At 38.0% G+C, this 48,710-nt stretch carries 46 protein-coding genes and 1 pseudogene; 42 read left to right on the top strand and 5 right to left on the bottom strand.

Going from position 1 to position 48,710, the window contains the following annotated elements; genetic code table 11:
- A pseudogene (locus tag HMPREF2957_RS08600) lies at window positions 1–230 on the top strand (TIGR00341 family protein); the annotation flags it as partial.
- Window positions 231–997: 767 nt separating this feature from the next.
- Here the strand turns inward: HMPREF2957_RS08600 and HMPREF2957_RS08605 are convergent.
- Window positions 998–1,876, bottom strand: coding sequence for a LysR family transcriptional regulator (locus HMPREF2957_RS08605; RefSeq protein ID WP_070678978.1), 879 nt, complete (start codon window positions 1,874–1,876; stop codon window positions 998–1,000).
- Window positions 1,877–2,003: 127 nt separating this feature from the next.
- The gene (locus HMPREF2957_RS08610) at window positions 2,004–2,354 is read right to left on the bottom strand and encodes a helix-turn-helix domain-containing protein (RefSeq protein WP_070679049.1); all 351 of its coding nucleotides are present in this window, start codon (window positions 2,352–2,354) and stop codon (window positions 2,004–2,006) included.
- A 357-nt stretch (window positions 2,355–2,711) separates the two neighbouring features.
- Here HMPREF2957_RS08610 and HMPREF2957_RS08615 point away from each other — a divergent pair, with 357 nt between their 5' ends.
- From HMPREF2957_RS08615 to HMPREF2957_RS08625, 3 genes are all read left to right on the top strand, one after another.
- Window positions 2,712–4,337, top strand: coding sequence for a malolactic enzyme (locus tag HMPREF2957_RS08615; protein WP_061759324.1), 1,626 nt, complete (start codon window positions 2,712–2,714; stop codon window positions 4,335–4,337).
- Between the two features lie 77 nt (window positions 4,338–4,414).
- A complete protein-coding gene (locus HMPREF2957_RS08620) occupies window positions 4,415–5,362 on the top strand; it encodes an AEC family transporter (protein WP_070678980.1) in 948 nt (315 codons plus the stop codon).
- Between the two features lie 373 nt (window positions 5,363–5,735).
- Window positions 5,736–6,308 carry a DUF6287 domain-containing protein gene (locus HMPREF2957_RS08625; RefSeq protein WP_070678982.1) on the top strand — a complete coding sequence of 191 codons (573 nt, stop codon included), beginning with the start codon at window positions 5,736–5,738 and terminating at the stop codon, window positions 6,306–6,308.
- A gap of 40 nt (window positions 6,309–6,348) precedes the next feature.
- On the opposite strand, the gene HMPREF2957_RS09455 is transcribed toward HMPREF2957_RS08625, so the two are convergent.
- Window positions 6,349–6,480: a hypothetical protein gene (locus HMPREF2957_RS09455; RefSeq protein ID WP_261674156.1), complete on the bottom strand. Its 132-nt coding sequence runs from the start codon at window positions 6,478–6,480 to the stop codon at window positions 6,349–6,351.
- Window positions 6,481–6,605: 125 nt separating this feature from the next.
- Between HMPREF2957_RS09455 and HMPREF2957_RS08630 the strand changes: the two genes are divergently transcribed.
- The 7 genes from HMPREF2957_RS08630 (at window position 6,606) to HMPREF2957_RS08660 (ending at window position 12,704) form a co-directional block, all read left to right on the top strand.
- A complete protein-coding gene (locus HMPREF2957_RS08630; RefSeq protein WP_070678984.1) occupies window positions 6,606–7,118 on the top strand; it encodes a GNAT family N-acetyltransferase in 513 nt (170 codons plus the stop codon).
- 146 nt (window positions 7,119–7,264) lie between these two features.
- A complete protein-coding gene (locus HMPREF2957_RS08635) occupies window positions 7,265–7,951 on the top strand; it encodes a helix-turn-helix domain-containing protein (RefSeq protein ID WP_070678986.1) in 687 nt (228 codons plus the stop codon).
- Between the two features lie 3 nt (window positions 7,952–7,954).
- Window positions 7,955–9,370, top strand: a complete 1,416-nt coding sequence (locus HMPREF2957_RS08640; protein ID WP_070678988.1) for a Y-family DNA polymerase — start codon at window positions 7,955–7,957, stop codon at window positions 9,368–9,370.
- Window positions 9,367–9,729: a hypothetical protein gene (locus HMPREF2957_RS08645; protein ID WP_070678990.1), complete on the top strand. Its 363-nt coding sequence runs from the start codon at window positions 9,367–9,369 to the stop codon at window positions 9,727–9,729. The genes HMPREF2957_RS08640 and HMPREF2957_RS08645 overlap by 4 nt, the downstream gene beginning before the upstream one ends.
- Complete coding sequence (locus HMPREF2957_RS08650; RefSeq protein ID WP_070678992.1) at window positions 9,722–10,012, top strand: DUF5960 family protein; 291 nt, start codon at window positions 9,722–9,724, stop codon at window positions 10,010–10,012. Before HMPREF2957_RS08645 ends, HMPREF2957_RS08650 begins: the two co-directional genes overlap by 8 nt.
- Window positions 10,013–10,263: 251 nt before the next feature.
- Entirely contained in the window at window positions 10,264–12,072 is a 1,809-nt protein-coding gene (gene glmS / locus HMPREF2957_RS08655) for a glutamine--fructose-6-phosphate transaminase (isomerizing) (protein WP_070678994.1), read from the top strand.
- 104 nt (window positions 12,073–12,176) lie between these two features.
- Window positions 12,177–12,704, top strand: coding sequence for a hypothetical protein (locus tag HMPREF2957_RS08660; protein ID WP_070678996.1), 528 nt, complete (start codon window positions 12,177–12,179; stop codon window positions 12,702–12,704).
- Between the two features lie 77 nt (window positions 12,705–12,781).
- Here HMPREF2957_RS08660 and HMPREF2957_RS08665 read toward each other — a convergent pair whose 3' ends face one another.
- Both HMPREF2957_RS08665 and HMPREF2957_RS08670 read right to left on the bottom strand, forming a co-directional pair.
- Entirely contained in the window at window positions 12,782–14,257 is a 1,476-nt protein-coding gene (locus tag HMPREF2957_RS08665) for an AcpB/EbpR/MafR family transcriptional regulator (protein WP_070678998.1), read from the bottom strand.
- 157 nt (window positions 14,258–14,414) lie between these two features.
- Window positions 14,415–15,899, bottom strand: coding sequence for a DUF1846 domain-containing protein (locus HMPREF2957_RS08670; protein WP_004250902.1), 1,485 nt, complete (start codon window positions 15,897–15,899; stop codon window positions 14,415–14,417).
- Window positions 15,900–16,049: 150 nt separating this feature from the next.
- Between HMPREF2957_RS08670 and HMPREF2957_RS08675 the strand changes: the two genes are divergently transcribed.
- The 31 genes from HMPREF2957_RS08675 (at window position 16,050) to nusG (ending at window position 48,568) form a co-directional block, all read left to right on the top strand.
- Window positions 16,050–17,660, top strand: a complete 1,611-nt coding sequence (locus tag HMPREF2957_RS08675; RefSeq protein WP_070679000.1) for a glycoside hydrolase family 13 protein — start codon at window positions 16,050–16,052, stop codon at window positions 17,658–17,660.
- Window positions 17,661–17,828: 168 nt separating this feature from the next.
- The gene (locus tag HMPREF2957_RS08680; RefSeq protein WP_049496038.1) at window positions 17,829–19,796 is read left to right on the top strand and encodes a peptide ABC transporter substrate-binding protein; all 1,968 of its coding nucleotides are present in this window, start codon (window positions 17,829–17,831) and stop codon (window positions 19,794–19,796) included.
- A gap of 161 nt (window positions 19,797–19,957) precedes the next feature.
- A complete protein-coding gene (locus HMPREF2957_RS08685; protein ID WP_070679002.1) occupies window positions 19,958–21,916 on the top strand; it encodes a peptide ABC transporter substrate-binding protein in 1,959 nt (652 codons plus the stop codon).
- Between the two features lie 195 nt (window positions 21,917–22,111).
- Window positions 22,112–23,560: an LCP family glycopolymer transferase CpsA gene (locus HMPREF2957_RS08690; RefSeq protein WP_070679004.1), complete on the top strand. Its 1,449-nt coding sequence runs from the start codon at window positions 22,112–22,114 to the stop codon at window positions 23,558–23,560.
- A gap of 1 nt (window position 23,561) precedes the next feature.
- Window positions 23,562–24,293 (top strand): capsular polysaccharide biosynthesis protein Cps4B, encoded by a 732-nt coding sequence (gene cps4B / locus HMPREF2957_RS08695; protein WP_070679006.1) that lies wholly within the window; start codon window positions 23,562–23,564, stop codon window positions 24,291–24,293.
- Between the two features lie 8 nt (window positions 24,294–24,301).
- The gene (locus tag HMPREF2957_RS08700; RefSeq protein ID WP_070679008.1) at window positions 24,302–24,994 is read left to right on the top strand and encodes a CspC family polysaccharide chain length determinant protein; all 693 of its coding nucleotides are present in this window, start codon (window positions 24,302–24,304) and stop codon (window positions 24,992–24,994) included.
- Window positions 24,995–25,004: 10 nt separating this feature from the next.
- Window positions 25,005–25,706: a tyrosine-protein kinase gene (locus HMPREF2957_RS08705; protein WP_070679010.1), complete on the top strand. Its 702-nt coding sequence runs from the start codon at window positions 25,005–25,007 to the stop codon at window positions 25,704–25,706.
- 15 nt (window positions 25,707–25,721) lie between these two features.
- Window positions 25,722–27,092, top strand: coding sequence for a sugar transferase (locus HMPREF2957_RS08710; RefSeq protein WP_070679012.1), 1,371 nt, complete (start codon window positions 25,722–25,724; stop codon window positions 27,090–27,092).
- A 4-nt stretch (window positions 27,093–27,096) separates the two neighbouring features.
- Window positions 27,097–27,882: a LicD family protein gene (locus HMPREF2957_RS08715; protein ID WP_070679050.1), complete on the top strand. Its 786-nt coding sequence runs from the start codon at window positions 27,097–27,099 to the stop codon at window positions 27,880–27,882.
- Window positions 27,883–27,901: 19 nt separating this feature from the next.
- On the top strand, window positions 27,902–28,624 hold the full coding sequence (locus tag HMPREF2957_RS08720) for a WecB/TagA/CpsF family glycosyltransferase (protein WP_070679051.1): 723 nt from the start codon (window positions 27,902–27,904) through the stop codon (window positions 28,622–28,624).
- Entirely contained in the window at window positions 28,599–29,684 is a 1,086-nt protein-coding gene (locus HMPREF2957_RS08725; protein ID WP_070679014.1) for a glycosyltransferase family 4 protein, read from the top strand. Before HMPREF2957_RS08720 ends, HMPREF2957_RS08725 begins: the two co-directional genes overlap by 26 nt.
- Window positions 29,681–30,769 (top strand): non-hydrolyzing UDP-N-acetylglucosamine 2-epimerase, encoded by a 1,089-nt coding sequence (gene wecB / locus HMPREF2957_RS08730; protein ID WP_070679016.1) that lies wholly within the window; start codon window positions 29,681–29,683, stop codon window positions 30,767–30,769. Before HMPREF2957_RS08725 ends, wecB begins: the two co-directional genes overlap by 4 nt.
- Before the next feature lie 5 nt (window positions 30,770–30,774).
- Window positions 30,775–31,740, top strand: coding sequence for a glycosyltransferase family 2 protein (locus HMPREF2957_RS08735; protein ID WP_070679018.1), 966 nt, complete (start codon window positions 30,775–30,777; stop codon window positions 31,738–31,740).
- 23 nt (window positions 31,741–31,763) lie between these two features.
- Entirely contained in the window at window positions 31,764–32,909 is a 1,146-nt protein-coding gene (locus HMPREF2957_RS08740) for a polymerase (RefSeq protein ID WP_070679020.1), read from the top strand.
- Window positions 32,910–33,195: 286 nt separating this feature from the next.
- Window positions 33,196–34,605 carry a flippase gene (locus HMPREF2957_RS08745; RefSeq protein ID WP_070679021.1) on the top strand — a complete coding sequence of 470 codons (1,410 nt, stop codon included), beginning with the start codon at window positions 33,196–33,198 and terminating at the stop codon, window positions 34,603–34,605.
- Window positions 34,606–34,616: 11 nt separating this feature from the next.
- Window positions 34,617–35,714, top strand: coding sequence for a UDP-galactopyranose mutase (gene glf / locus HMPREF2957_RS08750; protein ID WP_070679023.1), 1,098 nt, complete (start codon window positions 34,617–34,619; stop codon window positions 35,712–35,714).
- 15 nt (window positions 35,715–35,729) lie between these two features.
- A complete protein-coding gene (locus HMPREF2957_RS08755) occupies window positions 35,730–36,785 on the top strand; it encodes a glycosyltransferase (protein WP_070679025.1) in 1,056 nt (351 codons plus the stop codon).
- Window positions 36,786–37,179: 394 nt separating this feature from the next.
- Window positions 37,180–38,547 (top strand): cell division protein FtsA, encoded by a 1,368-nt coding sequence (gene ftsA / locus HMPREF2957_RS08760; RefSeq protein WP_070679027.1) that lies wholly within the window; start codon window positions 37,180–37,182, stop codon window positions 38,545–38,547.
- A gap of 16 nt (window positions 38,548–38,563) precedes the next feature.
- Complete coding sequence (gene ftsZ / locus HMPREF2957_RS08765) at window positions 38,564–39,817, top strand: cell division protein FtsZ (protein WP_004254133.1); 1,254 nt, start codon at window positions 38,564–38,566, stop codon at window positions 39,815–39,817.
- Window positions 39,818–39,822: 5 nt separating this feature from the next.
- Window positions 39,823–40,494: a YggS family pyridoxal phosphate-dependent enzyme gene (locus HMPREF2957_RS08770; protein WP_004254131.1), complete on the top strand. Its 672-nt coding sequence runs from the start codon at window positions 39,823–39,825 to the stop codon at window positions 40,492–40,494.
- A 9-nt stretch (window positions 40,495–40,503) separates the two neighbouring features.
- Entirely contained in the window at window positions 40,504–41,052 is a 549-nt protein-coding gene (locus tag HMPREF2957_RS08775; RefSeq protein WP_004254130.1) for a cell division protein SepF, read from the top strand.
- On the top strand, window positions 41,052–41,312 hold the full coding sequence (locus tag HMPREF2957_RS08780) for a YggT family protein (RefSeq protein WP_004254129.1): 261 nt from the start codon (window positions 41,052–41,054) through the stop codon (window positions 41,310–41,312). The genes HMPREF2957_RS08775 and HMPREF2957_RS08780 overlap by 1 nt, the downstream gene beginning before the upstream one ends.
- Window positions 41,309–42,094 (top strand): YlmH family RNA-binding protein, encoded by a 786-nt coding sequence (locus HMPREF2957_RS08785; protein ID WP_070679029.1) that lies wholly within the window; start codon window positions 41,309–41,311, stop codon window positions 42,092–42,094. Before HMPREF2957_RS08780 ends, HMPREF2957_RS08785 begins: the two co-directional genes overlap by 4 nt.
- Before the next feature lie 8 nt (window positions 42,095–42,102).
- Window positions 42,103–42,357, top strand: a complete 255-nt coding sequence (locus HMPREF2957_RS08790) for a DivIVA domain-containing protein (RefSeq protein WP_004254113.1) — start codon at window positions 42,103–42,105, stop codon at window positions 42,355–42,357.
- A gap of 16 nt (window positions 42,358–42,373) precedes the next feature.
- The gene (locus HMPREF2957_RS08795) at window positions 42,374–43,180 is read left to right on the top strand and encodes a DivIVA domain-containing protein (protein ID WP_004254111.1); all 807 of its coding nucleotides are present in this window, start codon (window positions 42,374–42,376) and stop codon (window positions 43,178–43,180) included.
- A 255-nt stretch (window positions 43,181–43,435) separates the two neighbouring features.
- On the top strand, window positions 43,436–46,228 hold the full coding sequence (ileS, locus tag HMPREF2957_RS08800; protein WP_070679031.1) for an isoleucine--tRNA ligase: 2,793 nt from the start codon (window positions 43,436–43,438) through the stop codon (window positions 46,226–46,228).
- A 100-nt stretch (window positions 46,229–46,328) separates the two neighbouring features.
- Window positions 46,329–46,697, top strand: a complete 369-nt coding sequence (locus HMPREF2957_RS08805; RefSeq protein WP_070679033.1) for a hypothetical protein — start codon at window positions 46,329–46,331, stop codon at window positions 46,695–46,697.
- Between the two features lie 133 nt (window positions 46,698–46,830).
- Window positions 46,831–47,523, top strand: a complete 693-nt coding sequence (locus tag HMPREF2957_RS08810; protein WP_070679035.1) for a phosphoglycerate mutase — start codon at window positions 46,831–46,833, stop codon at window positions 47,521–47,523.
- A 120-nt stretch (window positions 47,524–47,643) separates the two neighbouring features.
- A complete protein-coding gene (rpmG, locus tag HMPREF2957_RS09035) occupies window positions 47,644–47,796 on the top strand; it encodes a 50S ribosomal protein L33 (protein ID WP_001809375.1) in 153 nt (50 codons plus the stop codon).
- A gap of 9 nt (window positions 47,797–47,805) precedes the next feature.
- Complete coding sequence (secE, locus tag HMPREF2957_RS08815; protein WP_004254104.1) at window positions 47,806–47,982, top strand: preprotein translocase subunit SecE; 177 nt, start codon at window positions 47,806–47,808, stop codon at window positions 47,980–47,982.
- Window positions 47,983–48,031: 49 nt separating this feature from the next.
- Complete coding sequence (nusG, locus tag HMPREF2957_RS08820) at window positions 48,032–48,568, top strand: transcription termination/antitermination protein NusG (protein ID WP_004254102.1); 537 nt, start codon at window positions 48,032–48,034, stop codon at window positions 48,566–48,568.
- Window positions 48,569–48,710 lie beyond the last annotated feature (142 nt).

The following is a 48,710-nucleotide window of genomic DNA, read 5'->3' on the forward strand; positions in this document are numbered from 1 at the left end:
TTGGAGATCCGATTTCAGAAGAAGAATTAGAAACACTCCACCAAAAACAAGCCTCTTACGGTATTCAATCTGTTCAATTGAAAGTGAATCAAGTTCAGAACTCGCCAACATTAGATAGTGAAGCGACCAAGGAATTTTATGAAAACATTGACAAGTATATTGATCAAAAACTCTCTGAAAAAGATTCACAAAACGATCTCGTAAAAGAAAATGAAGCAGACAAGGATTGAGGACAATGAACTGAATCGGTTTTTACGCCGTGTTTTTCTTGTATCTTCCTCTTTCTTACTTATAGCAGGTTGTTTTTGCTTGAATAAGAAATAAATTAGAAGTTCTATCATCTAAGAAAAATGATGAAAAAAATCATTTAACTAATGGTGTGAACGTTTAGTGTTTATCAGCTCCATTCTCTGTAATTTTGGGGGTAAAATCCACACCATTTAGATAAAATTAGTTGAATTTGATTGGAAAAACGCTTTTATAAAAGCGGAGAAAATCCTTGATATTACGCTGTTTTTAGTCCAACTGAAATCCATACTTTCCAAACCAGGTCTTAAGAAAGATCGTAAAGCTAGCCAGTTCTCTAAACGTTAATTCGTTGCTGGACAGCAGAATACAAACGAAAACACTTTGCATATTGCAAGGTGTTTTTTTTTATGAGAATTGGTGGTGCTCAATTAGGATAGCTCTAGCGACTTTAGTCGCATAGAGATATGCTATGCACAGTTGCCCCAAGAAAACAAGCGAAGCGATGTTTGATTGGATGGCAACCACTGCACTCAAAACGTTCTTCGAAAGAATTACTATACTTACAAAGAGCACCTTTCGGGGTGTTCTTTTTTATTGATATCTTGTAGATTTATAATTAGAAATCTCCTTGAAGGGTATCAGGGAAATGAAAAATTCGGCGTTCATATCCTATTGCTTCGTGCTTTAGTCTAATACCTATAATGTAAAAAACCCTAGCTATCAGGTAGTTGATAGTTAGAGTTTTTTTCTATTCATAGGATTTAATGAGATGAAATAAGGCTTCTACTTCTGATGACAGTGTAGCTGATTTGAGATAAGCATAATAAACTGTAAATGTTATCTGGTCCTCCGGTATTAGAGGGATTTTTATTAAATCATCATCTTCATCAGAAAGTGCGATATCAGCCAGCAAACTAAGGCCAATCCCTTTCTTTAAAAGTTCTTTAATGATGACAATGTCGTCACTCTTAAAGAATATTTCTGCCTTGTTTTGATGCTTTTGATTAAGTAGTTCAAAAGCTTTCAGGTGAACAAAGTGTTCGTCTAAAAGTATAAAGGATTGATCTACTAAATCTTCAAAAGCGAGGGAAGGAGCAGTAGCAAGAGGATGGTTCTTAGATAAAACGACATACAGTTCTTTATGAAAGAGCTCATGTGTCTCTATTGAAGGATGATTGAGTGGTTCAACCAAGCCGAGTAGGCTTGCATCAAGGTCTCCTTTGAGGAGAAGATTTAATAACTCTACGGAGCCACCGCGGATAGGGCGTACTTTTTTTAAAAAATCGAATTTATCTTTTTCGTTTAAGGCAGCAAAGAGATACTGAATGATAATAGGAGGAAATCCTACAGTAGAGTATTGGGCCAAGGAACGATTGATTTCTTTGCGAGTAGAAATAACCTCAGGTAAGATCTTTTCTGTATGCTTTAGAAGGATTTGTCCTTGAGGAGTGAGTTTGAAGGAACGATGCGAGGGATCGTGGTGAATCAATTTGCAATTAAAAGATTCCTCTAAGCGCTTGATGGCATAAGAAATAGATGGTTGGCTGACTTTGTGTTGTTTTGCTACTTCTGTATAGGATTGAAGCTGGCAGAGGTCATAAAAATATTGTAGATCTTTTAAATTCATATGGGCTCACTTTCATTAGTTGGAGAAGGGAAATAAGTGGAAATCACCAGATAAATAAATCTTATCCGTATCCCACAATTTGACTATACGAGTAATCGCCGGTTAAAATGTAAGTGAGTCAGGGATATCAAAGGTTATCTAAGATACTTTCGAAAATGACCAACATCTTTTCTCGTTTATCAATAGGGAGCTGTTTAATCTTCATGTTGATTCTTTTGAGTGAAAGATTGTCGGTCTTATCAGAGGTTGATTCAAGGCTATCAAAATTGAAAAATTCCTCTGGGGTCATCTCTAGGGCGACAATCACTTTTTCAAGACTGTGAATGGTCAGATTCACATTTTGGTTTTCAAGTTGATTGATATACTTAAGCCCTAGCCCCGCTTGTTCCGAAAGTTCTTCCTGGCTCATTTTTTTCTGTGTTCGAAAATATTTCACTTTGTGGGAAATATATTGTTGTAAATAGTTTTTATTCGTCATATAAATAGAATACAAGTTTTGCATGACAAAAAAACATCTTAAAAAATACAAAGTATTGTATAACAAACTTATATAATATTTATTTTAATTCGGATTGCCAATTTGTATGATTAGTTTCTTTTACTCGAAACTTTTAGGAAAGAGTGATCATCGAGAGTTTTATGAGTTCAGAACTTTATAAAATATAACAACTTAAAGTGCCATTAATAATAGTGTTTTAAGTATAAAGAGCTTAGTAGAAAATGTCTTTGTAGACTCATTATAACATATGCGTACACAATAGTATTTTTTAAGCAACAAAGTTTTCCAAACAATTCATTTTAAGTGGTATAATAGAAGTAAAAAGGAGGTTGCACTATGACTGCACATGATATTTTAAACAACCCTTTCCTCAATAAAGGAACAGCCTTTACCTTAGAGGAGCGAAAGGAACTAGGTCTTATTGGTTTACTGCCACCGTATGTTCAAACGATTGAAGAGCAAGCGGCGCAAACTTATGCACAAATGCAAACAAAAGCCAATGATTTGGAAAAGCGTCTTTTCCTAATGGAAATTTTTAATACTAACCGGACTCTTTTCTATTACCTCTTTTCTCAACATTTGGAGGAATTCAATCCAATTGTATACGATCCAACCATTGCAGATACCATTGAAGGCTATAGTGACCTCTTTGTAGATCCCCAATATGCGGGATATCTTGATATCAATCATCCTGAAAATATTGAAGCCACTTTGAAAAATGCTGCTGGAGATCGCGAGATTCGTCTCATTGTTGTAACAGATGCAGAAGGAATCCTTGGAATCGGTGACTGGGGAACAAATGGTGTCGATATTTCTGTCGGGAAATTGATGGTCTATACAGGTGCTGCTGGAATCGATCCTTCTATGGTTCTTCCTTTGGTTATTGATGCAGGGACTAACCGTGAAGAACTTCGTAACAATCCTAATTACTTAGGGAATCGTCACGAACGGGTTCGCGGAGATCGTTACTACGACTTCATTGACCAATTTGTTCAAACAGCAGAACGTCTCTTTCCTAAACTCTACCTTCACTGGGAAGACTTCGGCCGCTCGAATGCTGCCAATATTCTTGAAAAATACCGGAAACAAATTCCAACTTTTAATGATGATATTCAAGGTACAGGAATCGTTACCTTAGGTGGTATCTTTGGTTCACTGGATATTAGTGGTGAAAAATTAACAGATCAAGTTTATCTCTGCTATGGTGGTGGTACTGCGGGTGCAGGAATTGCCTCTCGTGTTCTTCGTGAAATGGTGAGTGAAGGTCTTTCTGAAGAAGAAGCCTATAAACGTTTCTTTATGGTTGATAAACAAGGTCTTCTCTTTGATGACATGGATGACCTAACCCCTGAACAAAAACCGTTTGCTAAGAAACGTGCTGACTTTAGTAATGCAGACAAGTTGACTGATCTGCTTGAAGTAGTGAAGACTGTGAAGCCAACCATTCTTGTAGGAACTTCGACTCAGCCTAATACCTTCACTAAAGAAATAGTAGAGGCTATGTGTGAAAATACAGAGCGTCCGATGATCTTCCCTTTGTCAAATCCAACCAAACTAGCAGAAGCTAGTGCCAAAGATTTGATTGAATGGTCAGATGGCAAGGCTTTTGTCGCAACAGGAATTCCTGCTGATACGGTTTCTTATAAAGGTGTCGACTACGTGATTGGTCAAGCCAATAATGCCTTGATTTACCCAGGTCTTGGTCTAGGTATGCTGGCTTCTGAAGCAAGTCTTTTGACTGATGAAATGATTGGAGCAGCGGCTCATTCATTGAGTGGTATTGTCAATCCAGGCCAACCAGGAGCTCCTGTCTTGCCACCATTCAAGTATGTAGCAGATGTTTCTATTAAAGTAGCAGAAGCAGTCGCTAAAAAAGCACAAGAGCAAGGTCTTGCGCGTGCTAAGGAAACAGATATGGCCAAAGCAGTTCGTGATTTGAAGTGGTATCCAGAGTATAAATAATTCATTGCTACTGTCTATCCTTCGCTAGCAACAGATTTGTATGGGCTATGGACTTAAGTAATTTAGAAAGGATACCTATGTCACTCTTTTTAACCTCGATTACGAGTATCATTCCAATTATCACTATCATTGTTTTGGGGTATATTCTTCAGGTGAAGGGATGGTTTGGAGATGCCTTTGGACCTAACCTATCTCGTTTGATCATGAATGTAGCCTTGCCAGCGTCAATCTTTGTGTCGGTGATGAAATACCTAACACTAGATAAACTAATCAGTCTTTCTGGAGGTCTCCTTTATACATTTGTGGCCTTTATCTTGGGCTATATCGTAGCTTATATTGCAGTTGTGGTTTTCAAGGTTCGTCCAGGACGGCGAGGAACCATGATTAATACCTTTGTGAATGCTAATACTATTTTTATTGGTTTACCTTTAAACGTTGCTCTTTTTGGGGATCAGGCTCTTCCTTATTTCTTAATTTACTATATCACCAACACGATTTCCACCTGGACATTGGGCGTGTATTTGATGACGAGTGACAGTAAATCGGGTCAAAGCAAGGAGACAAGTAAATTTGACTGGAAGAAATTGCTACCAGCTCCGCTTGTAGGTTTTCTTGTGGCTCTGCTATTTTTGATTCTCCGAATCTCTATTCCAGATTTCGCAACGAATACCTTAACCTATGTTGGAAATATCGTCACTCCCCTATCTCTGATTTATATTGGTATCGTTCTTGCAAAGGCAGGTTTGAATACTATTACTTTTGATAAAGATACAATTGTCACTTTAGTTGGACGCTTTATCCTAGCTCCTCTAATCATGCTTCTTGTATTGAAGTTCTTTGCTCCAAATATGGCGACAGTAGAATTTAAGACCTTTATGATTCAGTCCGCTACACCAGCTCTAGCTGTTCTTCCGATCCTTGCTAATCAGGGAAAAGGAGATGTGGAATTCTCTACGAATGTGGTGACTCTAAGTACGGTTCTATTTATCGTTGTTATTCCAATATTACAAACTTTATTAGGATAAGAAGGAAGAGGATAGGATTGAAAGTTTTGCGTTAAGGAATTGCACTATCATAGATACATCTATTCTTATTTATTGAAATCGAAATCAGAAGAAACTCTTCGGACGTTTCCTATCAAGCGCTTTTGAGCTGTCCTAAAAGCCAAACTTTTCAAACTAGGATTGAAAAAAGCTCGTAAAGCATCACAATTTAGTAAACGTTAATTTGAAAGAATTACAATACTTACAAAGAGCACCTTTCGGGGTGTTCTTTTTTAATCCTCAATAGAGAGTTCACCCCCAAAAATCACACCACTAGTCTTTGTCTTATACAATTTCTTCCTAGTATAAGTTTAGTATGATATAATTAAATACGAATAATTTAAAGGAGTTATAAATGAAAATAGGAAAAGGCATCAATTGGATTTTGATTCTGTTAAGTTGCTTAATTGCTATAGTACTGATAAGTTTTATGTTCTTCTTTAATCATAAGAAGCAAGATGTAGAAACAGTAAATGCTACAACAGAACAGGTTTCTACTACTAGTACGATAGCGACTAGTACAACAACCACTAGTTCAACGACTACTCAAGATAGTATTACGACTACTGAGGAAAAACTCTTGACACAAGAAGAGCAAACGAATGCTAAATCACAAAAAATAGATGAGCAAGCCATTCTAAATGGAGATTTCTCGACTCTAGTTGGAACGTGGAGAAATGGACTTGGCCAAGAGTTTACATTTGATAAAAATGGATTAGTAAACAGTGGGAACATTGAGAAAGTGAGCATGGGTAACCATGGAACTATTGAATTCAGTGTTAGATCTGGTTTTACAGGGTATGGAATGAGTGTTTACCCTGCTGGACTTATTATAGATGGGTTAGATTCTGACTTAAGTAAAAACAGACTTACTGCTGGTCAAGCTGCTCCAACTAGCTCAGAACAAGTTTTTTATAAAGTAGACTAAATGATTAACCATCTCATCAAATTTGAGGTGGTTTTCTTCTTTATTTGTGAGTTGTGATCATTTTATGAAGGTTAATCAAGTATGCTTCAAAAATAGCTTCCATAGGCGTTCCGGCCTGTTTAGCAAGATGTTGGAATTTATGAGGACCTTGACGGGTATTATTTTTCTTCATAGTATGTTGTGTTATAATGTAGATACGATATGAATAAATTAAGATATCTCTGTAAATTCTGTAAATGTCACTTTGTGTGAACATGAGTACATTTGAATTTATAGAATGATAGGAGGTGGTTTACAATGATAAGTTTAGAGCTGATGTCTGAAGAAAATAGCATAGATGTTTATTCTTTTGAAAAAGAAAATCGGGAGTATTTTGAGCGGAATTTACCTCCTAGACCAGCTACCTATTTTGATTCAGAAGGTTTTAAAGAAATTACAAGGGAATTGTTAAGGGAACAAGAGAATCATGATGTCTACATGCATCTTATTAGAGATGCACAAGGTACTATGGTCGGAAGAATCAATTTAAGTGTCTTAGAGGATGATCGAAAAACAGCAGAACTTGGATATAGGATCGGAGAAAATGTTACTAATTTAGGTTATGCAAGTGAAGCGGTTAAACTCGTTTTAGAAAAGGCCTTTACTACTTATGGTTTACATAAGATTATCGCAGGGACGGCAACGGACAATCTGATCTCTCAGAGAGTGCTTTTAAAAAATGGTTTCACCTTTAGTAGAATCATAGAGAATGACTTTCAAATGCATAACGAGTGGATTCATACGGCAGTATTTGAGATAAGGAATCTATAGCATCATCATTACCAGTCGTTTGCCAAAACTCAACATTTCTAGTAGACATTCGTCTACTTTTTTTATATAATAAAACTAAACCAAAATGGTTGAATTTTAAAAATATAGTCAACCTTCAATGAAAATATCAGGCTAGGAGGTAAAACATGTACCAACCAGAAAAGCTTAAGGCTCGGAGAAAAGAGTTAAAGCTAACACAGAAAGAGATTGCAGAGCAGCTTGGGATTAGTTTTCAGGCTTATTCAGCTTGGGAGCGTGGAGTCAAGGAGCCTTCTGAAGAAAAGGTTAGTCAGCTAGAGAAAATCTTAAAAGTACCAAAAGGCTATTTTACTCAAATCGAAATTGTCCGCCTCTATAATAGCCTTTCCAACAAAGGAAAAGAAAAGGTGATAGTCTATGCTCGCAACTTGGCTCAAGAAGAACAAGCCAAGAAGGTGACGGCTATTTCAGAAAAACTCTACGAGTATCATGTCTATGAACGCATGTCGGCTGGTATCGGTGCTTCAGTTTATGATGATCGAAACTTTGACACGGTTTACTTTAATGAAGAACTAGCTCACGATTTTGCTTCATGGGTCTCTGGAGATTCCATGGAACCCAAATATCAAAATGGTTCAGTAGCTCTGATTCGAGAGACTGGATTTGATTATGATGGCGCTGTCTATGCAGTGGTTTGCAATAACCAGACCTATATCAAACGTGTCTATCGAGAAGAAGATGGCTTACGTCTGGTCTCTATCAATCCTAAATACAAGGATATTTACATTTCTTACGAAGAAGATCCGCGGATTGTGGGAATTATCGTGGGTAATTTTGTACCCATGGAGGGATAGCCTATGGGCTACTTTGATTATTCCAGAGAGCCCCAAAGTGATATTGCCTTTGTCGATATGAAGTCCTTTTATGCCAGTGTTGAGTGTGTGGAAAGAGGACTCCATCCCCTCAAAACCTCCCTTTGTGTCATGAGCCGGGCGGATAATTCTGTTGGGCTTATTCTTGCCTCCTCGCCTATGTTTAAAAAGATTTTTGGGAAAGCAAATGTCGGTCGTGCCTATGACCTCCCCTTTGATATCAAGACGCGTAAATTTTCCTACTATAATGCCAAAAAACAAGGCTTACGGACAGATCCAGACTATGTGAAATTTATCGAAGATTGGGCTCGGGTGACCGTCATTGTCCCTCCTCGGATGGATAAGTATATCGCAGTCAACATGGAAATTCAGCGCATTTTCCAGAATTATGGCAGTCCAGATGATATTTATCCTTATTCAATTGATGAAGGATTTATTGATCTAACTAGTTCGCTCAATTATTTTGTCCCGGACCAGCAGATTTCTCGTAAAGATAAGCTGGACATGCTTTCGGCTCGTATCCAGAGAGATATCTGGCGACAGACCGGGATTTACTCGACAGTCGGTATGTCGAATGCCAATCCTCTGCTTGCTAAGTTGGCCTTGGATAATGAAGCCAAGCACACACCGACTATGCGAGCCAATTGGTCTTACCAGGACGTGGGAAATAAGGTCTGGTCCATTCCAAAGATGACCGACTTTTGGGGGATTGGGCATCGGATGGAGAAGCGCTTGAATAGCTTGGAAATCTATTCGATTAAGGAATTAGCCAATAGCAATCCTGATGTCCTGAAGAAAGAACTTGGCCAAGCTGGACTTTGCTTGTGGTTCCATGCCAATGGAATAGACGAGAGTGATGTTCACAAGCCCTATAAAACCAAATCTCACGGCTTAGGCAATTCGCAAATTTTACCGAGAGACTATGTCAAACAGCGAGATATCGAAATTATCCTTCGAGAGATGGCTGAACAGGTGGCTATCAGGCTTCGACGGGCTAGAAAGAAGACAACAGTTGTGTCTATTCATCTTGGTTTTTCTAAGCAGGAACAAAAACGCTCCATCCATACCCAGATGAAGGTGGAGCCGACCAATAATACCAGTCTTTTAGTCAGTTATGTACTGAAATTATTCCATAGCAAATATACTTCTGGGGCTGTCAGGAGTGTTGCCGTTAGTTATTCAGGATTTGTGGACGAATCCTTTGCGTTGATTTCCCTTTTTGATGAGGTTGACAAGCTAGAAAAAGAAGAAAGGCTCCAGACTACCATTGATTCCATTCGAGAACAATTCGGCTTTACTTCCCTTTTGAAGGCAACTGCCTTAGAGGATGCATCGAGAAGTATTGCCAGAAGCAAGCTCATCGGAGGGCACTCTGCTGGAGGATTAGATGGACTAAAATGATTGATCGCTCTTATTTGCCCTTTCAATCCGCGAGGGATTATCAAGATCCAGGCATGCAGAAGTGGATGGGCTTTTTTCTATCGGAGCATACCAGTTCACTCAGTGCAGAAAAAAATCGTGTGGATTTATCAACAGATTTGAATCCAGTCGAGAAGTTGTTGCTGCTTTCCCAGCTCTACGTTGGACAACTAAAAGGCTCTTTTATGGTCAAGGAGAAAAATTATAAAAGCACGATATTGGGTGAAGTAAGAGAATTATCTCCTCAAGAAATCTTGGTTAGAACCGATGAAGGTTATCGATTAATAAGGGTAGATGATATTCTCGCCATCCAACTTTGTCAGGAGGAAGTTGATGACTAGAAAAGAGTTATATGAAAACAAATTGCAGATGGACTATTTTTCAGATGACTATATTCGTTTTGAGGAAGATTTTCAAAAATACTCTGCCATGAATGTACCCTTGACTTTCTTGATTGACGACATTCTACGAACCATGGCTATCAACCAAAAGGACTACTTTGTCTTGAACAAGGAAAATGCCAAGGACGGTAGAGAACATCGATTTTATTTTAGAGTGAGGATGGAAAAAGATTGTCCACGTACTCGAACCTATACCTATCTTGGGCTGGGGCGAAATCATTAGTAAAAATTCTTATCTTAGATATATTTGTTGCAATAATAACACTGCAAATAATTATAATTTCCAGCCGTTCAAGAGCTATTTCTTGAATGGTTTTTTGTTTGCAGTTTTAAAGTAATTGAGCTATACCAATTTTTATTCTTGACAAGTGAAAGAAACAAGTATATACTGTTTTTGCTGATTCTAAAAACAGAAAATCAGACTATACCAATTTCGATAAGGAGAAAGCACAGCTTGCCTGTGTCGTATATACTATGTGTGGAATTGTTGGTGTTGTTGGAAACACAAATGCAACTGATATTTTGATTCAAGGACTTGAAAAGCTCGAATACCGTGGTTATGATTCTGCGGGAATTTTTGTTCTAGGTGGTGCTGAAAGCCATTTGGTGAAAGCAGTTGGTCGTATCGCAGAATTGTCTGCTAAGACAACTGGGGTTGAGGGAACAACTGGTATCGGACATACTCGTTGGGCCACTCACGGAAAACCAACAGAAGATAACGCTCACCCGCATCGCTCTGAGACAGGACGTTTTGTCTTGGTCCACAATGGGGTGATCGAAAACTATCTTGAAATTAAGGAAGAATACCTTGCAGGTCACCACTTCAAGGGGCAAACAGATACAGAAATCGCTGTTCACTTGATTGGAAAATTTGCGGAAGAGGATGGTCTCTCAGTTCTTGAAGCCTTCAAAAAAGCTCTTCACATCATCCGTGGTTCTTATGCCTTTGCCTTGATCGACTCTGAAAATCCAGATGTCATCTATGTGGCCAAGAATAAATCACCACTTTTGATTGGTCTTGGAGATGGCTACAACATGGTCTGCTCAGATGCCATGGCCATGATTCGTGAAACCAACCAATACATGGAAATCCATGACCAAGAGTTGGTAATCGTCAAGGCTGATAGCGTTGAAGTGCAAGACTATGATGGCAATCGCCGTGAGCGTGCTAGCTACACTGCTGAACTTGACTTGTCTGATATCGGTAAGGGAACTTATCCTTACTACATGCTCAAGGAAATCGATGAGCAACCAACAGTGATGCGTAAGTTGATCCAAGCCTACACAGATGAGGCTGGCCAAGTAGTGGTTGATCCAGCTATCATCAAGGCTGTTCAAGATGCAGACCGTATCTACATTCTTGCAGCTGGAACATCTTACCACGCAGGGTTTGCTTCTAAGAAGATGTTGGAAGAATTGACAGATACACCAGTTGAACTCGGTATCTCTTCTGAGTGGGGTTACGGTATGCCACTTCTCAGCAAGAAACCACTCTTCATCTTTATCAGTCAATCTGGTGAAACAGCTGATAGCCGTCAGGTTTTGGTTAAGGCCAATGAAATGGGTATCCCAAGCTTGACAGTGACAAACGTGCCTGGTTCAACTCTGTCACGTGAAGCCAACCATACCATGTTGCTTCATGCAGGTCCTGAAATTGCCGTAGCTTCAACCAAGGCATATACTGCGCAAATCGCAGCCCTTGCCTTTCTTGCAAAAGCAGTCGGTGAAGCAAATGGGAATGAAAAGGCCAAAGCTTTTGACCTGGTTCACGAATTGTCAATCGTAGCTCAGTCTATCGAATCAACTCTTTCAGAAAAAGAATTGATTGATAGTAAAGTTCGTGAGCTTCTTGAAACAACACGTAATGCCTTTTACATCGGACGTGGTCAAGATTACTATGTAGCCATGGAAGCCAGTCTCAAACTCAAAGAGATTTCTTACATCCAATGTGAAGGTTTTGCGGCTGGAGAACTCAAGCACGGAACCATTGCCTTGATTGAAGAGGGAACACCTGTTTTAGCCCTCTTGTCAGACCCAGTTCTTGCTAACCACACTCGTGGAAATATCCAAGAAGTGGCAGCGCGTGGTGCTAAGGTACTCACAATCGCAGAAGAAAATGTTGCCAAAGATACAGACGATATCGTTATTACGACCGTACACCCTTACCTCTCACCAATCTCAATGGTCGTACCAACGCAACTAGTCGCTTACTTTGCAACTCTACACCGTGGACTCGATGTGGATAAACCACGTAATCTTGCTAAGTCTGTAACGGTAGAATAAGGAAGTCCTGTTACTAAATGCCAACATTTCTTGTCATCCTATAAAAATCTTGTTATACTATAGAAAAGTCGTTAATAGTGAAGTATAAGGAGATTGGAGCGGAAATGAAAAAGGGGAAAATTTCATCTATCATAGGACTCTTGTTAGCAAGTTCGTTTTTGATTCGGACTGTCATTATTCATCAAATGAGAGCTGCAAAGAAACAAGAGAGTGAAAAGATTGCTGCAGTTCAGGAATTTATCAAATCTCAAGAACAGGCAGAGTCAGAAAAACAAAAAAGTACTTTTAAAAGTATTCTTGGAAATGGATCAGGGACTTCTGAACCAAGACCTAGCTACGACAAAACCATATTTGTGAATCAACAATACGATATTGGTGTTCGAGACGGAGCCTATTATCTACTGACACTCAGTAGCAACAAAGAACTCTTGCTAGAAGGGGTCGATGACGCCTATGCCTTGGCTGTTAAGAATGAAGATAAAAACAAACAAGAAGTTGCTATGGTGGTTCATAAAGATGGAGCTTGGCATATTATAAATGGTGAAGGGGAAGTTACAACAACCCTTGACCGACAATATATAACAGCTCATACCAAGCTTGTGATTAAGAATAATACTGTTGATTTTGAATAATGTGATTGGCTCATGATTCTTTAGAAAAACATAGATTACTAAAAACCTCCTAGATTCTTTCTAGGAGGTTTTTAAAATTATAAATCTTGCATAGAAATCTTATTGAGTTCGTTGACAACTTGCAGAATAGATAGTCGGCTAATGTTCATGATTCGCTTATTATCGATTTCTTTAATATCAAAATTAGTGATAATAGCGTCATAGTCACTTTGCCTAATTTCTTCGATATTTAGGGTTTCTTTATCCCAAGTTTCATACTGGATGTTATTTGAAGTATGGAATTCGTAGAGAGATATCAAGAATTCTGGATGAGCAAAGTCATACTCACTGAGAACTAAGACTTTGACTTTCTTTTTATGTTCAAATAATTGATCTGTAAGCCCCTCTGCGTGAGTGAACAGCGTGTAGATCAGGTGAGAAAGAGCAGGTATCTTCTCCTTTTGTCCCATAATATTCTTATAGCGCATCATTTCAAAGACTGTTGCTTCATAAAAATTAGGGAAGAATTTTTTAATCTTTCCAAGTGTATAGTCTTTATTTTGTGAAATGATCGATTCGGAGTTGATTTCTCTTCGCTCGAGTAAGGCAGTATTGTGCAAGTTCCAAATTAAAGTATCCGTATTTGAAAATTGAACACTAAATCTTCGAGTTAAGTTGTCCAGAATGTCTCGTGCAGCATGATAGGACAAATTAACTTTTTCGTCAGATTGACGAGCAGCTAGAAAGTCTTCGACTGTGAAGAAGAGACTAGGTTCAGCAAATGGACTGAAGATTTGATAGAGATTTTCCGGATTGATATCAATGTTAAGTGCTTGGGCCAATTCTTGTAACTGATGTTGAAAATCGGGTAGTTGGTCGAAAATAGGATTTAACCAGGAAATGTTTTGTTTTGATAACTGAACGAAATATCCTCTCTTCATTCGGTGCAAATCGACTGTAGCCTGCGTTCTGATTTGGTAAAGATTTTGATATTTTGCAGGGAATTTCGCCAAATTGATGAAGAAAGAGACAAAATCATTTATATTTTCTTCCTTAACCTCCTCAAAGGGCCAGTCCAGAAAATTATAAGCTTCGTGGAAAAATTGGGAGAAGAAAAATCGAATATCTTTTTCATTTCCAATAATAGAGATTGGGGTTACCTTGAGCTTAAAGCGGTAAGTTCCATCAAGTGTCTTATTGATATCCGCAATTTTCTTTCTCAAAGAAGGAAGGGAAATATCCAGAGATTCGGCAAGATGCTCATAGGTAAAGGGGCTGTCCAAAAGGAAAAATGCTTTTAAAATTTGAAAATATTCAGACGCCTGTAAAAAATATTGGTAAATTCGCTCGATGCCATTATTTTTCGTATTCACCATCATAATCCCCGCAGTTGAGTGTCGAATATCAAAATCAGGAAAGATTTCACGTAATTCTTTGATATCACTTTTAATGATGCGAGCATTGTGTCCAATGGTTTTAGATAAATCATCTAGGTAAATCCAATCAGGATTTTCAAACAAATATTCTAAAATCTTTAATTGCCTTTGCTCTTTTTGACTGAGTAATTCTCTCATTTTTAATAAACTCCCGAAGTAATGTTAGAATAATTAGAAAAGAAGATAATTGGAGATTGTCAGAATTCTAGCATAAAAGAAAGTCACCCCTTAAGAGAGATTCGAAGTCTATCGAAGAGGGGTGATACTTGATAAGAAGTTCTTACTAGTCTTCAATCTACTTACGATATAAACGGTCGTATTGGTAGTAGGGATCAAAGGTTACGTTAATTCCCAATTTACGGAGAACATTCTTGTCTTCATCTGTTAAGATAATCGTAGAATGAGCTTCGCTTCCTTTGAGGTTCCCGAGTTCTTTCATAGCGCGGTCTGCATCAGGATTCTGCATAGCTGTGATTGCAAGAGCGATAAGAATCTCGTTAGAATGAAGACGTGGATTGCGACTACCTAAGTGATTGATTTTCAAACCTTGGATTGGTTTCACCACTTCTGGTTCAATTAATTTTGTTTCGGTATCGATGTTCGCTGACTTCTTGATAGCATTGATCACGGCAGCTGCTGTTGGACCGAAGAGTTCCGAGTTCTTACCAGTGACAATTTCACCAGAAGGTAACTCAAGTGCTAGAGCAGGCCCGTCTGTTTCTTCAGCTTTTTGTCGAGCGGCAACAGCAACCTTACGGTCGGCTGGCGTGATGCCGAGATCATTCATAAGAAGTTCGATTTTCTTGACAGCAGACTCAGCAACTTTTTCAGCCTTGAAGTCGAGAACTGTTTGGTAGTAGCGACGGATAATCTCTTGTTTCGATGCTTCAATTGCAGCATCGTTATCAGTGATTGCAAAACCAACCATATTTACACCCATGTCAGTTGGAGATGCATAAGGAGATTCACCCAAGATACGTTCGAGCATACGCTTGAGAACAGGGAAAATTTCGATATCACGATTGTAGTTGACGGTAGTTTCTCCATAAGTTTGGAGATGGAATGGGTCAATCATATTGACATCGTCAAGGTCTGCAGTAGCAGCCTCATAAGCCAAGTTAACCGGATGATGGAGAGGTAGATTCCAAACTGGGAAGGTTTCAAACTTAGCATAACCAGATTTGATGCCATTCAGTTGGTCGTGGTACATGTTAGACATACAAGTTGCCAACTTACCTGAACCAGGTCCAGGAGCAGTAACGACAATTAAATTGCGACTCGTTTTGATATAGTCGTTTTTCCCCATACCTTCAGGAGAGATGATATGGTCCATATCTGTCGGATAACCCTTGATTGGGTAATGGAGATAAGAGTCGATCCCATTTTTCTCTAATTGATTACGGAAGGCATCAGCTGCCGGTTGGCCTGCATATTGAGTAATGACAACTGAACCAACAAAGATACCAAGTTCATTGAATTTATCGATCAAACGAAGCACTTCTTGGTCATAAGAAATGCCCAAGTCACCACGAGCCTTTGAGTGCTCGATATTGCTAGCGTTAATAGCGATAACAACCTCAACTTGCTCCTTCAATTCTTGTAAGAGTTTGATTTTATTATCTGGTTCATATCCAGGAAGGACACGAGCAGCGTGGAAATCTTCTAGCATTTTGCCACCAAACTCCAAGTAGAGTTTGCCGTCAAATTGGTTGATGCGTTCCAAGATATGGTCGCGTTGCAGATTCAAATATTGTTCAGAACTAAAAGCTTGTTTTTTCATTTTTTTACCTCTGACTTCTATTATATAAAAAAAATAGAAGATAAGAAACTAGAGAGTCACAAAAGTAAGAAAAAAAGATAAAGCAAACGCTTGCATAAACGAGGAAAAAAGTCTATGATGGAGTAAAGTGAATTTAAAAGAGGTGAAAATATGCAAGAAAAATGGTGGCATAATGCAGTTGTCTATCAAGTCTACCCTAAAAGCTTCAAGGATAGTAATGGAGATGGGATTGGTGATTTACCAGGAATTACTAGCAAGTTAGACTACCTAGCTAAGCTAGGAATTACGGCAATTTGGCTTTCTCCAGTTTATGACAGTCCAATGGATGATAATGGTTATGATATTGCCAATTATCAAGACATCGCTTCTATCTTTGGAACCATGGAAGACATGGACCAGCTGATTGCTGAAGCCAAAAAACGAGATATTCGAATCATCATGGACTTGGTTGTCAATCATACATCCGATGAGCATGCTTGGTTTATTGAAGCGCGTGAAAATCCTCAAAGTCCCGAACGTGACTACTATATTTGGCGAGATAAACCCAATGATTTAACCTCTACTTTTAGTGGTTCTGCATGGGAATATGATGAAAAATCTGGTCAATACTATCTACACTTTTTCAGTAAGAAACAACCAGACCTCAACTGGGAAAACGAAGAGCTCCGCCATAAAATCTATGAGATGATGAATTTCTGGATTGATAAAGGGATTGGTGGATTCCGTATGGACGTTATTGACATGATTGGGAAGATACCTGACCAGAAGGTTGTCAACAATGGTCCCATGCTTCATCCCTACCTCAAGGAAATGAATCAGGCTACTTTCGGCGGCAAAGACCTTTTGACAGTAGGGGAAACTTGGGGAGCAAATCCAGAAGAGGCCAAGAAATATTCGAATCCAGAAGGTCAAGAGTTGTCTATGGTCTTCCAATTTGAACATATCTGTCTTCAGTATCAGGAAGGACAACCTAAGTGGCACTACCAAAAAGAGCTAAATGTAGGGAAATTAAAAGAGATTTTCAACAAGTGGCAGACAGAGTTAGGAGTTGAGGATGGCTGGAATTCCCTTTTCTGGAATAACCATGACCTTCCACGAATCGTTTCTATCTGGGGAAATGACCGAGAATACCGCGAAAAATCTGCTAAAGCGTATGCAATCTTGCTTCATCTTATGAGAGGAACACCCTATATTTATCAAGGCGAAGAAATCGGCATGACCAATTTCCCATTTGAAAACTTGGAGCAAGTAGAAGATATTGAATCCCTCAACTATGCCAAAGAAGCGCTAGAACAAGGTGTACCGCTAGAGCAAATTATGGATAGCATTCGTGTGATTGGACGCGATAATGCTCGTACGCCAATGCAATGGGACACGACAGACTACGCAGGATTTTCAAGCGCGAAACCATGGTTAGGAGTCAATCCAAACTATGCGAAGATTAATGTAGAAGAGGCTTTAGCAAATCCAGATTCTATCTTCTATACCTATCAAAAATTGGTAAAACTTCGTAAGGAAAATAGCTGGTTGATTCGTGCTGACTTTGAACTGCTAGAAACGGCTGAAAAAGTCTTTGCTTATATCCGTAAAGAAGGAGACCGTCGTTTCCTAGTGATAGCCAATTTATCCAACCAACAGCAAGAGTTTACAGTAGAAGAGCCAGTCAAGTCTATCTTGATTGAAAATACCTCAGTAGAAGATGCTTTAGAGAAACAACTCTTGGCTCCTTGGGATGCATTCTGTGTCGAATTGGCCAATTAAACCTAAAAAACTCAAGTATCCAAGATGCTTGAGTTTTTTCTAAAATAAGTGTAGAAATTTCTTAAAAAAATATTAGTTTGAATTTTCTAAAAAATTGCATAAAAGCCCTTGCTTTTATAAAAAAATAGGGTATAATGGTGAAAAATAGTATTTTAAAGGAGAATACCGATGAAATCGAAAAAGTTGCTCGCAGTAGCAGGGATAACGATGAGTGCAGCTCTTCTTTTAGCGGCTTGTGGAAAGACAGAGAAAAAAGCAGATGCTCCTACAACATTTTCATACGTATATGCCATTGATCCATCAACATTGGACTATAGCGTTACTAGTAAGAGTTCAACATCAGACGTCATTGCTAACTTGGTCGACGGACTCTTGGAAAATGACAAATACGGAAACTTGATTCCATCTCTTGCTGAAGACTGGTCGGTTTCACAAGACGGTTTGACCTATACTTACAAACTACGTAAAGGTGTCAAATGGTATACTTCTGAAGGTGAGGAGTACGCCGAGGTCAAGGCTCAAGACTTTGTGACTGGTTTGAAACATGCTGCTGATGGTAAGTCAGATGGCTTAAGTCTGATCCAAGATTCTATCAAAGGTTTGGCAGAATACGTCAGTGGTGAAAGCAATGACTTCTCAACAGTTGGAGTTAAAGCAATTGATGACTACACTGTTCAATACACATTGAACCAACCAGAAAGCTTCTGGAATTCTAAGGTAACAACAGCGACTATGCTCCCTGTTAATGAAGAATTTCTGAATTCTCAAGGTAAAGATTATGGTGCAGCGACACCTTCAGGGATTCTCTATAATGGACCATATATTTTGAAGAACTTCACTTCAAAATCAGTGATCGAGTACGAAAAAAATCCAAATTATTGGGATAAAGACAATGTTAAGATTGACCACGTCAAACTTACTTTCTACGATGGATCTGACCAAGAATCATTGATTCGTAGTTTCTCATCAGGAGCCTATACAACAGCTCGTCTCTTCCCAACAAGTTCAAACTTTGATTCAACTAAGCAAGAGTACGGGGATAAGATTGTCTATAGTCCGCAAGAAGCGACCAGCTATTACTTTACTTTCAACGTGAATCGTCAGTCTTACAATAAAACTGCAAAGACAGATGAAGCACAAAAAACTTCTACAAAAGAAGCGCTTCTCAACAAAAACTTCCGTCAGGCAATCAATTTTGCTCTTGACCGTCATTCTTACTCTGCTCAGATGAATGGTGAAGAAGGAGCGGACAAGATTATCCGTACCAGTCTTGTACCTTATGACTATGTTCAGGTTGGTGAAAAGACCTTCGGTGAATTGGCTCAAGAGCAACTGGTAACATACGGAGACCAGTGGAAAGATGTAGCTTTGACAGATGGTAAAGACACTATTTACAATCCAACAAAAGCAAAAGCTGCCTTTGAAAAAGCCAAGTCAGAATTGCAAGCTAAAGGCGTAACCTTCCCAATCCATTTGGATATTCCAGTTGAACAAACAGATGTTATTGCTGTTCAACAAACCAACTCCCTCAAACAATCTGTCGAAGCAGCGCTTGGAACTGAAAATGTCGTTATCGATGTGCTTCAAATGACAGATAATGAGAAAATGAGTATTACTTCTCAAGCTAAGGTTCCTTCTCAAAAAGACTATGACTTGAACGGAACTGGTTGGGGACCAGACTATCAAGATCCAGCTACCTATCTAAATATCTTGGATGCTAAGAAGGGTTCTGCCCTTAAACACTTGGGTATCACAAAAGGTAAAGATCCAGAAGTCATGGCTCAAGTTGGACTTGATGAGTACAAGAAACTCTTGGATGACGCAGCATCAGAAACAACAGACCTTAACAAACGATATGAAAAATATGCTAAAGCACAGGCTTGGGTATCTGATAGTTCACTTCTCATTCCTGTAGCATCTTCAGGAGGTTCTCCTACAGTGAGTCGTACAGTACCATTTTCGAAAGCCTACTCTCAAGTTGGTATCAAGGGAGATCCGTTTGTATTTAAAGGTTTAGAGTTGCAGAATGATATTGTGACCACTAAAGAATACGAAGAAGCTCTTAAGAAATGGCAAAAAGAGAAACTTGAAACAAACGCTAAATATCAAAAAGAGTTAGCGAACCACGTTAAATAATCTTAAACAGCGATGAAGGAAATCCTGATTTTATGCGGGATTTCTTTCTTTTTTTCATATACTGACGAGAGGGCAAATAATTAAATAACTTTACTTTTGGGGCAAAATTTGATAGAATAGCTATATGTCATAAAACCTAACATTTAAGGAGAAAATGAATCATGAAACTCAAAAAACGACTGATTGGAGCGGGGTTGACGCTTGCTGCGGCGGTCTTATTGACAGCGTGTGGGAAGTCAGCATCAGATGTTAAAACCTACTCGTCAACATTTGGTGCCGATCCAACAACCTTCAACTACCTGTTGGACTACTCTGGTGATAATACCGCTGTTGTAACCAACTTGGTAGATGGTTTGCTTGAAAATGACAATTATGGAAATCTCATTCCTGCTCTTGCAGAAGATTGGAGTGTTTCAAAGGATGGTTTGACTTACACTTATAAACTTCGTCAAGATGCAAAATGGTTCACTGCTGACGGGGAAGAGTATGCCCCAATCAAAGCACAAGATTTCATCACAGGTATCAAGTATGCAGCTGATAACAAGAGTCAAGCTCTCGATTTGATTCAGAACTCAATCAAGGGATTAGATGATTATGTGACAGGCGCAAATACTGACTTTTCAAATGTTGGTGTGAAAGCTGTAGATGATTACACTGTCCAATATACTTTGACACGTCCAGAACCATTCTGGAACTCTAAGACTACCAATAGTATCTTGTTCCCTGTCAATGAAGAGTTCTTGACTTCTAAAGGTAAAGAATTTGGGGAATTGAAACCAGATAGCATTCTCTACAGTGGTCCTTATTTGTTAAAAGAATTCACATCAAAATCATCACTCGAGTACATGAAGAACCCTCATTACTATGACCAAGAAAAAGTGACGATTGAAAGAGTTAAGTTGGCTTATGTTGATGGTTCTGACCAAGATATGACGATCCGTAATTTCGAAAGCGGAGCCTACTCGTCTGCTGGTGTCTATCCAAATAGTTCAAACTTTGCTAAGACAAAGGAAAAATACAAGGACAACATCGTCTATAGCTTGCAGGATGCGACTTCTTGGTACTATAATTTTAACGTTAATCGCCAAACATACAATCATACAGCTAAGACTAGCGATGAGCAAAAACAAGCTACCCAAGCTGCGATTTTAAATAAAAATTTCCGTCAAGCAATCAACTTTGCCATTGACCGTACAGCCTACTCAGCTCAGTCTAATGGAGAAGAAGCAGCTAAAAACACTCTTCGTAACACACTTGTGCCACCAACTTTCGTGCAAGTAGGTGACAAGACTTTTGGTGAGACAGTTTCATCTAAGTTGGTAAACTATGGTACACAGTGGTCAAATATGAATCTTGAAGATGCTCAAGACGGCTACTTCAATAAAGAAAAAGCACAAGCTCAGTTTGCAGAGGCTAAAAAAGAATTAGAAGCACAAGGTGTGACCTTCCCAATTCATTTGGACTTGCCTGTAGACCAAGTTAACAAAACCTTGCTTCCGAAGATTCATTCGCTTAAACAATCTGTCGAATCAACTCTTGGGGCAGAAAATGTAGTGATTGATGTCGTTCAAATTTCAACAGAAGACTATGCTAATGCGACATTCCAAGCGCCAACCACAGCTGATCATGACTATGACTTGAACTTGGATGGTTGGTCTGCAGACTACCAAGATCCATCGACTTATCTCAATCCTTTCAACGCTGAGGATGGATTCTATCTCAAGATTTTAGGACTTGATCCAAGCAAGGATACTGATAAGATTACAAGTATCGGATTGGACCAATATACTCAAAAATTGAAAGCGGCAGATGCAGAAAATACAGACGTAGCCAAACGTTATGAAAATTATGCAGACGCACAAGCTTGGCTGATTGATAGTTCGCTATTGCTCCCTGTAAATTCAAACGGTGGTGGAGCTTCAGTGACACGTGTGACACCATTTACACGAGCTTACTCACTTGTCGGAATCAAAGGTACTGGAAGTAACTATAAGTACATGAAATTGCAAACAGAAGTGGTAACAACTGCTCAATTTGACGAAGCTAAAGCCAAATGGGAACAAGAACGTAAAAACTCAGTCGAAAAGAGTCAAAAAGAATTCGAAAGTCACGTTAAATAATAAAAAAATAGAGCTTTTAAATAGCTCTATTTTTTATTATATTTGTATTTTGGAAACACAAAAAGCAGCAAAAACTATAGTAAATATAAAAAACGAAAACACTTCCCAAAAGCGAGCGCTTTCTTGATTGGTGTTGATGGTCTTGAGAGGCAATTTATGATATAATTAAACTAAAATGTTTTGAAGAGGTATTCCATGAAAAATAGACGCATAAAAAAAAGTAAATCTAGTAAATTTCAGCAGAGCTTAAACATAGGTTTGTTGCTAATCTATGCTGTTCTAGCTTCTTTTTTATTGTTTTTGATTTTTAAATATCAGATTTTAGCGGTCAGCTATTTTAATATTATCTTGGCAGTGGTTTTAGTTCTTATCGCGTTATTGTCTCTGTTGCTGATAGTAAATCGAAAAGCTAAAATTTTTACCTTGATAATACTGCTAGTCTCAGTCTTATTTAGTTCGGTAGCATTAGTAGCTGTCAATCGATTTGTAGGGCTCGCCAATCAATTTAATGCAACTTCAAATTATTCAAGCTACTCTATGAGTGTGGCGGTACTAGCAGACAGTGAAATCAATAATGTTTCTCAATTATCCAGTGTAACTGCTCCTACAGGAACAGATGCTGAGAATATCAAAAAATTGATAGATGACATAAAAACGACTCAAAGCAAGGAATTGACAGTTGAGGAAGCTTCTTCTTACCTAGCATCCTATAAGAGTTTGATAAATGGAGAAACCAAAGCAATTGTCTTAAACAGCGTTTTTGAAAATCTGATTGAGCAGGAATATCCCGACCACGCTAAAAAGATCAAGAAAATCTATACCAAGGACTTGACAAAGAAAGTGGAAGCGCCTAAGGTAGCTACAGGAAATTCTTTCAATGTCTATATCAGCGGGATTGATACCTATGGTCCTATCAGTTCTGTTTCACGCTCAGATGTCAATATCATCATGACAGTAAATCAAGATACCAAGAAGATTCTCTTGACGACAACTCCTCGGGATGCCTATGTCCCTATCGCGGATGGCGGGAATAACCAAAATGATAAGTTGACGCATGCGGGTATCTATGGCGTAGATGCTTCTATCCATACCTTAGAAAATCTTTACGGTATCGACTTGAACTACTATGCTCGACTTAATTTCACCTCTTTCTTGAAGTTGATTGATCTTCTTGGCGGTGTTGATGTCTATAATGATCAAGAGTTTACTTCACTACACGGTAAATATCACTTCCCTGTAGGGAACGTTCATCTGGACTCTGAACAGGCTTTAGGATTTGTTCGTGAACGCTATTCATTGGCAAATGGTGATGGAGATCGTGGCCGCAACCAACAAAAAGTCATTGCGGCGATTATCCAGAAATTAACCTCGGCAGAATCCTTGAAAAACTATGACAGTATTATTCAAAGTTTGCAGGATTCGATTCAAACCAATATGCCGCCAGAAACAATGGTTAGTCTTGTCAATACTCAGTTGGCAAGCGGTGGAAAATATACCGTTACCAATCAAGATTTGAAAGGGACTGGACGTATGGATCTTCCATCTTACGCTATGCCAGATAGCAATCTTTACATGTTGGAAATCGATTCAACAAACTTGGAGACTGTTAAGGCGGCCATTAAAGATACCATGGAAGGAAACTAAGATGATTGATATTCATTCACATATTGTTTTCGATGTTGACGATGGACCTAAAAATAAAGCTGAGAGCAAGGCCCTCCTTGAGGAAGCTTACGCACAAGGTGTACGTACTATTGTTTCGACCTCTCATCGTAGAAAAGGGATGTTTGAAACACCAGAAGACAAAATTGCAGCTAATTTTAGCGAAGTCAAACAGTTGGCTCAAGAAATTGCACCGGATTTGAATATCGTGTACGGAGCTGAGATTTACTTTTCTAGTGATGTTTTAGAAAAACTTGAACAAAATATCATCCCAAAACTCAATGACACTCGTTATGCTTTGATTGAGTTTAGCATGAATACACCTTATCGTGAGATTCACAGTGCCTTGTCTAAGGTTCTCATGTTAGGAATAACGCCTGTGATTGCTCATATCGAACGCTACCACGCCTTGGAAAATGATGGAAAAAGAGTGAGAGAGCTTATCAATATGGGATGTTACACGCAAATTAATAGTTCAAGTATTCTAAAGCCAAAACTATTTGGTGATACCTATAAGTTTATGAAAAAACGAGCTCGCTATTTTCTAGATAGAGATCTAGTTCATATCGTGGCAAGTGACATGCATAACCTAGTTGATCGACGACCTTATATGAAGGAAGCCTACGAATTGGTTAGTAAAAAGTACGGCCAAGAAAAAGCCCGTGAGCTTTTCACAACCAATCCTGCAAAATTGATTAAAAATCAAATATTATAGGAGTTATAATGAAAGACAAAGATAAAATCGAAATTGATGTAGTACAAATGTTAAAAGTATTGTGGAAGCGTAAATTATTTATCGCTTTAGCAGCTATTGTTGCTGGAGCTATTGCTTTTGCCTATAGTTCGTTTGTGGTTAAACCTGAATATACAAGTACTACACGTATCTACGTTGTTAATAGAAATCAAGCTGATAAACCTGGATTAACTAACCAAGATTTGCAAGCAGGTTCTTACTTAGTAAAAGACTACCGTGAGATTATCCTTTCTCAGGATGTATTGGAAAAAGTAGTGGCTGAGCAAGGATTAAATTTTGATGCGAAAGCTCTTGCTAGAAAAGTTCAAGTAACAGTTCCGGCAGATACACGTATTGTGTCAATTTCTGTACGTGACAGTAAACCTGAAGAAGCAAGCCGTATTGCTAATGCCCTCAGAGAAGTAGCTGCTCAAAAAATCATTTCAGTAACACGCGTGTCAGATGTAACGACCTTAGAAGAAGCTCGTCCTGCTGTATCACCATCTTCTCCAAACATTCGTCGCAACACAATCTTGGGTGTAGGTGCAGGAGCAAGTGTTGTGATTCTATTGGCTCTATTAGTTGAACTATTGGATGATCGAGTGAAACGTCCAGAAGATATTGAAGAAGTAATGCATCTCTCACTTTTGGGAGTTATTCCAAATCTAGAGAAATTAAAGTAAGGGAGTAAACATGGCAAAGTTAGAATTATCAGAAAAACGCCAAGCGTTAGTAAAAAAAGCAGAAGAATATTATAATGCTTTGCGTACTAATATACAATTGAGTGGAGATAAGTTAAAGGTTATTGCGGTATCTTCAGTTAGACCTGGAGAAGGAAAATCTACGACATCAACCAATATTGCCTGGGCTTTTGCGCGTGCTGGCTACAAAACACTCCTTATTGATGCAGATATTCGAAATTCTGTTATGTCTGGGGTCTTCATGTCAACCGAAAAAATCACTGGTTTGACAGACTACTTGTCAGGTACAAAAGATTTGTCACATGGTTTGTGTGAGACAAATGTGGAAAATTTGTTTGTTATCCAGTCTGGAGCTATTTCTCCTAATCCAACAGCCCTTCTTCAAAGTGAAAAATTTGAAGTCATGATAGAAACACTACGTAAGTATTTTGACTACATCATTGTAGATACAGCTCCGATTGGAGTAGTTATCGATGCTGCGATTATTGTTCAAAAATGCGATGCTTCTATTTTAGTAACGGAGGCTTCTGCTACGAAACGTAGAGAAGTTCAAAAAGCTAAGACACAATTAGAGCAAACAGGTGTACCGTTCTTGGGAGTTATTTTGAATAAATTCAATATCCATCTTGAAAAGTATGGTACTTATGGTACATATGGTGGATATGGGAATTACGGTGCCTACGGTAAAAAATAAGTTTAGGGAGGAAATATGGAAGGAAGGGGTTTCTATAACGTAGCTCTAGCGTTTTTGCAGAGTATACTCGTTAGTGTATTAGCTTATATACTGATTTCTGTTACAGAGACAGAGATTGTTGCAAAAACTGTGTTTGTCCTTTATTTTCTTCACTTTGCTGCCTTCTACATTAGTGGCTATGGTAAAGATTTTTTCAAGCGAAGTCAGTCGGTTGAATTGATAGAGACAGTAAAATACATCATCTTTTTTGCCTTGTTAATTAGTTTCTCTAGTTTTTTCCTGAAAGACCAATTTGTTATTTCTAGAAGGGGAATGATTTATTTCCTCTCTTTGTATGGAATTCTAAATTATATTCTTAGTTTTGTTATTAAAAAATATTGGGTTCAATTTAATCATAATTTAAAAGGGAGCCGAAAGATTCTTTTGATAACAGCTACATCTCGTATTGAGAAGGTGATAGAGCGTCTTTTAACAGCCAGTGATGTCACGGGTAAGTTAGTCGCTGTAAGTGTACTAGATAAACCTGATTTTAAACATGATAAAGTTAAGTCTGTTCCACCTAAAAATCTTATTAATTATGCAACTCATGAGGTAGTAGACGAAGTCTTTGTGAACCTACCTAGTGAGGATTATGATATCGGTAGCATTATTTCACAATTTGAAACAATGGGAATTGATGTTACTGTAAATTTAAATGCCTTTGATAAGAATTTAGGTAGAAATAAACAGATCCATGAGATGGCTGGATTGAATGTAGTAACTTTTTCTACAAACTTATATAAACCAAGCCACATAGTTGCCAAACGAATTATTGATATTTTAGGGGCAATTGTTGGGCTAATCATCTGTGGACTGGTAAGCATAGTCCTTGTTCCAATGATTCGAAAAGATGGTGGACCAGCAATCTTTTCTCAAACCCGAGTCGGTAAAAATGGTCGCTATTTCACTTTTTATAAATTCCGATCTATGAGGGTAGATGCAGAAGAAATCAAGCAGCAATTGATGGATCGAAATACCATGCACGGTGGTATGTTTAAAATGGATAATGATCCTCGAGTTACAGAAATTGGTCGCTTTATACGTAAAACTAGTATTGATGAGTTGCCACAGTTTTGGAACGTACTGATTGGGGATATGAGCCTAGTAGGAACTCGCCCTCCAACAGTGGATGAGTATGAAAAGTATACGCCTGAGCAGAAACGTCGATTGAGCTTTAAACCAGGCATTACTGGGCTATGGCAAATTAGTGGTCGAAGTGGAATTACCAACTTTGACGATGTTGTCAAACTAGATGTCGCTTATATCGATGATTGGACAATTTGGAAAGACTTCGAAATTTTATTAAAAACAATAAAAGTAGTGCTGATGAGAGATGGAGCAAAATGATTCTATGAATAAAGTGAGAGAAATTCAATTAGGAGAGTTAACTCTTTTAGAAAGTTATATCGATCTTTGTAAAAGACATGATTTGCGTTATTACGCCTTAGGTGGGACATTACTCGGTGCCATTCGTCATAAAGGATTTATCCCATGGGATGACGATATGGATTTAGGAATGCCTAGGAAAGATTATGAAAAATTCTTGTCAATCTGTGAGAGAGAGCTTCCTGAAAGTGTTATTTTAAGACTTCACGATGATAATCTAGGTAATACTTCGATTATGGATACTTCAATCCAAATTCAATTTGGCAATGAATGGTGTAGTCCTTTTATTGATATCTTTCCCTTAGACGGTTACCCAGAAGACGGAATCCATTACTGGGTGCATACAAATAAAATAAAGTTCTATCGTGCCTTGTCTAAAATTTCTGTTATCGATCGTTTGCACGAGAGAGATAGAGGCTCTTTCGAAAATGCGATTGTGAAAGTTTCGAAAGCTTTAAAATTAAATAAACTCTTAAACACTTCAAAAATTAACAAAAAATTACAAAGTATCATTAAAAAATATGATTACGAGACTAGTAACATGGTCGGAAATGTCTTGGGTTCCTACCGCGAACGAGAACTCGCAAGAAAAGAAGTGTTCGGGGAACCGCAATTACTAGAGTTTGAAAACTTAAAAATTAGTTGTCATGCAAATCCCGATGAATATTTGACAAAAATATATGGTGATTACATGCAACTACCAAAAGAAGCTGAGCGTAAGGGTCATTTCGAGTCTACGTGGGGAGATTAAATTGAATAGTTTTGATTTAATGGGGGTCAGAATTGACCCCTTAACAATGGACGAAACTGTCCAAGCTGTTGAAAAATTTGTTCTTGAACAACGTCCACTCCACTTAATGGGAGTGAATGCAGACAAAATTAATCAATGTCAAACAGATGAATCTATTAAAAAGATTGTTAACGATTCTGAAATCATTAATGCAGATGGGGCTTCAGTTGTTCTTGCTTCTCGTTTTTTGGGTTATCAAGTTCCTGAGAGAGTCGCTGGGATTGACTTGATGCAAAGATTGCTCCTGTTGGCCAACGAAAAGTCTTATTCAGTTTATTTTTTTGGTGCCAAGGAAGAAGTTTTAATAGATATGCTGACCATCTTTAAAAAGGATTATCCGAATCTCCGAGTAGTGGGTCATCGCAATGGCTATTTCTCTGCAGAAGAGGAGGAGGCTATTCAAGAAGATATTCGTGAGAAGAATCCTGACTTTGTCTTTGTTGGCATTACCTCTCCTAAGAAAGAGTACATCATTCAAAAATTTATGGATCAAGGTGTTAATTCTGTCTTTATGGGAGTTGGAGGTAGCTTTGACGTTTTATCTGGTCATATTAAACGAGCTCCTTTATGGATGCAACATGCGCATCTTGAGTGGTTGTTCCGAGTGGCAAATGAACCTAGACGCCTCTTTAAACGTTATTTTGTAGGGAATGCCACTTTTATTAAGCGAGTTTTAGATGAAAAACGAAAATCGAAAAAATAGTATTTTACATATTTCGCGTACCATGGATATAGGTGGTGCAGAGCGTATTGTTTACCAATTGAGCTCAGATTTGAAAGATGAGTTTGACAGTGTTCATGTCGCATCTACGGGTGGGCTTTGGGAGAGCGAACTGGCTGCTCAAGGGATTCAACATCATAAAATTTTAGATATCGATAGTAAAAATCCTGTGACGGTATTAAAACTACTCTTTAGTATTCACCAGATTATCAAACAAAAAGGGATAACAATAGTCCACACTCATCATCGGATGGCTGCTTTTTATATCCGTTTATTAAAACTTGTTCATCCAAAATTGATACACGTTTATACAGCCCACAATGTCTTTAAAGATAAACTGCCTCTATATGGATTTGCTTTAAAAAATGCTAAAAGTGTAGCAGTGGGAGAAGCTGTAAATAAAAACTTAAAAGAAGACGTAGGCATTACTGATAGTCGGGTTATTTATAATGGAGTCGTTTTAAAAGAAACGGATGAGCAGGTCGATGAGATCATAAGTTATGATGGGATTAAACTTGGCTGTATTGCTAGGTTATCTGAGCAAAAAGGCTTGACTTATCTCCTTGATGCTATGTCTCTACTGACCGTTAAGGATATTCGATTGTTTATCGTTGGTGATGGTGAGCTTAGAAATGAACTTGAGAATAAGGTTAAAGAGCTACATCTTCAAGATTCGGTAACTTTTTTAGGATATCGCAAGGACATTGCTGAATGTATCAATAGTTTTGATTTTTGTGTTTTGCCTTCAGTATTTGAAGGATTTGGCTTAGTTGCCATTGAGGCATTTATGAATAGTAAAACTTTAGTTGCGACGGCTATACCGGGATTAAACGAAGTTGTTACAAATGAAAATGGGGTTTTAGTCCCAGCAAAAGACCCTGCTGCTCTAGCATCTGCTATTGATAAATTAGCTATGGATGCAACATTAAGACAGGAACTTTCTAGCCAAGCAAAGAAAGACTATGAAAATAAATTTAGTTATCCTATGTTTTTGGAAAACTATCGAGCATTGTATAGAGAACTAAAGGGAGAATCAAAATGAAAAAAGTCATGTTGGTTTTTGGGACGCGCCCAGAGGCAATTAAAATGTGTCCTTTGGTAAATGAGTTGAAAAAAAATGACTTGATTAAGACACTTGTCTGCGTGACAGGACAACATAAGGAGATGCTTGAGCAAGTTTTGGATGTCTTTAAAGTCGTTCCTGATTATGATCTGGGGATTATGAAGGTCAATCAAACTCTATTTTCAATTACGACCAGTATTCTAGACAAAATTCAAGCGGTGCTTGAACAAGAAAAACCAGATATTGTACTTGTTCACGGAGATACGACGACAACTTTCGCAACGGCCTTGGCAGCCTTTTACATGGGAATAAAAGTTGGACACGTGGAAGCAGGTTTAAGAACCTACAATCTTCAAAGTCCATTCCCTGAGGAGTTCAACCGTCAGACTACTTCTATTATTGCAGATTATCATTTTGCGCCAACAGAAGTGGCTAAAGACAATCTTCTAAGAGAGGGAAGAGAGAATATTTTTGTAACGGGTAATACGGTTATTGATGCCTTAAAGACAACTGTTCAGGATGATTACAATCACCCAATTTTAGAGTGGGCTAAGGATAGTAAGTTGATTATGTTGACAGCTCACAGACGTGAAAATCTTGGGCAACCAATGGAAAATATGTTTAATGCTGTTAATCGTATTTTAAATGAATTTGAAGATGTAAAAGTTGTTTACCCGATTCATAAAAATCCTAAAGTTCGTGAATTGGCAAGTAAAGTCTTTGGGGATAATGAACGCATGAAAATCATTGAACCTTTAGAAGTTATTGATTTCCATAATTTCATGAACCAAAGCTACATGATTTTGACAGATTCTGGTGGAGTTCAAGAAGAAGCTCCATCCTTAGGGAAACCAGTTTTAGTCATGCGTGATACCACAGAACGTCCTGAAGGGATTGCAGCAGGAACTTTGAAATTGGTAGGAACAGAAGAAGAAAATATATATAGGAATTTTAAGCTTCTTTTGGAAAATGAAGAGGAATACAACAAGATGAGTAAGGCAAGCAATCCTTATGGGGATGGGAAGGCTTGTGAGCGAATCGTTGATATCATTTTGGAAGGATAGGGATAATGGAAAAGGTTTCTATTGTTGTACCTGTGTATAATGTCGAAACTTACTTAAACTATTGCGTCAATAGCCTCAGACAGCAGACGTACACAAATATTGAGATTATATTGGTAGACGATGGTTCGACAGATGCTTCTGGAGAAATCTGTGATCAACATGCTCAAGAAGATGAGCGTGTACGAGTACTCCATATTGAAAATGGAGGATTATCCAATGCTCGAAATACAGGAGTTAAAGAAGCCTCAACTGATTGGATTATCTTTGTTGATTCAGATGATTATTACGATAAAAGAACTGTAGAATATTTAGTAGGACTTAGAGATAAATACGGAGTTGAACTAGTAGCAACTCCAGTGATTGAAGTTCGAGATTATGAATCTAAAGATTTCTCTGGCTCTTTAACGGAGAAATCTTCTGAAAAATTAGATCGCTATACAGCTTTAAAAGAGATGTTCTATGGAAATCGTGTAGGGACTCATTCGGGTGGGAAACTTTATAAGAAGACGATTCTGTCACGTTTCCCTTATCCTAAAGGAATGCTTTACGAAGACTTAGCAATAGCTTACGAGCATATTGCTTCTTGTAAACACATTGCGGTAGGAGACATTAATCTATATAAATATTATCGAAGACCTGGTAGTATAGTTAATTCAAAGTATAGTGATAAATTAATGGACTTTTACGAGGCGATGGAATGGAATAGAAGTTATATCGAACGAGACTATCCTAATGATAAGGAAATGAGAAGAGCTTTAAATGTCCGCTACGTCTTTAATGGTCTACATGTTGTCCATGCTATGCTCAGTTCAGGTATGTATTCTGATGTCAATAAAATCAGAAAAGAATACACTAGATATTTTAACGATATTATTCCTAATCCAAATATAACAGGGAAAAATAAAGTGAAATATTTGTTATTGTTGCTATCGCCAAGATTATACAGTACTGTTCGAAATAAAATTGGATAATTTGAAAACACGTAGGTAAATATATGAAAATAACAATAAAATTATCAGAGCTATTATATTTTTCAGCTTTCTTTATATGGTTGGTTTTTAATTTTGTAGCTCAAACTAACTTAGTATATAAATTCCCTTCAATTTATCGATATCGTATAATTGCCATGATTGTTTGTATTGTTATACTTATAGCTAAGCTACTTTTAGAAAAGCATACACGCAGATTTCTACTAATCTTTTTGTTAGCAATTTGTTTGGCAATAACAATTGCTATTTCTACCAATAAACTTTTTGATGGACTTACAATAATTTCAACAATTATGCTGATAGTCTCTGTAAAAAATATAAACTTTAGGAAAGTATTGGTTTTCTGGTCTGTTTCGATATTTTTATTTATGCTTTTTGTTTTTATTTTGCTCAAATTAGGAATAATAGAGAATACTTTACGTATTCAGCTGGGTGGCAGATATCGATTTAGTCAAGGGTATCAGTTTGTTAGTCTTGGTGCGAATTATTTATTTCATATAACTTTAGTCTATCTTTATTTACGAAAAAACAGGGTTAGATTTTTGGAAATTATGTTGCTTGGAATAGTTAATTATTATTTCTATATCAATACTGATACTAAATCAGCATTTTTTCTTTCGATTTTAGCTCTTATTGTTGTCTACCTTTTTAGAAATAAAGAATTAAATCAAAGAACATTGCAAGTAACAGGGATAATTGTATGGACGGCAGGAGTAATTGTTCCAATTGTGTTAACATACTTCTATAATCCGAGTATTAAATTTTTTCAGATTTTAAATACTACTTTAACAGGTAGATTAAGTCTTGGACATAAAACAATGTCGCTATATGGAGTAGATTTGTTTGGTCAAAGGATTGATTGGGAACTTCAACAAAGATCTACATCTGTCTTTGATAATTATCTTTATGTTGATTCTTCATTTGTAAATATTCTTTTACATTATGGGGTGATATTATTATTCGTAATTTGGCTTAGTTATTATCTATTGATTAAGAGGGGATATTTTAGCACAGTTGAGATGCTTGTGTTTATTGTATTAATTCTTCATTCTATGTTTGATCCACAATTCTTTGAATTGATGTATAATCCGTTATTATTATTGATAGGACTTGTATGGGGGGCGGACGAGCTGAACTACGGAGAAACCTGAAGTAAGTCATACTTGATTTAGCAGATAAATAGACTTAAGTATAATATAAACTGATAAGCTATAACGAATTGTTAACAAAGTAAACGACCTATTATTTTTTACACGGTTGATAAGTTTGATATCCTTTCTGTGATCAAAAAGATTATATACGGGATTACCTTTAAACATAATAAATATTTAGTTAAATAGGTGCTCAAGTTTAAAATTTTTAAAGAGATGAATAGTTTTTGTGACAGATTTGTCTATGCCGTTTATTATAGTATTTATGTGGGGATTCTAAACATATATGAAAGTAATTAAAAATTATACTTATAATCTTTCCTATCAACTTCTAGTGATAATTCTTCCTATTATAACGACACCTTATGTAACCAGGGTATTTAGTTCAACTGATTTAGGTACTTATGGTTATTTCAATTCAATTGTTACCTACTTTATTTTATTGGCGACATTGGGCGTGGCCAATTATGGTACAAAAGAAATTTCAGGCCATCGTAAAGATATCAGAAAAAACTTTTGGGGCATATACACCTTGCAGTTTGGTGCGACCATTCTGTCGATATGCTTATACATTCTCTTATGTCTGTCCTTGTCATTTATGCAAAATCCCGTTGCATATATTTTGGGCTTGAGTCTGGTATCTAAAGGGATGGATATCTCCTGGTTATTTCAAGGGTTAGAGGATTTTCGCAAGATAACAGTTAGAAATATTACTGTTAAACTGGTCGGTGTCATTTCAATCTTCTTATTTGTAAAATCAGCAAATGATTTATATCTTTATGTGTTTTTACTAACAATATTTGAATTATTGGGGCAGTTTAGTATGTGGTTGCCAGCTAGAGAGTTTATTGGGAAACCACATTTTGATTGGTCCTATGCTAAACAACACTTGAAACCAGTTGTTCTCTTGTTTTTGCCGCAAATAGCTATTTCGCTATATGTTACTTTGGATCGTACTATGCTAGGGGCATTGGCCTCAACTAAAGACGTCGGAATTTATGACCAAGCCTTAAAATTGGTCAATATTTTGCTTACACTGGTGACTTCATTAGGAAGCGTAATGCTTCCTCGTGTTGCCAATCTCCTATCGACTGGAGATCACAAGGCTGTAAACAAAATGCATCAGATGTCTTTCTTAATATACAATTTAGTCATTTTTCCTATAATAGCAGGAATGTTAATTGTTAATGATGATTTCGTGCAATTTTTCTTAGGACAGGATTTCCAAGATGCTAAATATGCGATAGCAATTATGATTTTTAGAATGTTCTTTATTGGCTGGACAAATATTATGGGTATTCAAATTTTGATTCCACATAATAAAAATAAAGAATTTATGATTTCGACAACTATTCCAGCTATTGTGAGTGTCGGTTTAAATTTATTATTACTACCTAAATTAGGTTATATCGGAGCAGCTATTGTTTCTGTATTAACAGAAGCCTTAGTATGGGCTATTCAACTGTATTTTACAAGAAACTATTTGAAGGAAGTGCCTATAGTCAAAACAATGGTAAGAATTATAGGGGCGTCAGTAAGTATGTATATTTTATTGCTGTTATCGAAGCAGTTTATATATTTCTCGCCAGCTCTGAATGTTATAGTTTGCGCAGTACTCGGTGGAGTTCTATATATTGGCGCAATTCTATTTTTTAAAGTTATAGATGTAAAAGAATTAAAACAAGTGTTCAAGTAATGGAGTGTATTATGTATGACTATTTAATTGTAGGTGCAGGTTTGTCTGGAGCAATCTTTGCACACGAAGCTACAAAACGTGGCAAAAAAGTAAAAGTGATTGACAAACGTGATCACATTGGTGGAAATATCTATTGTGAAGAGGTTGAAGGTATCAATGTTCACAAGTATGGTGCCCACATTTTCCATACTTCAAACAAAAAAGTATGGGACTATGTCAACCAGTTCGCTGAATTTAACAACTATATCAATTCACCAGTAGCTAACTACAAGGGCAGTCTTTACAACCTTCCTTTTAACATGAATACATTTTATGCTATGTGGGGAACCAAGACTCCACAAGAAGTCAAGGACAAGATTGCGGAGCAAACGGCTGATATGAAGAATGTTGAGCCAAAGAACTTGGAAGAACAAGCCATCAAGTTGATTGGTCCAGATATCTATGAAAAATTGATCAAGGGATACACTGAAAAACAATGGGGACGTTCTGCGATAGGCCTTCCGCCCTTCATTATCAAGCGTCTTCCAGTGCGTTTGACCTTTAATAATAACTACTTTAATGACCGTTATCAAGGAATTCCGATCGGTGGCTATAACGTCATCATCGAAAACATGCTGGGCGATGTAGAAGTAGAACTTGGGGTTGACTTTTTTGCCAATCGTGAAGAGTTGGAAAAATCAGCTGATAAAGTTGTCTTTACAGGAATGATTGACCAGTACTTTGACTATAAGCACGGGGAGTTGGAATACCGCAGCCTTCGGTTCGAACACGAAGTTTTGGATGAGGAAAATCATCAGGGTAATGCCGTGGTCAACTACACAGAGCGTGAGATTCCTTATACTCGTATTATTGAGCATAAGCACTTCGAGTATGGTACTCAACCGAAGACGGTTATCACTCGTGAGTACCCTGCTGATTGGAAACGTGGGGATGAACCATATTATCCGATCAACGATGAAAAGAACAACGCTATGTTTGCTAAGTATCAAGAAGAAGCAGCCAAAAATGATAAGGTCATCTTCTGTGGCCGTCTAGCAGATTATAAATACTACGACATGCATGTGGTCATTGAGCGTGCTTTGGAAGTTGTAGCAACTGAATTTGATTGAGAGAAATAGTTATCCATGAAATATTATCTAAAGGAAAAGTTTTTAAAAGACTCTGGAGCAAGGAATGCTGGTAATAAGGCCAGAAATGATGTTGAGGAAATTGTAAAACAAGAGGGTTTTAGTCCTTTGTTACTGACAGTTGAGGACTGGTACAAAATGAGTACGATTAAAGCCCAACAACATAAAGCAAAAGCCTTGTCACAAGCCTTTTCTCGGTTGAAATCAGGAGATCAACTGTTAATTCAATTTCCTATGCTCCACCATAGTTTTTTCACCACTCGCTTGGTAAGAAAAATCCAGCGGAGTGGGGTGAAAGTCTACTTTATTATCCATGATTTGGAAGCTTTACGATATGCTAATTTGGATACAGTACCTTTAAAACATAAGATTCGGGTTCATCTTCAAGAATCAAGTTTGTTGAAGATAGCTGATGGGGTGATTGCCCATAATCCAATCATGAAATCTGTTTTGGTTAAAAAAGGCATCGCAGAAGATAGGGTCATCAGTCTTGGAATTTTTGATTATTTGATTCCGAATTTTCAAGAAAAGACAACTCAAACAAAAGACCAACCAATTATTGTAGCAGGTAATTTGGCACAAGAGAAAGCTGGGTATCTTTATGCTCTTCCGGAAACCCCAATCTATAACCTCTATGGTGTCGGTTTTGATGAGAGTAGAGCGTTAGAGAATGAAGCTTACTTTGGTTCTTTCTTGCCAGACGAACTTCCTGCAGCCCTTGAGGGTGGTTTTGGGCTTGTATGGGATGGTGATAGTGCTGAAACATGTAGTGGTGTATTCGGAGATTACCTCCGTTATAACAATTCTCACAAGGCATCCCTTTATTTGGCATCTGGATTCCCACTTGTAGTGTGGAAACAGTCTGCCTTGTCTCACTTTGTGCTTGAGAAAAACTGTGGGATTGCAGTAGAATCGCTTCATGATTTAAAGAACACGATCGAAAATCTATCAGATGCAGATTATCAAGAATTGGTTGCAAATGCAAAAAGAATTGGTAAAAAAATACGAGATGGTTTTTATCTAACCAGTGCTCTTAAACAATTAACAAAATAAGAAGTCCATTTGGACTTCTTTTTTTGTTACAACTAATCGTTTTTGTATAAAAATTAGACCAGCAGAGAACGATTTTTTAGGGGAAAATTAAGTACTTCATCTTAACGTAAAATTGAAATGAACTTGGCATGAAAATACTTGAAAAAATACAATAAATTACACCGGTTTTTTCAGCTTTTCTGACATTTTTACACTGTTTTTCATAGAAAAAATAAAAAAGAGGGACTTGTAATGGAATATTAAAATAAATTTAATGAAAAACCTTCGATAAAATCACAAAAAATTAGGCACGAATCGGATTTTTGTGATATAATATTCTGTGAATAGCTATGCCTTCTTGTAGCTGTTAAAAAATCAAAGTGTGAAACTTGGAAGATAGAGAGGACGCAATGTAATGACTAGAAATGGTTTTTTTACAGGCTTAGATATTGGAACAAGCTCAATTAAAGTGTTAGTTGCTGAGCTTGTAGATGGTGAAGTAAATGTAATCGGTGTTAGTAACGCCAAAAGTAAAGGTGTCAAGGATGGGATTATCGTTGACATCGAAGCCGCAGCAACGGCTATCAAATCTGCTATTTCTCAAGCAGAAGAAAAAGCAGGAATTTCAATTAAATCAGTGAACGTTGGACTTCCAGCAAACTTGTTGCAAGTGGAACCAACTCAAGGAATGATTCCTGTAACATCAGATACAAAAGAAATTACAGATCAAGATGTCGAGAATGTAGTCAAATCAGCTTTGACCAAGAGCATGACACCTGATCGTGAAGTGATTACGTTTGTGCCAGAAGAATTTGTAGTAGACGGTTTCCAAGGTATTCGTGACCCTCGTGGAATGATGGGTGTTCGTTTGGAAATGCGTGGACTTCTCTATACAGGCCCAAGAACCATTCTTCACAACCTTCGTAAAACTGTAGAACGTGTTGGAGTTCAAGTTGATAACGTGATTATTTCACCACTTGCGATTGTAAACTCTGTTCTTAACGAAGGCGAACGTGAGTTTGGAGCGACTGTTATCGATATGGGCGGTGGTCAAACAAGTGTTGCTACTATCCGTAATCAAGAGCTACAATACACAAATGTTTACCAAGAAGGTGGCGATTACGTCACTAAAGACATTTCAAAAGTTCTTAAAACTTCTAAGAAGATTGCAGAAGGTTTGAAGCTTAACTACGGTGAAGCTTATCCGCAACTTGCAAGCAAAGAAACTTTCCAAGTTGAAGTGATTGGTGAAGTAGAACCTGTAGAAGTTACAGAAGAATACTTGGCTCAAATTATTTCAGCTAGATTGAAACACATCTTTGAACAAATCAAACAAGATTTGGAAAGAAGACATTTGTTGGACTTGCCAGGTGGTATTGCTCTGATTGGTGGGAATGCTATTCTACCAGGCATCGTTGAGCTTGCCCAAGAAGTACTTGGAGTTCGTGTGAAACTTTATGTTCCAAACCAAGTAGGTATCCGCAATCCTGCATTTGCTCATGTGATTAGTTTGTCAGAATTTGCTGGAAGTCTTACAGAAGTGAATGTTTTGGCTCAAAGAGCTATCAGAGGAGATCAAGTTCTACGTCAACAACCAATTGATTTCAGAACTTCAAGTCAGGAAAAACCTGCAGCTTCTCAACGTTCAGTGTTTGGTACAACTTCAACTGAATCAGCAGAACCAACTTATACTGCTGAATCAGCAACTCCAAATCAATCAGAAGAAAAACCAAAATTGACTGACCGATTCCGTAGCTTAATCGGAAGCATGTTTGATGAATAGGATAGAGGAATAAAATATGACATTTTCATTTGATACAGCAGCAGCACAAGGTGCAGTAATTAAAGTAATTGGTGTCGGTGGTGGCGGTGGAAACGCCATTAACCGCATGGTTGACGAAGGCGTTTCAGGTGTTGAGTTCATCGCAGCCAACACAGATGTACAAGCCTTGAGCAGTACAAAAGCTGAAACAGTTATCCAACTTGGTCCAAAATTAACTCGCGGACTTGGTGCTGGAGGACAGCCTGAAGTTGGTCGTAAGGCTGCTGAAGAAAGCGAAGAAGTAATTACTGAAGCTATCAGTGGTGCAGATATGGTCTTCATCACTGCTGGTATGGGTGGTGGTTCTGGTACAGGTGCTGCACCAGTTATCGCTCGTATCGCTAAAGGTTTAGGTGCTTTGACTGTCGGTGTTGTGACACGTCCATTCGGTTTCGAAGGAAGCAAACGTGGCCAATTCGCAGTCCAAGGGATCAACGAACTTCGCGAACATGTTGATACTCTCTTGATTATCTCAAACAACAATTTATTAGAAATTGTTGACAAGAAAACTCCACTTCTTGAAGCTTTGTCTGAAGCAGATAACGTTCTTCGTCAAGGTGTTCAAGGAATTACAGATTTGATTACAAATCCTGGTTTGATCAACTTGGACTTCGCAGACGTGAAGACAGTAATGGCAAACAAAGGAAATGCCCTTATGGGTATTGGTATCGGTAGCGGAGAAGAGCGTGTTATCGAAGCGGCTCGTAAAGCTATCTACTCACCACTTCTTGAAACAACTATTGATGGAGCAGAAGATGTTATCGTTAACGTAACTGGTGGTTTGGATATGACTTTGATTGAAGCGGAAGAAGCTTCTGAAATCGTCAATCAAGCTGCTGGGCATGGCGTAAATATCTGGCTCGGTACTTCTATTGATGAATCAATGAAAGATGAAATCCGTGTAACTGTTGTTGCTACTGGAGTTCGTCAAGATGCAGTCGAAAAAGTTGTAGCGCCACAACCAAGACAAGCGTCATTCCGTGAACCAGTAAAATCTGGACATACACACACTTATGACCGCCATTTTGATTTGGCAGAAACAGCTGAACTTCCAACTCCTTCACAACGTCACACTGAAGCGCCTAAAGCATCAGCTTTTGGTGATTGGGACTTGAGACGTGATTCAATTGTTCGTCAAGGTGAGTCAGTCGTATCACCAGTTGAGCGTTTTGAAGCACCATCTTCTGACGAAGATGAGTTGGAAACACCACCATTCTTTAAAAACCGTTAATAGAGATGGATTTAAAAGAAAATACAAATCAGGTATTTCAACAGGTTACAAAAGCAATTCAAGAAACCGGCCGTGAAGACGGTTCGGTTTCTGTAATTGCCGTAACAAAATATGTTGATATTGCAACTGCAGCAAATTTGATTGACCAAGGAGTCAAACACATCGGTGAAAACCGTGTTGACAAATTTCTTGAAAAGTATCATGCTTTAAGTGATAAAGATGTTACTTGGCACTTGATTGGTAGCTTACAAAGAAGAAAAGTCAAGGATGTTATTCCTTTTGTTGATTATTTTCACGCTTTAGATTCTTTGAAATTAGCTCAAGAGATTCAAAAACGTGCCGATCGAACAGTTAAATGTTTTTTGCAGGTCAATATTTCTGGAGAGGAAAGCAAGCATGGTTTTTCAAAAGAAGAACTATTGACAGTCTTGTCCGACTTGTCTAGCTTGGATCAAATCGAGTATGTTGGTCTCATGACCATGGCTCCCTTTGAGGCCCAAACAGAAGAGTTGCAAAAAATCTTTAAAGAAACGCAAGAGTTGCAACAATACATTCGTGAACAACAATTCCCCAATATGCCAATGACAGAACTAAGTATGGGAATGAGCCGTGACTATAAAGAAGCGATTCAGTGTGGCTCAACTTTTGTTCGAATTGGTACAGCATTTTTTAAATAGGAAATAATCATGTCATTAAAAGATAAATTTGATAAATTTATAGATTACTTTACAGAAGATGGAGATGAAGTTGCTTCAGAAGTTGTAGCTGCACAACCTGAACGTTCACTAGCTTCGGTTCCTCAAAAAAGAGAATTGCCAAAGCAAGCTGCTGCTCAAGATTCTTCTTCAGTCGAAACAAAAGAGAAAAATATTACAAAACTTCATGCCCGTCAGCAACAACTAGCAATTGAAAGCCATCACTCTACTGAAAAAGTAACCATCGATGTTCGTTACCCACGCCGTTATGAAGATGCAACAGATATTGTTGATTTGTTGGCTGGAAATGAAAGTATCTTGATTGACTTCCAATATATGACAGAAGTTCAAGCTCGTCGTTGTTTGGATTACTTGGATGGAGCACGTCATGTCCTTGCTGGTGAGTTAAGAAAAGTAGCGAACACAATGTATCTTTTGACACCTGTTGGTGTTGTGGTAAACATTGAAGATATTCGTTTACCTGAAGAAGCTCAAAGCGAAGAATACGACTTTGACATGAAGAGAAATAGAGTACGTTAATGTTTCTAATAATTCGTTTTATCCAAAATGCTACAGATATCTATTCACTGATACTTGTAGCTTTTGCTCTATTATCATGGTTTCCAAATGCCTATAACACACAGTTGGGGAAATTTTTAGAGACTTTGTGTAAACCAATTCTTGAACCTCTAAAACGTCTACCTCTTCAAATCGCAGGTTTGGATTTCTCTGTTTGGATAGCTCTAATTCTCTTGCGCATGATTAGTCGCTATCTTATCAATTTGCTAGTCATATTATGAGCAAGGAACTTTACCAACATTTCGCAACGGAGGATATTCCATTCATCGATAAGGGGTTGGAGTGGTTGAGTCAAGTCGAGGAGCACTATGCACCGATTTTATCTCCTTTTATAAATCCTCACCAAGTATTTATCTTGGAAACTTTAGGAAATAATAGAGGGATAAAAGTCTTCTCTAGTACGAGTTATATCTCTTCGGAATACGCTAGGGTTATTTTAGCGCCCGATTACTTCACGCCAAGTTTGGAAGATTTTGAAATGACCTTGCTTGAGATCGTGTATCCCAGCAAGTTTCAGCAACTGACCCATTCAAAGATATTGGGTACAGTTCTCAATCGATTAGGTATTGACCGTAAGTTATTCGGAGACATTCTGGTGACAGAAGATAAAGCCCAAATTATTGTCTATCGAAGATTTACCACTCTTTTCCAAGATGGAATTCAAAAGATTTCCAAGTTGCCTGTAAGTTTAGTAGAACGTCCTTTTTCAGATATGATAGAATCCAAAGATGACTATCAAGAAAAAGAAGTCTTGGTTTCAAGTCTTCGTCTGGATACCTTCTTATCTAGCATATTGAAATTATCTCGTTCCCAAACTTCGGCCATGGTTGAAAAAAAGTTGGTTCAAGTCAACTATCATATAGTTGAAAAATCGGACTATCCGGTAAAAATTGGTGATTTAATCAGCGTCAGACGCTTTGGTCGAATTATCTTACTTAAAGAAAACGGTCAAACCAAAAAGGATAAGAAAAAATTAACAGTCCAGCTACTATTAAGCAAGTGAGAATAAACATGTCGATTACACCACAAGAAATTACTGATAAAGAATTCTCAAGAAAATTCAGAGGCTACGATCAGGAAGAAGTTGACCTATTTCTAGATAAGATTTATTTTGAATTAGAGGAATTAATCCGAAACAAAGAGGAAACTGAACTCTACATCAAAAAACTAGAAGAACGTCTTTCCGACTATACGACTGATATTCCTAAAAGAACAGTAACAAACGAGCAAGAACCAGAAGCAATTCATGATTCTATTTTTTATTAAATAAGTGAGGAAAAATATGCCAATTACATCGTTAGAAATTAAGGATAAAACCTTTGGTGTTCAGTTTAGAGGTTTTAACCGTGAAGAAGTTGATGAATTTTTAGATATTGTTGTTCGTGACTATGAAGATTTGGTTCGTAGTAATCATGAAAAAGAACAGCACATTAAAAATTTAGAAGAGCGTCTATCTTATTTTGATGAAATCAAAGATTCATTGAGTCAGTCAGTATTGATTGCTCAAGACACAGCTGAACGTGTGAAACAAGCTGCGAACGACCGTTCTAATAACATCATTAAGCAGGCTGAGCAAGATGCCCAACGCTTGCTTGATGAAGCAAAATATAAAGCCAATGAAATTTTGCGACAAGCAACAGATAATGCTAAAAAAGTTGCTGTAGAAACTGAAGAGTTGAAGAACAAGAGTCGCGTCTTCCACCAACGTTTGAAATCAACAATCGAAAGTCAGTTGGCTATTGTTGATTCATCAGATTGGGAAGAAATTTTGCGTCCGACTGCAACTTATCTTCAAACGAGCGACGAAGCATTCAAGGAAGTCGTCCAAGAGGTTCTAGGTGAAGATGTATCTTCATATCATGATGAAGAACCAATTGACATGACTCGTCAATTTTCTCCAGAAGAAGTTGCAGAACTTCAAGCGCGTATTGAAGCTGCTAACAAAGAATTGTTAGAGGCTGAACAAGCTGCTGAAGAGTCAACTGAAGTTGAAGTTCTGCCAGCTGCTGAAACTCCTGTTGAGCCAGCACATGAGGAAGGACCTCAAGATGATGCTGACACTCAACAAGAATCAGTTCTAATTTTATAAGAATCTCATTAGAGAACAAGAATTTATCAATCAAATTTCTAGCGAGTAGGAGATGGTGGAAGTCCTACAATCCCTGTTGGTAAGTTTATCCTCTCTTAGTATCAAATCTGAAAATAGTAAGATTTGACGTTGCCCACGTTACGGGAAAAGAGGGAAAGAGACTAGGTCTTTTTCCGAACAAAGGTGGTACCACGATTTTCGTCCTTTTTGCGAGTCGTGGTTTTTATATTATCAATTTACATTAAAGGAGTAAACATGAAACTTAAAGAAACCCTCAATCTTGGGAAAACAGAATTTCCAATGCGTGCTGGTCTTCCGACCAAAGAGCCAGTTTGGCAAAAGGAATGGGATGAAGCTAAACTTTATCAACGTCGTCAAGAATTAAATGAAGGAAAACCGCATTTCACGCTTCATGATGGTCCTCCGTATGCCAACGGGAACATCCACGTAGGACATGCCATGAACAAGATCTCTAAAGATATCATTGTTCGTTCTAAGTCTATGTCAGGCTTTTATGCACCTTACATCCCAGGTTGGGATACTCATGGTTTGCCAATTGAACAAGTTTTGGCAAAACAAGGTGTTAAACGCAAAGAAATGGACCTTGTTGAATACTTGAAACTTTGCCGTGAATACGCTCTGTCTCAAGTAGATAAACAACGCGAAGACTTTAAACGTTTGGGTGTTTCTGGTGACTGGGAAAATCCATATGTAACACTAACTCCTGACTATGAAGCAGCGCAAATCCGTGTCTTCGGTGAAATGGCTAATAAAGGCTATATCTACCGTGGAGCGAAGCCTGTTTACTGGTCATGGTCATCAGAGTCAGCCCTTGCTGAGGCGGAAATTGAATACCACGACTTGGTTTCAACATCCCTTTACTATGCCAATAAGGTCAAAGATGGCAAAGGTGTTCTAGACACTGATACTTATATCGTCGTTTGGACAACAACTCCATTCACCATCACAGCTTCTCGCGGTTTGACAGTCGGTGCGGATATTGATTACGTCTTGGTGCAACCAGCTGGCGAAGCTCGTAAGTTTGTGGTCGCTTCAGAATTGTTGAACAGTTTGTCTGAGAAATTTGGTTGGGCAGATGTTCAAGTTTTGGCTACTTACCGTGGTTCAGAATTGAACCAAATTGTGACAGAGCACCCATGGGATACAGCAGTAGATGAACTCGTTATCCTTGGTGACCATGTTACAACTGATTCTGGTACTGGTATCGTCCATACAGCTCCTGGTTTTGGTGAGGATGACTACAATGTCGGTGTTGCCAATGGGCTTGAAGTTGCTGTGACTGTTAACGAACGCGGGATCATGATGGCCAATGCTGGAGCAGAGTTCGAAGGTCAATTCTACGACAAGGTTGTGCCAACAGTTATTGAAAAACTTGGTGATTTACTTCTTGCTCAAGAAGAAATCTCTCACTCTTACCCATTTGACTGGCGTACGAAAAAACCAATCATCTGGCGTGCAGTGCCTCAATGGTTTGCTTCTGTATCTAAATTCCGCCAAGAAATCTTGGACGAAATTGAAAAAGTGAAGTTCCACTCAGAGTGGGGTAAAGTCCGTCTTTACAACATGATTCGTGACCGTGGTGACTGGGTCATCTCTCGTCAACGTGCTTGGGGAGTTCCTCTTCCAATCTTCTATGCAGAAGATGGTACACCAATCATGACAGCTGAAACCATCGAGCATGTAGCTCAACTCTTTGAAGAACATGGTTCAATCATCTGGTGGGAACGTGATGCCAAAGACCTCTTGCCAGAAGGATTTACACATCCAGGTTCACCAAATGGCGAGTTCAAGAAAGAAACAGACATCATGGACGTTTGGTTTGACTCAGGTTCATCATGGAATGGTGTCGTAGTTAATCGCCCCGAACTTAAATATCCAGCAGACCTCTACCTAGAAGGTTCTGACCAATATCGTGGTTGGTTCAACTCATCTCTCATCACATCTGTGGCTAATCATGGTGTAGCACCATACAAACAAATCTTGTCGCAAGGTTTTGCCCTTGACGGTAAAGGTGAGAAGATGTCTAAATCTCTTGGGAATACCATTGCTCCAAGCGATGTTGAAAAACAATTTGGTGCGGAAATCTTGCGTCTCTGGGTAACAAGTGTTGATTCAAGCAACGACGTACGTATCTCTATGGATATCTTGAGTCAAGTTTCTGAAACTTACCGTAAGATCCGTAACACCCTTCGTTTCTTGATTGCTAACACTTCTGATTTTAACCCAGCTGAAGATGCAGTAGCTTACGAAGAACTTCGTTCTGTTGATAAGTACATGACTATCCGTTTTAATCAGCTTGTTAAGACCATTCGTGACGCTTATGCAAACTTCGAATTCTTGACAATCTATAAAGCCCTAGTGAACTTTATCAACGTTGATTTGTCTGCTTTCTATCTTGACTTTGCCAAAGATGTTGTCTACATCGAAGGTGCAAAATCTCTCGAACGCCGTCAGATGCAAACAGTCTTCTATGACATCCTCGTGAAAATTACCAAACTCTTGACACCAATTCTTCCTCACACTGCAGAAGAAATCTGGTCATATCTCGAGTTTGAAACAGAAGACTTTGTTCAATTATCAGAATTACCAGAAGCTCAAACTTTTGCCAACCAAGAGGAAATCTTGGATACATGGGCAGCCTTTATGGACTTCCGTGGACAAGCTCAAAAAGCCTTGGAAGAAGCACGTAATGAAAAAGTGATTGGTAAATCACTTGAAGCTCACTTGACAGTTTATCCAAATGAAGTAGTGAAAACTCTTCTTGGAGCTGTTGATAGCAATGTAGCCCAACTCTTGATCGTCTCTGAATTGACCATCGCTGAAGGATCAGCTCCAGAAGCTGCAGTGGCCTTTGAAGATGTAGCCTTCACAGTTGACCGTGTGGCTGGTGAAGTTTGTGACCGTTGTCGTCGTATCGACCCAAGTACAGCAGAACGTAGCTACCATGCAACTATCTGCGATCACTGTGCAAGCATCGTTGAAGAAAACTTTGCGGATGCAGTAGCAGAAGGATTTGAAGCTAAATAGTCTAACAAAAATACAGGAGTTACTCCTGTATTTTTTTAAAAATTAAAACTTTAATAAAAATATGGTATAATATACTTTATCAAAATAAAAGGAGACATTTATGAAGACAAAAACACTTGCACAAGTAGATGGATTTATTGGTATTATTGCAGGAGCTATTTTGGCTTTCTTACCATTTTTTATTATTTTTCTTGCAGCTATTTCTGAGGATGAAGATTTTGCAGGAGTGGTATTGGGGATTATTTTCATTGTGTTCTCATTGGTGAAAATTGCGACCCTCATTCTTGGAATTCTCTCACTTGTCTATTATAAGGATGACAAACGTATTTCGCTAGCACCATCGATTCTATTTATCGTTGGTTCTGTAGTTGCCTTGATTCCTTTCTTTGGATGGATTGGTGGAATTGTTCTTGTGATTGGTGGAGCTCTGTACCTAGCAAGCTTGAAACAATTTAAAATTGAAGGATAAATGATTGTCTAAGAGAAGAGTTCAAGCGCTCTTCTCTTTTTCGTTGATTTTAACTAGCTTTTTTGTGAAAAATTGTGTAAAATAGAATAGATAAACGAGGGAAACCTCGAAAAATAAAAGGAGAATCCAACTAATGGTAAAATTGGTTTTCGCTCGCCACGGTGAGTCTGAATGGAACAAAGCTAACCTTTTCACAGGTTGGGCTGACGTAGATCTTTCTGAAAAAGGTACTCAACAAGCTATCGATGCTGGTAAATTGATCAAAGAAGCTGGTATTGAATTTGACCAAGCTTACACTTCAGTATTGAAACGTGCAATCAAAACAACTAACCTTGCACTTGAAGCATCTGACCAACTTTGGGTTCCAGTTGAAAAATCATGGCGCTTGAACGAACGTCACTACGGTGGTTTGACTGGTAAAAACAAAGCTGAAGCTGCTGAACAATTTGGTGATGAACAAGTTCACATCTGGCGTCGTTCATACGATGTATTGCCTCCAGCAATGCCTCGTGATGATGAGTACTCAGCTCACACTGACCGTCGTTATGCTTCACTTGATGACTCAGTAATTCCAGATGCTGAAAACTTGAAAGTTACTTTGGAACGTGCCCTTCCATTCTGGGAAGATAAAATCGCTCCAGCACTTAAAGATGGTAAAAACGTATTCGTAGGTGCACACGGTAACTCAATTCGTGCTCTTGTAAAACACATCAAAGGTTTGTCAGACGACGAAATCATGGATGTGGAAATCCCTAACTTCCCACCATTGGTATTCGAATTTGACGAAAAATTGAACGTAGTTTCTGAATACTACCTTGGTAAATAATGTAAAATAGAGTCTAGGATTATTCCTAGGCTTTTTTATTTTGAAAATAGGAAAATGCAGAGTGTAATTTAACTTGTCAAAGACAGGGATTCTTGTTATAATAGATAAGATGGAGGCGCTATGGCACTTAAAAAAGCAAGTTTAGCCTGTGCGGTTTGTGGTTCAAGAAACTACTCAATTAAAATTAGTGGGAATCCAAAACCGACTCGCTTAGAAGTAAATAAATTTTGTAAACATTGTGGTAAATACACAACACATCGAGAAACGAGATAGGAGATAAGAATGGGTTTTATTAAGGATATCTTTACACTTCTTAAAGATACAACTTGGCCAACTCGAAAACAAAGTTGGGTAGATTTCAAATCTATCATGGAATACACTGCCTTCTTTGTTGTCATCATTTATATTTTTGACCAGTTAATCGTTAGCGGATTAATCCGATTCATTAACATTTTTTAAGATAGTATAAATAGGCTGAAAGAAGTTTACCATTAAGAAAGGAAAAAAGATGGATAGTTTTGATAAAGGATGGTTTGTCCTACAAACATATTCTGGTTATGAAAATAAAGTAAAAGAAAATCTCTTGCAACGTGCACAAACATATAATATGTTGGATAATATCCTACGTGTGGAAATTCCAACTCAAACTGTGCAAGTTGAAAAAAATGGGAAGAAAAAAGAAGTTGAAGAAAATCGCTTCCCAGGATATGTCCTTGTAGAAATGGTTATGACCGATGAAGCTTGGTTTGTGGTTCGTAATACACCAAACGTTACGGGATTTGTTGGCTCACACGGAAACAGATCTAAACCAACTCCGCTTTTGGAACAAGAAATCAGAGATATCTTGGTATCAATGGGACAAACGGTTCAAGAATTCGATATCAATGTTGAAGTTGGTCAAACAGTTCGAATCATTGACGGTGCCTTTGCTGATTACACAGGAAAAATTACTGAAATTGATAATAACAAAGTGAAAATGATTATTTCAATGTTTGGTAATGATACAGTAGCAGAAGTAAACTTGAATCAAATTGCTGAATTGTAATATCAGTTACTTATCTACTTGTGAATCTAGAATTCTGTCAACTAATTTTTAAAAAACTAGTTGACAGGATTCTAAAAGTAGGTATAATAGAAAGAGTTAAAAAGCTCAAGGTCCGTTGGTCAAGGGGTTAAGACACCGCCTT

It is taken from the genome of Streptococcus sp. HMSC062D07 (genome assembly GCF_001814215.1).
GTDB classification, from domain to species: domain Bacteria; phylum Bacillota; class Bacilli; order Lactobacillales; family Streptococcaceae; genus Streptococcus; species Streptococcus infantis_I.

Coding starts and splice junctions, on each gene's coding strand:
- HMPREF2957_RS08805 (WP_070679033.1), top strand. CDS start 46,329: ATGAAGACAAAAACACTTGCACAAGTAGATGGATTTATTGGTATTATT.
- HMPREF2957_RS08665 (WP_070678998.1), bottom strand. CDS start 14,257: ATGAGAGAATTACTCAGTCAAAAAGAGCAAAGGCAATTAAAGATTTTA.
- HMPREF2957_RS08700 (WP_070679008.1), top strand. CDS start 24,302: ATGAAAGACAAAGATAAAATCGAAATTGATGTAGTACAAATGTTAAAA.
- HMPREF2957_RS08690 (WP_070679004.1), top strand. CDS start 22,112: ATGAAAAATAGACGCATAAAAAAAAGTAAATCTAGTAAATTTCAGCAG.
- HMPREF2957_RS08790 (WP_004254113.1), top strand. CDS start 42,103: ATGTCGATTACACCACAAGAAATTACTGATAAAGAATTCTCAAGAAAA.
- HMPREF2957_RS08775 (WP_004254130.1), top strand. CDS start 40,504: ATGTCATTAAAAGATAAATTTGATAAATTTATAGATTACTTTACAGAA.
- HMPREF2957_RS08615 (WP_061759324.1), top strand. CDS start 2,712: ATGACTGCACATGATATTTTAAACAACCCTTTCCTCAATAAAGGAACA.
- ftsA (WP_070679027.1), top strand. CDS start 37,180: ATGACTAGAAATGGTTTTTTTACAGGCTTAGATATTGGAACAAGCTCA.
- HMPREF2957_RS08725 (WP_070679014.1), top strand. CDS start 28,599: ATGAAAAACGAAAATCGAAAAAATAGTATTTTACATATTTCGCGTACC.
- secE (WP_004254104.1), top strand. CDS start 47,806: ATGGGTTTTATTAAGGATATCTTTACACTTCTTAAAGATACAACTTGG.
- HMPREF2957_RS08670 (WP_004250902.1), bottom strand. CDS start 15,899: ATGAAAAAACAAGCTTTTAGTTCTGAACAATATTTGAATCTGCAACGC.
- HMPREF2957_RS08810 (WP_070679035.1), top strand. CDS start 46,831: ATGGTAAAATTGGTTTTCGCTCGCCACGGTGAGTCTGAATGGAACAAA.
- HMPREF2957_RS08625 (WP_070678982.1), top strand. CDS start 5,736: ATGAAAATAGGAAAAGGCATCAATTGGATTTTGATTCTGTTAAGTTGC.
- HMPREF2957_RS08745 (WP_070679021.1), top strand. CDS start 33,196: ATGAAAGTAATTAAAAATTATACTTATAATCTTTCCTATCAACTTCTA.
- HMPREF2957_RS08780 (WP_004254129.1), top strand. CDS start 41,052: ATGTTTCTAATAATTCGTTTTATCCAAAATGCTACAGATATCTATTCA.
- HMPREF2957_RS08720 (WP_070679051.1), top strand. CDS start 27,902: ATGGGGGTCAGAATTGACCCCTTAACAATGGACGAAACTGTCCAAGCT.
- HMPREF2957_RS08610 (WP_070679049.1), bottom strand. CDS start 2,354: ATGACGAATAAAAACTATTTACAACAATATATTTCCCACAAAGTGAAA.
- HMPREF2957_RS08605 (WP_070678978.1), bottom strand. CDS start 1,876: ATGAATTTAAAAGATCTACAATATTTTTATGACCTCTGCCAGCTTCAA.
- HMPREF2957_RS08635 (WP_070678986.1), top strand. CDS start 7,265: ATGTACCAACCAGAAAAGCTTAAGGCTCGGAGAAAAGAGTTAAAGCTA.
- HMPREF2957_RS08640 (WP_070678988.1), top strand. CDS start 7,955: ATGGGCTACTTTGATTATTCCAGAGAGCCCCAAAGTGATATTGCCTTT.
- nusG (WP_004254102.1), top strand. CDS start 48,032: ATGGATAGTTTTGATAAAGGATGGTTTGTCCTACAAACATATTCTGGT.
- rpmG (WP_001809375.1), top strand. CDS start 47,644: ATGGCACTTAAAAAAGCAAGTTTAGCCTGTGCGGTTTGTGGTTCAAGA.
- HMPREF2957_RS08755 (WP_070679025.1), top strand. CDS start 35,730: ATGAAATATTATCTAAAGGAAAAGTTTTTAAAAGACTCTGGAGCAAGG.
- HMPREF2957_RS08795 (WP_004254111.1), top strand. CDS start 42,374: ATGCCAATTACATCGTTAGAAATTAAGGATAAAACCTTTGGTGTTCAG.
- HMPREF2957_RS08645 (WP_070678990.1), top strand. CDS start 9,367: ATGATTGATCGCTCTTATTTGCCCTTTCAATCCGCGAGGGATTATCAA.
- HMPREF2957_RS08710 (WP_070679012.1), top strand. CDS start 25,722: ATGGAAGGAAGGGGTTTCTATAACGTAGCTCTAGCGTTTTTGCAGAGT.
- HMPREF2957_RS08705 (WP_070679010.1), top strand. CDS start 25,005: ATGGCAAAGTTAGAATTATCAGAAAAACGCCAAGCGTTAGTAAAAAAA.
- HMPREF2957_RS08620 (WP_070678980.1), top strand. CDS start 4,415: ATGTCACTCTTTTTAACCTCGATTACGAGTATCATTCCAATTATCACT.
- HMPREF2957_RS08735 (WP_070679018.1), top strand. CDS start 30,775: ATGGAAAAGGTTTCTATTGTTGTACCTGTGTATAATGTCGAAACTTAC.
- ileS (WP_070679031.1), top strand. CDS start 43,436: ATGAAACTTAAAGAAACCCTCAATCTTGGGAAAACAGAATTTCCAATG.
- HMPREF2957_RS08650 (WP_070678992.1), top strand. CDS start 9,722: ATGACTAGAAAAGAGTTATATGAAAACAAATTGCAGATGGACTATTTT.
- HMPREF2957_RS09455 (WP_261674156.1), bottom strand. CDS start 6,480: ATGAAGAAAAATAATACCCGTCAAGGTCCTCATAAATTCCAACATCTT.
- ftsZ (WP_004254133.1), top strand. CDS start 38,564: ATGACATTTTCATTTGATACAGCAGCAGCACAAGGTGCAGTAATTAAA.
- HMPREF2957_RS08685 (WP_070679002.1), top strand. CDS start 19,958: ATGAAACTCAAAAAACGACTGATTGGAGCGGGGTTGACGCTTGCTGCG.
- glmS (WP_070678994.1), top strand. CDS start 10,264: ATGTGTGGAATTGTTGGTGTTGTTGGAAACACAAATGCAACTGATATT.
- HMPREF2957_RS08740 (WP_070679020.1), top strand. CDS start 31,764: ATGAAAATAACAATAAAATTATCAGAGCTATTATATTTTTCAGCTTTC.
- HMPREF2957_RS08675 (WP_070679000.1), top strand. CDS start 16,050: ATGCAAGAAAAATGGTGGCATAATGCAGTTGTCTATCAAGTCTACCCT.
- cps4B (WP_070679006.1), top strand. CDS start 23,562: ATGATTGATATTCATTCACATATTGTTTTCGATGTTGACGATGGACCT.
- glf (WP_070679023.1), top strand. CDS start 34,617: ATGTATGACTATTTAATTGTAGGTGCAGGTTTGTCTGGAGCAATCTTT.
- HMPREF2957_RS08770 (WP_004254131.1), top strand. CDS start 39,823: ATGGATTTAAAAGAAAATACAAATCAGGTATTTCAACAGGTTACAAAA.
- HMPREF2957_RS08785 (WP_070679029.1), top strand. CDS start 41,309: ATGAGCAAGGAACTTTACCAACATTTCGCAACGGAGGATATTCCATTC.
- HMPREF2957_RS08630 (WP_070678984.1), top strand. CDS start 6,606: ATGATAAGTTTAGAGCTGATGTCTGAAGAAAATAGCATAGATGTTTAT.
- HMPREF2957_RS08660 (WP_070678996.1), top strand. CDS start 12,177: ATGAAAAAGGGGAAAATTTCATCTATCATAGGACTCTTGTTAGCAAGT.
- HMPREF2957_RS08680 (WP_049496038.1), top strand. CDS start 17,829: ATGAAATCGAAAAAGTTGCTCGCAGTAGCAGGGATAACGATGAGTGCA.
- HMPREF2957_RS08715 (WP_070679050.1), top strand. CDS start 27,097: ATGAATAAAGTGAGAGAAATTCAATTAGGAGAGTTAACTCTTTTAGAA.
- wecB (WP_070679016.1), top strand. CDS start 29,681: ATGAAAAAAGTCATGTTGGTTTTTGGGACGCGCCCAGAGGCAATTAAA.